The organism is Streptomyces sp. BHT-5-2, assembly GCF_019774615.1.
Lineage (GTDB): Bacteria > Actinomycetota > Actinomycetes > Streptomycetales > Streptomycetaceae > Streptomyces.
In genome coordinates this window covers 4,182,746-4,237,677 of the sequence record NZ_CP081496.1, presented here as the reverse complement: position 1 = coordinate 4,237,677, position 54,932 = coordinate 4,182,746, and the positions used below count along the sequence as shown (strand labels likewise).

Sequence of the window (54,932 nt, the reverse complement as noted above, 5' to 3'; positions counted from 1 at the left end):
GCTCGCCCAGGAAGCCCAGGTCCCGGCCGTGGAGCTGACGGGTGACCAGGCGCCGGACCAGCGTGGGGGAGCGGTGCCGGGCCCGCGCGACCCGCCCGACCTGCTGGTAGGCGTACGCCGGGGAGATCGCCGGATCGAGGCCGGAGCCGCTGCCGGTCAGGGCGTCCGCGGGAACGGTCGCGGGCGGCACGCCGTCGAAGGCGGCGACCGCGGCGCGGCGGGCCCGGACGGTCGCGGTGAGCAGGGGATTGGTGGGGCCGAGGTTGCCGGCCCCGGAGGCGTCGGCGTCGTAGCCGCCGGCGGACGGGCGGGGCTGGAACCACGCCGGGTCGGGGCGCGGGACCTCGTGCGGATCGCCCGGGTCGCGCCGCGGGAGGTCGAAGTTCTGGCCGATCAGGCGGGAGGCCACCGCGGTGCCGTGCATCCGCACCACGGACCCGTCGGCCCGCTCGGCGAGCCCGGCCTGGGCGATGCCGGTGACCAGCAGCGGATAGCCGATGCCGGTGACCGCGGTGAACACCAGCAGCATCCGCAGCGCGGCCAGATGGCGGCGCAGTACGGCGGGAAGCGGGAGGCGCGCCATGGTGCCCTCTCCTCTCGGCGCCGGCCCGTCAGCGCAGGCCGGGGAGGAACTGGATGACGAGGTCGAGCAGTTTGATGCCGAGGAACGGCAGGACGAGCCCGCCGAGCCCGTAGAGCCGGATGTTGCGGCGCAGCAGTTCGGCGGCGGAGGACGGGCGGTAGCGCACACCGCGCAGCGCGAGCGGGATCAGCGCGACGATGATCAGCGCGTTGAAGACGACGGCCGAGGTGATCGCCGAGGCCGGGCTGTGCAGCCGCATGATGTTGAGCCGGTCCAGGCCCGGATAGACGCCGGCGAACATCGCGGGGATGATCGCGAAGTACTTGGCGACGTCGTTGGCGATGGAGAAGGTGGTCAATGCGCCGCGGGTGATGAGGAGTTGCTTGCCGATCTCGACGATCTCGATGAGCTTGGTCGGGTTGGAGTCGAGGTCGACCATGTTGCCGGCCTCCTTGGCGGCCGACGTACCGGTGTTCATCGCCACGCCCACGTCGGCCTGGGCCAGCGCCGGGGCGTCGTTCGTCCCGTCCCCGGTCATCGCGACGAGCTTGCCGCCCTCCTGCTCGCGCCGGATCAGCGCCATCTTGTCCTCGGGCGCGGCCTCGGCCAGGAAGTCGTCCACGCCCGCCTCCTGCGCGATGGCATGGGCGGTGAGCGGGTTGTCGCCGGTGATCATGACGGTTCTGATGCCCATCCGGCGCAGCCGGTCGAACCGGTCGCGCATGCCCTCCTTCACGACGTCCTTGAGGTGGACGACGCCCAGCACCCTGGCGTCCGGCGACCCACCGCTCCGGGTCACCTGGCCGACGACCAGCGGGGTCCCGCCGCCCGCCGAGATGCCGTCGACGACGTGACCGACGTCGGCGGTGGGGTGCCCGCCGTTGTCGCGGACCCAGCGCATCACCGCGGTCGCCGCGCCCTTGCGCAGCGAGCGCCGCTCCGGCGGAGCTCCGAGGTCGACGCCGCTCATCCGGCTCTGCGCGGAGAAGGGCACGAACACGGCCCCGTCCAGCTCGCCCTCCTCCCGGCCGCGCAGCGCGTACTGCTCCTTGGCGAGGACGACGATCGACCGGCCTTCGGGGGTCTCGTCGGCGAGTGAGGACAGCTGGGCGGCGTCGGCGAGTTCGTCCACGCCCACCCCCGGCACCGGCAGGAACGCGGCGGCCTGCCGGTTGCCGAGGGTGATGGTGCCGGTCTTGTCCAGCAGCAGGGTGTTGACGTCGCCCGCGGCCTCCACCGCGCGTCCCGACATCGCCAGCACGTTGCGCTGCACCAGCCGGTCCATGCCGGCGATGCCGATGGCGGGCAGCAGTGCGCCGATCGTGGTGGGGATCAGCGCCACGACCAGCGCGACGAGGATGACCAGGGGCTGTTCGGCGCCGGCGTAGACGGCGAACGGCTGGAGCGTCACCACCGCGACCAGGAAGACGATCGTCAGCGACGCGAGCAGGACGTTCAGCGCGATCTCGTTCGGCGTCCGCTGCCGGGCCGCCCCCTCGACGAGGGCGATCATCCGGTCGATGAAGGTCTCCCCGGGCCGGGCGGTGATCCGGACCACGATCCGGTCCGAGAGCACCTTCGTGCCGCCGGTGACGGCCGACCGGTCGCCGCCGGACTCCCGGATCACCGGCGCCGACTCCCCGGTGACGGCCGACTCGTCGACGCTCGCGATGCCCTCGACGACGTCGCCGTCGCCCGGGATGGGCTGGCCGGCTTCGACGATCACATGGTCGCCCAACCGCAGGGCGGTGCACGGTACTTCGGCCTCGACGAGGTCGGTGGCGCCGGGCCGCCAGTCGGTGAGCCGGCGCGCCGTGGTGGTGGTCCTGGTGCGGCGCAACGTGGCCGCCTGCGCCTTGCCGCGGCCCTCCGCCACCGCCTCGGCGAGGTTGGCGAACACCACGGTCAGCCACAGCCAGACGGTGATCACCCAGGCGAAGAGGCCGGGCGTCCGGATCGCCGACAGCGTCGTCAGCGCCGCACCGACCTCGACCACGAACATCACCGGGCTGTGGAACATCCGCCGCGGATCCAGCTTCCGCAGCGCGTCGGGGAGCGCGCGCAGCACCTGCCGGGAATCCAGCAGCCCGCCCGGGACCCGCTCCGGCGGGCGGCCGGAGTCCGGCGGCACGGCGGACGGAGCGGCGGTCGAGGACATCAGCGCAGCCCCTCCGCGAGCGGGCCCAGTGCCAGCGCCGGGAAGTACGTCAGACCGACGACGACGAGGACCACGCCGGTCAACAGGCCGATGAACTGCGGTCGGTGGGTGGGCAGGGTGCCCGCGGTGACCGGCACCGGCCGCTGTCCGGCGAGCGAGCCGGCCAGCGCCAGCACGAACACCATCGGCAGGAAGCGGCCCAGCAGCATCACCACACCGAGGACCGTGTTGTACCAGACGGTGTCGGCGCTCAGCCCGGCGAACGCCGACCCGTTGTTGTTGGCCGCCGACGTCAGCGCGTACAGCACCTCCGAGAAGCCGTGCGGGCCCGGATTGAGCATCGCCGCGCGCTCGCCGGGGAACGCCATCGCCAGTCCCGCACCGACGAGGACCAGCGCGGGCGTGGTCAGGATGTACAGCGAGGCGAACCGCATCTCCCGGCCGCGCAGTTTCTTGCCCAGGTACTCCGGCGTCCGGCCGACCATCAGCCCGGCGACGAACACCGCGACCAGCGCCAGGATCAGGATGCCGTAGAGCCCGGAGCCGGTGCCGCCGGGCGCGATCTCCCCCAGCATCATGTTGAAGATCGTCATCCCGCCGCCGCCCGGAGTGTAGGAGTCATGGGCCGAGTTGGTGGCTCCGCAGGACGTGAGGGTGGTGGAGACCGCGAACAGCGCCGAGGCCCAGATCCCGAACCGGGTCTCCTTGCCCTCCGTCATCGCGCCGGCCGCACCGCCGGCCGGACTGCTCACGCGGTACAGCTCGTTGGCGGTCACCAGGGCGACCGAGGCGGCCCACAGCACCGCCATGACGGCGACCAGCGCATAGCCCTGGCGACGGTCGCCGACCATCGCGCCGAAGGTCCGCGGCAGCGAGAACGGGATCACCAGCATCAGATAGATCTCGATCAGGTTGGTCAGTCCGCTGGGATTCTCGAACGGGTGCGCGGAGTTGGCGCCGAAGAAGCCGCCGCCGTTGGTGCCCAGCTCCTTGATCGCCTCCTGGGAGGCGACCGGTCCGCCGGGCAGGCTCTGGTGGCCGCCGGCCAGGGTGGTCAGCGCCTGGTCGCCGTGGAGGTTCTGGATGACGCCGGCCGCCACCAGCACCACAGCGAAGACGAAGGCGACCGGCAGCAGCACCCGCAGCACGATCCGGGTCAGGTCCACCCAGAAGTTCCCCACACGGTCGGTGCGTTCGCGGGTGAAGCCGCGGATCAGCGCGGCGACCACGGCGATCCCCACCGCCGCGGAGACGAAGTTCTGCACCGCCAGTCCCGTCATCTGGACCAGGTGCCCCATCGTCGACTCGCCGGAGTACGCCTGCCAGTTGGTGTTGGTGACGAACGACGCCGCTGTGTTGAACGCCAGGTCCGCCGGCACCGGCTTCCGGCCCAGCGAGAGCAGCAGACGGTCCTGCAGGCGCAGGAACGCGTAGAGGAACAGCACCGACACCACGGAGAAGGCCAGCAGACTGCGCAGATAGACCGGCCACCGCTGGTCGGTGTCCCCGTTCACCCCGCCCGCCCGGTAGACCAGGCGCTCCACCCGCCAGTGCCGCCCGGTGGTCAGGACGTGCGCCAGACAGTCGCCCAGCGGACGGTGCGAGAGCGCCAGTGCCACCACCAGCACGGTGACTTGGAGCCAGCCGGCGGCGGCGTCGCCCATGCGGGCCCTCCCTAGAACTTCTCCGGAAAGATCAGGCACAGGACGAGGTAGATCACCAGGCCGGCGGCGACGATCAGGCCGATGATGTTCTCCGCGTTCACCGGCGCCCCACCCCCTTGGCCGCCAGGCCGATCAGGGCGAACACCGCGGCCGTCAGGCCGACATAGGCAACGTCCGACATGCGTGTGGCACCTCGCAGATCATCAGGGGCGGAAGCCCCGTCCCGCCCGGTCATCTGGGTATGTGCGAGTTTCTACGCGTTTGCTCACGTCCAACGGATTCCTGTGATTTTCAGACGCTATATCAGATCTGACGTGACGGCCGCATGCCGCGCCGGTTATGACCGGGCGCGGAGCTGGGCAGGGTGAGCGTCACCGCGAACCCCGCCCCTCGGCCCGATGTCCGCAGCGACCCGTCCATCGCCTCGGCCAGATCACGCGAGAGCCGTAGCGCCAGACTGTCCGCCCGGGAACCGGCTCGCCCCGTCGCCGGACCACCTCCGGACCCGTCCGCCACCCGGATCGCCACCCGGCCGTCGCGGGCCTCCGCGGTGACCACCGGCGGTCGGTCCGGCGGACTGTGGCGCAGCGCATCCGCCCCCAGGGCGGTCAGCGCACGGGTGAGCAGTGCGGCGTCGGCGATCACATCGGGCAGATACGCCGGCAGCCGCAGCACGATCGAGTGGCCACCGGGCCCCAGGTCGTCCAGCGCCGCGCCCAGTGCCTCGTTCAGATCGACCGGACGGAGCGAGAGGTCCAGTGCCCCAGCGTGCAGCCGGCTCAGATCGTCGAGGTCTGTGACGAGCTGGGCCGCGCGGTGCACGGCCGCCCGTGCGGTCTCCAGCAGCCGGCGCTCGTCCGGGGACCGCTCGGGCCTTCCGTGCCGCCGCAGCCGCACCAGCGCGTCCTCGGCGGTGCGCAGCGGCGCCCGTAGATCGTGGCCGGCGGCGAGCAGGAGCGCGGCCCGGGTGCGTTCGGCGTCGGCGAGCGAGGCGCCGGGAGCGGCGGGCCCGGCGCCGCCCCGGGCGTGCGCCAGCCCCAGCTCGGCGGCGCACGCATCGAGCAGCCGCCGGTCCTCCGAACCGAGCCCCGAGCCACGGGCGGCCAATGTCCGGCAGTCGTCCACCGGGCACTCCACGTCAGCCTCGTACGGCCGCTCCGGCGGGTGCTCGCCGGCGCTGGCGACCACGTACCAGCGCGGCACCGGCGACGCCCGCGGATCCCGTTCGAGCAGGCTCACAGCGGTCAGCCCGAAGTTCTCCCGGATCAGCTCCACCAGCGCCGGAAGGTCCTGGCCGCGCAGCACGCCCGCCGCCAGCCGGCTCAGCGTCCGGGCTTCCGACGTCGCCCGCGCAGCCTGCCGGGTGTGCCTGGCGGCCGCCCCCGCCGCGGTGCCGACCAACACGGCCGTGGCGGCGAAGACGACCAGCGCGATCAGCTCGTCGGAGCGCTCGATGTCGAGTGAGTGCAGCGGGGCGGTGAAGTAGAAGTCGGCGAGCAGCGCCGCCGCGACCGCGGCGCCCAGCGCCGGCAGCACCCCGCCCACCAGAGCCACCACCACGACTGCCAGCAGATAGATCACCAGGGCGCCGGCCATGCCCATCTGGCCGCGCCCCGCGGTCAGCAGCAGCGTCAGCAGGGGCAGCACCACCACCGTGCCGGCCACGGCGGCAGCGATGCGCCGCGGCCCCATGCCCTGGCCCGGCCGTGGCATCCGCAGCGCGGCCGAGCCCGCCGCCTCCTCATGCGTGACGATGTGCACGTCGATGGGGCCCGACCCCTTGATCGTCCGCTCGCCCACCCCGGCCCGCAGCAGCGATGCCACCCGGCCGTGCCGGCTCGCGCCCAACACGATCTGGGTGACGCCCTCCGCCTCGGCGAACCGCAGCAGTGCCTGGACCACGTCCTCACCTGTGCTCTGGTGGAAGCTGCCGCCGAGCGACTCCAGCAGGGTGCGCTGGGCTTCCAACGCTGACGGGTCGACGCGGGACAGACCCTCCTCCGGCACCACGTGCAGCGCCAGCAATTCCGTGCCCGGCGTACGCGCGCTGATCCGGGCCGCCCGCCGGATCAGCGTCTCGCCCTCCGGTCCGCCGCTGAGGCCGACGAGGATGCGCTCCCGGGTCTCCCACGGGGCGACGATCCCGTGTTCCGCGCGGTAGCGCTGGAGCCCCTCCTCGACCCGGTCGGCGAGCCACAACAGGGCGATCTCCCGCAGCGCCGTGAGATTGCCGACCCGGAAGTAGTGGGTGAGGGCGGACTCGATGCGGTCCGGCGGATAGATGTCACCGTGCACCATCCGACGGCGCAGCACCTCCGGCGGCAGATCGACCAACTCGATCTGGTCCGCCCGGCGCGCCACCTCGTCGGGCAGGGTCTCCCGCTGCCGCGTCCCGGTGATCTGCCGGACCACGTCGTTCAACGACTCCAGGTGCTGCACATTGAGCGTGGTGACGACGTCGATACCGGCGGCCAACAGCTCCTCCACGTCCTGCCATCGCTTGGCGTTGCGGCTGCCGGGGACGTTGGAATGGGCCAGTTCGTCGACCAGTGCCACCTGCGGACGGCGGGCCAGCACCGCGTCCAGGTCCATCTCGGTGAACCGTGCCCCGCGGTGTCGCAGCGTCCGCCGGGGCACGGTCTCCAGGCCCTCGGCCATGGCCGCCGTCGGCCGCCGCCCGTGCGGCTCGACCAGGCCCACCACCACATCCGCCCCCAGCGCCCGCAGCCGCTGCCCCTCCGCGAGCATGGCGTACGTCTTACCGACCCCGGGGGCGGCCCCGAGGAAGATCCGCAACCGTCCACGTTCCACCGGCGGGCTCCCAACCACCCCCCTCCGTCGTGTCTGTGCCCTTCCATGGTGCTCCGATGTCCGCGCCGGGGCGGCCGGCGCGGAAGCGGCGCAGGCCCGTACGGTCGAACGGGGCGGGCGGGGGACACCGGCCCGCCCCTCGTGGCCTCGGACCCGGCCGCCGTCAGGCCGGCAGGGGCCGCGCCGCCGCGCCGGGCGCGGCCATCCGGCCGGTGCGGTGCAGACCGTACAGCGCCGCACCGCAGGCCGGCCCCAGCAGCGTCAGGACGAGCCAGGGCAGGGCCGACAGCCCGGCCGCCCGAGCGGCATCCAGTGCCGCCCCGGTCAGCAGGTTCCCCACCGTGATGCCCACCCCGCACAGGGTGTTGTAGAGCCCGTAGTGCGTGGCGACCAGCCGGTCACCGGAGAGCCGGACGATGGTGTCCATCTCGAACGGATAGGTGACCATCGTGCCCAGCGCCAGCAGCAGCGCGGTCAGCACCGGCGGCCCGACCGCCAGCGCCCACCGCCCCGGCCCCCCGCCAGGCACCGGCACCGCACTCGCCGCCAACAGCGGGACGAACGCGGCGCCCAGCACCGTCAGCCCCCAGGCCAGTGCCTGGCCCGGGGCGAGGCGGGCCGCGCACCAGGCGGTGACCCGGGTCTGGCCGAAGAGCGTGCCCAGTCCGGAAGCCGCGAACAGCAGCGCCACCGCCACCGTCCCGAACTCCCCTTCCCCGCCCAGCCGTCGGACCTCCAGCGGCAACGCCAGATACATCTGGAACGACAGCACATAGGACCCGATCATGGCGCCGGAGAACAGCAGGAAGGGACGGTTGGCCAGCACCCCGCGCCACTGGCGCAGCACGCCCTCGCGCTCCCCGGACGAACGCCCGGCCGACTCGCCCCGGCGGGCCGGCAGCGCCCGGATCTGCACCGCGCTCAACACCGCGAAGACGCCCGCGGACACCAGGCAGGTCACCGTGAAGTCCACGCCGGTGAGCACCATGCCGACCAACGGGCCGAGCAGGATGCCGGCCTGGTAGAAGACGTTGAACAGCGCGAACGCCTCGACCCTGCGCTCACCCGCGTCGGCGGCCAGATAGGCCCGCACGGCCGGGTTGAACAGCGCACCGGCCAGACCGGTCGCCGCCGACGCCGCGAGCAGCGCAGGCACCGAATCCACCAGCCCGAGCGCGGCGAACCCCACGGTGCGCAGCAGGCAGCCGGCGACGATCAGCGGCTTGTACCCCAGCCGGTCGGCGAGGGTCCCGCCGAGCAGGAACATCCCCTGCTGACTGAAGTTGCGGACGCCCAGCACCAGTCCGACCGCCCACCCGGCCAGGCCCAGTGCCCCCGACAGATGCTGTGCCAGGTAGGGCATCAGCATGTAGAAGCCGAGGTTGATGGTGAACTGGTTGAGCAGCAGCAGCTGCACGCTGCGCTCGTACGAGCGTGCCTGGCGCATCACCGCCTTCACCGGTCCGCACCGCCTTCCGGGGTTTTCCAAGCGCCGGCCGAACTGGCCGAACTGGCCGAGCCGTTCGCGTCCACCGCGCCGACCCGGAGCGACAGCGGATCCACGACGCTGGTGCAGCGGGTCCAGCGGGTGACCTCCTTCTCGTCCGGTCGCCCGATCACCTCCGGCCCGGCCGCCGGCGGAGCGTCCGAAAGGCCGTGCGCCGCGCAGTACTCGTCGTCGTAGACGGTGTGCAGATAGCGTTGGGGCCCGTCGGGGAAGACCGCGACGATCCGGGTGCCCGGGCCGCTGGTGCGGGCCAGCCAACCCGCCGCCAGCGCGACCGCTCCCACGCTCCACCCGCCGGTGGCGTAGTGCGAGGCGGCCAGGCGCCGGCAGGTCCACACGGCCTCGGCCGGCGCCACCCAGTGGACCTCGTCGAAGCGGTCGTAGGCGACGTTGCGGGGGAAGATGCTCGATCCCAGGCCGCGCATCAGCCGAGGGCGGGCCGGCTGGCCGAAGATGGTCGAACCCACGGTGTCGACACCGACCACCTTCAGCGCCGGGTAGAGACTGCGGAGCACTCCGGACAGTCCGGCGGAGTGCCCGCCCGTCCCGACGCTGCACACCAGTACGTCGATGTGGCCGAGACCGGCGGCGAGTTCCAGGGCGAGCGGGGTGTAGGCGGCGACGTTGTCGGGGTTGTGGTACTGGTCGGGGCACCAGGCACCGGGGTCTCCGGCGAGCAGGGCGCGGACCCGGTCACGGCGGGCCTGCTGCCAACCACCCGTCGGATGCGGCTCGCTGACGAGGTCCACCCGGGCCCCGTGCGCCGCCAACAGCCGCGCCATCGACGGTTCCAGGCCCGGATCGGTGACCACGGTGACGGGATGGCCGTGCACCAGCCCCGCCAGCGCGAGCCCCAGGCCCAGCGTGCCGCTGGTCGACTCGATGATCCGGCCACCGGGACGCAGCTCACCGCGTGCCTTGGCCCGTTCCACCATGTGCAGGGCCGGCCGGTCCTTGATACCGCCGGGGTTGAAACCCTCCAACTTGGCCCAGAATCCGGTGCCGGACGGGCAGAGCGGCTCGGAGACGTACAGCAGCGGGGTGTTGCCGACCAGCCCGGGCAGGGACGGGCGGCCGAGCGGAGCGTTGGTACTGAGCAGAGAGGTCATGGCGTCTTCTCGTTCGTCGGAGTGCGTCATGTTGATCGGCGTGGCGACACGTTCGCCGGGGTGCGGCAGGTCCGCGGGGTGCGACATTCGTCCCGCTCGACGGCCGGAAGGGCCGGTCGGGTGAACGTCGCCCGGCATCCCGCAGGTCGCCGGAGGCTCCACCGGCAGGCTGGGAAAGGGGCCGGGCACGCCTGGGCGCGCCGCGCTGCTCAGGGCAGCGTCACGTCACCCCGCGCGGCACGGACGTGCCGTCGAGGGCGGGGTACCTACCGGTTTCGTGTGGTGCGCCCGTTCTAGATCAGCAGCACCGAGGAGCGTGTCACGGATGTCTGTGCCGACCGCGTGGCGTGCGCACCCGATGCGTCAACGGAAGTGTGCGGCAGGGGTGATGAGGCGGCGGCGCAACGGTCCAGCGGAGACTGGTCGGGGGCCTGCAGTGCCGCTCCCTGGGGAGGCTGCCCGGACAGGCACGCGCCCGACGGATGGCCGTCCGGCTGCTCATGGTGCCGCTGACCCGGCTCCGCCACGGAGGCGGTCGGCACCGCGGAGACGGCGGGCTCGGCGGCCGAAGGATGGACAACGGCACCGGCTTCGGCGACCGCGGCAGGCAGCTGACCGTCGCCGCTCTCCGCACTCAGCCCATGGCTGAACACCAATGCGAGCAGCGCCGCGAACAGGCACAGCAGCCCCACCGGGCCCGCCGAGAGGCGAGCCCGCCGCATACCGAAGGGCGACCGGGCCGTGACCATGCGGCGAGCGTAACGCCTGGGACCACGACTGGGTACGGCCCGGACGCCAAATTGGTGACAACCGGCCACACAACGGCCGGACCGCGCCTTCGCAGCGGCCCGGGGTGTGGTGAGGAGCTGCCATCCCCGTAAAGACAGGGCAAACATGCGCCCGTTGTCGGCAGGCCGCGGTGCGGGAACCGCAGGGCGCGCGGGGCATTGACCTCACCGGGTCGGGCCTTGGCTGGCGTTCCTCGGGCGCGTCTCCGGATACGGATTCCACGGCGTGACGGGCCTTGTGGGGCGTGATCGTGGGATGGCAGGGTCGGCGCCACCAAGCGCCACCACACTCGGGAGGAACCATCTCCCCGCCAGACACCGTGCCCGGGCCTGCCCTGCACGCGACCGTCCTCGGCCTGGCCAAGGCACCCGCGCCCGCCCTCGTCCTCGCCGGTGTGCTGGGCCTGCAAGGCGGCGCCGCGCTGACCACCGGCCTCTACCCCCTGGTGGGACCGGCGGGCATGGTGACGCTGCGGCTGCTGATCGCGGCGACCGTGCTGCTGGCCGTGTGGCGGCCGGGCCTACGGGGGGACCGCACGACCTGGACGCTCGCCCTGGCCGCGGGCACGCTGATCGCCGTCCACCACCTCAGCTATTACGAGGCGGTGGACCGGGTGCCGCTGGGCGTCGCGACGACCATGGAGTTCCTCGGCCCGTTCGCGATCGCGCTGATCGGTCCGCGCCGGCCGGCCGACCTGCTGTGGGCCGCCCTCGCCGCGGCGGGTGTGCTCCTGCTCAGCCGCTCCGGACTCCAACCGGACACCGCCGGGCTGCTGTTCGGCGTGCTCGCGGGCTGCTGCTGGGGCGGATACATCCTGGTCGGCAAGCGCCTGGCGGAACGCGTCCCGGACGGGCGCGGTCTGGCCCTCGCGGTCAGCTGGGGCGCGCTGCTCAGCCTCCCGTACGGCATCTCCCAGGCAGGCGCCCGGCTGCTCGACCCGGGCACCCTCGCCCTCGCCGCGGCGGTCGCGGTCCTGTCGACCGTGCTGCCCTACACCGTCCAACTGGAAGCCCTGCGACGCCTGCCGCCCGGCGTCTTCGGCGTCCTCACCAGCCTGGAACCGGCCGTCGGCGCACTCCTCGGCCTGCTGCTCCTGGGCCAGCACCTCGCCCTGCCGCAGTGGGCGGGCGTCGCGGCGGTGGCCCTGGCCTCGGCCGGCGCCAGTCGGCTCACGGGTGCATCCGAGCACCCTTGAGCACCTTGTCGACCGCGTTCCGCGGCCCGTACACCGCCAGTCCCACCAGATCCAACTGGTCGCCCGGCACGGCCCGCACGGCGGCGCGGTTGTCCCGGTCGTTGCCGGTGGCGAAGAGGTCGGAGGTGAAAACCGACTGCGGCAGGGCACGGGCCAGCCCACGGCGGTGTGCCGAGACCAGCGTCTCCTTCGTTCCCTCGAAGACCAGGACGGGCTGACGGAACATCGGCAGGTAGGCGGTGCCGTCGGCGTCGGCATATGCCTCGCCGATCACCTCCGGCAGCTCCGTACCCAGGCCGCTGACCAGGAATGCGGTCACGTTCAGCCGCTGCCAGGCATCCAGGTCCGCGCGCAGCAGAACGGCGATCTTGGTGTCGAAGCGTACGGGGGCGGTCTCGTGTGTGCTCATGTCCCCAGGCTGCCGAACGGTCCGCCCTGCCGTCTTGTACGTTCCTTGCGTGGTCAGGGGGCCGGGGTGCCTGCGGGGACGGGCGCGAGCCGGTAGGCGTTCCCTTCGGTGCGCACCCGGCCGGCGGTGGGCGGTGGGAAGTGCGTGCCCAGCAGGAGCGTTTCGCCGTCGGCCAGCTCGGAGAGCAGCGCACGGCGGGTGGTCCGGGCCTGTTCGGGGTCGATGTCGACGCAGCTGCCGAGGGCCGGGTCGGTGAACTGGACCGGGTGGTGGAGGCAGTCGCCGGTGATCAGTGCGGTGGCGCCGCCGCTGCTGATCTCCACCGCGACATGGCCGGGGGTGTGTCCGGGCGTCGGGACGAGCCGCAGACCGGCGGCGATCTCGGCACCCTGGGGCGGGACGTCCACGAGGTCCAACAGCCCGGCGTCCTCGACCGGGTGCACCGAGTCGCGGAACATCTGTCGACGCGGCTCCTCCATGTCGTATCCGGCCCAGAACTCCCGCTCGGTCCGGGAGGCGACGTAGCGGGCGTTCGGGAAGGTGGGCACCCAACCGCCGTCCTGCGCCCGGGTGTTCCACCCGACGTGGTCGGCATGGAGATGCGTCAGAACGACCAGGTCGACGAGGTCCGGGGCGAAACCCGCGGCCGTGAGGCGCGGTAGGTAGTCGGTGTGCAGATCGTGCCAGGCAGGGTTGGCGCGGGTCTTGCCGTTGCCGATCCCGGTGTCGACCAGCACCCGCAGACCGCCCACCGAGAGGGCGAAACTGTGACTGGCCAGGCGCAGTGTCCCGCTCCGGTCCGCGAAGTCGGGGCACAGCCAGTCATGCCGGGCGACCACGTCGGGGGTGGCGCCGGGCAGTAGCCAGGGGCCGGTCTCCGGCGGCAGGACGACCTCGTCGATGCGGTGGACGGTGAGGTCGCCCACGGCCCAAGTGGGCGTTGCGCGCTGGGGAGTTGACTGGCAGGGCGGGGTGGTCATGGTCGGTCCTCCTGCTGGGGCGGTGCGATCGGGGCGGGTGGGGTCGGAGCCCGGCGCTAAAAGCAATCCGTTTGCGTTAGGTCGACGGTAGGGCCTATCGTCCACTAACGCAAACATTTAGCGTTTGAGGTTCCGTCCGAGATTCCGTGACACCGGGAGACGCCCCCATGCCCCACCCCATCACCGACCTCACACCCCCGGAGGCGGCCCGCTGGGCCGAACGTTCCGGGCTTCCGTTGCCGGCCGATCGTCATGATGCCGTCGCGGCCACCGCCCAGCACATCCACTCCGTCGTCTCGGTCCTGCGGGAGCTGGACTTCGGGGAGATCCCGCCGGCAGCCTCCTACCGCGCGGGGGAGTCGCCCGATGCAGCCGTATGAGCTGTCCCTGGCCGCCGCGGCCGACGCGATCCGCGCCCGGCGGCTGTCGCCCGTGGAACTGGTCGACTCGGTGCTCGACCGCATCGCGCAGGTGGAGCCACACCTGGGCGCGTATGCGGCGGTGACCGCCGAGCGGGCCCGCGAGGCCGCCCGCGCCGCCGAGCGGGAAGCCGCCGCCGGTCGCCTCCGCGGGCCGCTGCACGGGATACCCATGGGGCTGAAGGACCTGATCGATGTCGCCGGCACGGCGACCACGGCCAGTTCCCGGGTCCGGGACGGACATCGTGCGGACGCCGACAGCACGGTCGCCGGACGCCTGGCGGCGGCCGGCGCGGTCCTCGTGGGCAAGACCCACACCCATGAGTTCGCCTACGGGCTGATCACCCCGCAGACCCGCAACGCCTGGGACGAGGGCCGGATCGCGGGCGGCTCCAGCGGCGGGTCGGCCGTCGCCGTGGCCGCGGGCGCCGCCGGCTTCGCCCTGGGCACCGACACCGGCGGATCGATCCGGGTGCCGGCCGCGCTCAACGGCGTCGTCGGCCTGAAGCCCACGTACGGGCTCGTTCCCCGGCACGGTGTCACCTCGCTGTCCTGGTCGCTGGACCACGTCGGACCGCTCGTCCGCACCGTCGAGGACGCGGCCCTGGTCCTGCCCGTGCTGGCCGGCCACGACCCGCGCGACCCGGCCTCGCTCACCACCGGCCCCACGAACCACCTTCCGCCCCGCGGAACCGACCTCACGGGGCTGCGGATCGGCGTCCCCCGCAACCACTACTTCGACCGGGTCACGACGGATGTCCTCGTCGCGGTCCGACGTGCCGTCGAACGGTTGGAGGCCCTGGGCGCACGGCTCGTCGAGGTCGAGATCCCCATGACGCGCTACCTCCAGGCGACCCACTGGGGGCTGATGGTTCCCGAGGCCACCGCGTACCACGAGCAGACCCTGCGGACGATGCCCGACCGCTACACGGACGACGTCCGCATCCTCCTGGAGGCCGGCGAACTCCTGGGCGCCGGGGACTATCTGCGGGCCCAGCGTGCGCGGACGCTGATGCGGCAGGCGTGGGCCCGGCTGTTCGACGAGGTCGACGTGATCGTGGCACCGACCGTGCCCACCGTCGCCGCACCGACCGGCGATTCCACGCTGACCTGGCCCGACGGCACGGTCGAGAGCGTCTCCGACGCCTATGTCCGCCTCTCCGCGCCCGCCAACATCACCGGAGCCCCCGCGCTGTCCCTGCCGGTGGGGCAGGACCGCGCGGGCCTGCCGATCGGGATGCAGTTGATCGGACGGCCCCTCGGTGAGCCCGATCTGCTGCGCGTGGGGCACGCCTACGAGCAGTCCGTGCCCGCGCGGACCCTCGTGGCGCCGGTCGACGGCGGCCGGGCGGACCTGGAACCAGCGGCAACGGCTCCGCGCTGACGCTTAGGGTGGTGATATGAGTCCCCGACCGATGGCACGCCCCGGAGGCCGCAGCGCCCGCGTCCAGGAAGCGGTGCACACCGCCGTACGCGAGCTGGAGGCGGAGGTGGGTCGCGAGGGCTTGACGGTGCCGCTGGTCGCCGCGCGGGCCGGGGTCACACCGTCGACGGTCTACCGCCGCTGGGGCGATCTGCGGGAGCTGCTCTCGGACGTCGCGGTCGAGCGCCTGCGCCCGGAGGCGCCGCCGGCCGACCACGGCGATCTCGCCTCCGACCTGGCGGTCTGGGCCGAGCAGTTCCTCGACGAGATGGCCTCGCCGCCCGGCCGCGCGTACATCCGCGACGCGTTGCTGGGCGACCCGGACGGCGACAACGCCGGTCGGTGCTCGGCCTACGCGGCCGACCAGATCGACGTCATCCTCGCGCGCGCAGCCGACCGTGGCGAACGGGCCCCCGACACCGAAACCCTCATCGACCACGTCGTGGCGCCCATGATGTACCGCATCCTCTTCCGCCCCGGCCCCCTGGACGCCGCCTACGCCCGCGACCTGGTGACCGCGGCCCTCGACGGTCCGGCATAACGAGACCGTCCCCGGCCCCCGGGTCCCGAGGCGGGCCCGCCAACCGCCTCGATTGGCACGGGACTTGGCGAGCGTTCTTGCGCGCCGCGCCCGTCCTGCCGCCGCGGCTGCCCGGAGATGCGCGACGCCCGACCCACGTGAGCCTGCCGATATGCCGCCTTCCCGATGCGCACGCCGGCCGTCGGCAGGCCCCGGATCGCGCAAAAGTTTAACTGTTGCACTTTTTGATTCGTTCCACTTAGTCTGGAGGCGGACCGAACCGCACCTCTCAAGAATGGGACCCCTCCATGACGAGCACACCCCGGATAGCGATCATCGGCGGCGGGCCGGCCGGCTTGTTGTGTGCCCGCGTCCTCCAGGGCCATGGCATCGAGGCGACCGTCTACGACGCGGACGCGGCCGTGGACTCCCGCGACCCGGGCGGCACGCTCGATCTGCACGCCGACGCGGGCCAGATCGCGCTGGAAGACGCCGGGCTGATGGACGCCTTCACCGCACTGGCGCGCACCGAAGGGCAGGCCAAGAGCCGTCGCGATCACCACGGCGCCGTCCTCGCCGAGTTCGTCCCCGCCGAGGGCGATGCCGCCGCGCCCGAGATCGACCGGGGTCAACTGCGCGCGATGCTCCACGACCACCTGCGACCGGGCACCGTCCGATGGGGGCACAAGCTGGTCCGGGCGACTCCGGTCGGCGGCGGGGTGCACCGGCTCGCGTTCGCCAACGGCGCCGGCGCGGAAGCGGACCTCGTCATCGGGGCCGACGGCGCGTGGTCCAGGGTGCGGCCGCTCCTCACCGACGCGGCGCCGCAGTACCTGGGCGTGGCCTTCCTGGACGCCCGGTTCGACGACGTCGACGCCAGGCACCCCGAGGTCGCCGCGCTCGTCGGCGACGGGCACCTGTTCGCCAACGACGGCGACGGCCGCGCGGTGATCGTGCAACGCAACAGCAACGGCGTCGTCCGCGGCTATGTGGCCTTTCGTGCCGAGCTCGACTGGCACGTCCGCGCCGGTGTGGATCTCGCCGACCGCGCGGCCGTCCGGTCCTTCCTCCTACGGGAGTTCGGCCACTGGTCCACCGAAATGCGCCCGCTGCTCACCGCCAACGACGGCGACCACGTCCCCCGCTCCTTCTGGGCCCTCCCCGCTCCGCTGGTCTGGGAACGCGTCCCCGGTGTCACCCTGATCGGCGACGCCGCCCACCTCATGGCGCCGTTCGGCGGTCACGGCACGAACCTCGCCCTGCTCGACGGCGCCGAACTCGCGCACGCCCTGGCCGAAGCGGCCACCGTCGACGACGCGCTGGCACGCTACGAGGCGACGATGTTCCCCCGCGCCGGAGAGCTGGCGACGGGCGCCAACGGCGGCCTCCGGGCGTTCTTCGCCACGACGTCCCCCGACGCGCCGCATCTGCCGCCGGACCACGCCGAGGAGCACCGCAACTACGAAGCCAGGGCGGCGGAATACCGGCGCCGACGGGCCGAGGAGAAGCGAGCGGCGGGCGCTCGGGGCGCGGCCTAGGTCCTGCCGGCGCCCGGTTCAGCTCCCGCCGGGCTCGCCGGAGGTCGCCGACCAGCCGTGTTCGAGCAGGTCGAAGGCCCGGTTGACGGCGGCCTCGGGGTCCGGACCGTCGTGTCCGAGGTCGCGCGCTTCCAAGGCGAAGTGGGCGAGCGCCCGGCAGGCCGGGTCGTCGGCGGGTGCGCCGATCTCCTCGGCGATCGCCGCCGCCAGATCGATCTCGTGCTGCATCCACATCCGACGGGAATAGGCACGCAGCGCCGGGGTGTTCTCGACGAGTTCCAGAAGCTGGGTGAAGCGGGGATCACCGTGCTCGCCCTTGGGCAGCCGGGCGTGCAGGACATGGTCGCGCAGGGCCCCGGGGATCGACCGCCCGGCCGGACGGTCCCGTACGGCGGCGAGCAGTGCGTCCCTGATCTCGTCGCCCTCGTCGAAGACCAGCGCCTCCTTGCCCGGAAAGTGCTTGAAGAGGGTGGTGGTCGAGACATCGGCGGCCTCGGCGATGTCCCGGATGCCCACCTGGTCGTAGCCGTGCTCCACGAAGAGCCGCAGGGCCGCGTCGGCCAGTGCCTTGCGGGTGGCTGCCTTCTTGCGCTCGCGCCGGCCCAGCCGGGGACCCTCGCTCGTGGAATCGGTCATGCCGTCATGATACGGGCGGGGTGACCGGAGCCAAGAAGTGCACGGTTCAACCGTGAGTTCAACCGCGAGTGTTCCGCGGCGCAGTTACGAACGAGGCCGGCGAACACGGTCAGGCGCGGGAGGTGTCGATGACGCAGAAGCGGTTGTCGTCGGGATCGGCGAGGACGATGAAGTCGGCGTCGTCCGGATAGCAGTCCCAGTCGACGCGTTGGGCACCCAGTGACACCAGGCGCTCGACCTCGGCGGCCTGATCGGTCGCGTCCCCGGCATAGAGGTCGAGATGGATCCGCGGGTATTCCTGAACCGGGGACTCGCTGAGGCCGAGGGACAACTGCACTCCGGCCCCCTCCTTCGGTACCAGCACCACCCAGTCGTCCGCCATCTCCTCGCGCGGGACGTACCCCAGGGCCGCCGTCCAGAACGCCGCCGCACGGGGGACGTCCGCGACACCCAACACCACCGATCCGACTCTCAGCATGGGGCGATGATGCCGCACGGCGATGGGGCTCGGCGAACGGGGCACGACGTCCGGCGCCTCCCGCTCCCCGGCCGGCCGGTGCGGCACAGTGGGGCCGTGGACACCGACGACAGGGGCCTGTTGGCCCGGGCCCGCGTGGCGACCAGACTGCCGGCCCAGGACCTGGACCGGGCCCGGCGCTTCTACTCCGAGCAACTCGGGCTCGAACCCGTCGACGAACGCCCCGGCGGCCTGCTGTATCGGTGCGGGGGCGTGGACTTCGTCCTGTTCCGGTCGGCGGGCAGCTCGGCCGGTGCCTTCACACAGATGGCCTGGGAGGTCGACGACATCGAGGCGGTGGTGGCGGAACTCAGGGGCCGCGGTGTGGTGTTCGAGGACGTCGACCTGCCCGGACTGCTGGGCGGCGGGCGGACCACGGACGGCATCGCCGAGGTGCGGGGGAACTACCCGAGCAAGGGCGCTCGTGGGGAACGCGGTGCCTGGTTCCGCGACAGCGAGGGGAACATGCTGGCCATCGGTCAGCCCGTGTACTGACGCCTGGCCCGGGACCGGCGACCCCCTCGGCGGTGGGGCGCCGAAGGGACCGCTGTCGGGGTGCCGGTGGTCGACTGGTGCTGTCTGGCTAGCGGTTCTGTGCCCACCACGCCGCGAGGCCGATGACCGCGGTGCCGAGTGCGTAGGACGCACCGCGCAGGAAGTTGGTGGCAACGAGCCGGCCGTAGCGGCGCCATGGGTTCCGGAAACGGGTGGTTGTCGGCTGACGGCCCTCCATCGTCTGCATCGGGAGCCCCTCTCGTGAACGCGGAGAACAGCGACGGTTCCACAGGGGGAGCCCCGATCGGGCAGCGTCGGTCGCCGGACTCCCGATCACGGGCTCCCTTGCGTTACCTGCAAGCTTACGAGGTTGTGCGCTTGTGAACACGGTGCGTCGCCCGGCGCGTCCTGACGGGATCCGATGGATGTGCGGCCGCGTCGCCCTGTGGCCGAACCTTCGGCGGGGCGGAGGTCGGCATGAACTCCGCTGGTTCCGGGGGAGTTTGGAGCTGCGTTCGTGGTCGCAGTGATGATCGCGGCCGTAGTCGCAGACCGGTCGTCGGCGCGGTCGCGGTTGGGGCGGCGACTTCCCTAATCGCCGTCGCCGCTGTCGTTGCCGTCCGCGGCGTCGTCGCGCTGGGCCAGGAGGGCGGGGAGCAGGCCGGGAAAGGCGCGGTCGAACTCCTCCAGGCGCAGGGTGTTCATGCGTGAGGTGCCCGCGTAGTACTGCCGGATCAGGCCGGCCTCGCGGAGCACGTGGAAGTGGTGGGTGGCGGTGGACTTGCTGACCGGCAGGTCGACGGTGCCGCAGGCGACGTCCCGCCCGGCCGCGTGGAGCTGGCGGACGATGCTGCGGCGCACCGGATCGACCAGCGCCTCCAGGACCTGCTGGAGGGTGATCGTGGTGATGTCGGGGTGCGGCGGGGTGCGATCCCTGCCCCCGCGCTCTGCTGCTGTCGTTGCCGTCATCGTCTGGTGACCTCCCGCGCACATTGTACGAGACGCGTCAAACTTTGACGATCATCAAGGTTTGATGGGCGTCAAGGTTTGATGAGTATAGAAGTTTGACAGTGGTCGTACTTTGCGCTTGAGTGAAGCCGCGGTGGCGCCGCTCGGCGTCGCCGGCACTGAACGAAAGGAAGATCAGCCATGGCCAGAATCGTGCGGTTCCACGAAACCGGCGGGCCGGACGTGCTGCGGCTGGAGGACGTGGAGATCGGCGAGCCCGGTCCCGACGAGGTGGTCATCCGGGTCGAGGCGTTCGGCCTCAACCGCGCCGAGGTGATGTTCCGCAGCGGCAACTACATCGAATCCGCCCGGAAGTTCCCCGCCCGGCTCGGCACGGAGGCGTCGGGCGTCGTCGAAGCCGTCGGGGCGCAGGTGACGGGATTCGCGGTCGGCGACCCGATCAGCGTGGTGCCTGCCTTCTCGATGAACGACCACGGCGTCTACGGGGAGCGCACGATCGTGCCTGCCGCGGCACTCGTGCACCGGCCGGAGGAGATCGGCGCCGTCGAGGGTGCGGCGGTCTGGATGCCCTATGTGACGGCCTACGGCGCCCTGGTCGAGGTCGGTGGCATGCGGGCCGGGGACACCGTCGTGATCACCGCGGCCTCCAGCAGCGTGGGCCTGGCGGCGATCCAGACGGCGCTGCGCGTCGGGGCGGTGCCCATCGCCACGACCCGCACCGGAGCCAAGAAGAAGGCGCTGCTCGCGGCGGGGGCGGCGGACGTCGTCGTCACCGACGAGGAGGACGTGGTGGAGCGGGTGCTCGGCCTGACCGACGGCCGGGGCGCCGAGTTCGTCTTCGACGCGATCGCGGGTCCCGGCGTGCTGGACCTCGCCAAGGTCGTCGCTCCCGGCGGCACCCTCATCGAATACGGCGCCCTGAGCGGCGAGACGACCCCCTACCCGGCGTTCGACCTGGGGATGCCCGCCCTGAACATGCGCACCTACACGCTCTTCGAGACGACCACCGATCCGCAACGGCTGCGCCGGGCCGAGGCGTTCGTGGCGTCCGGGCTGCGCTCCGGGGCGTTCAAGCCCGTCGTGGACCGGGTCTTCGGCCTGGAAGAGATCGCCGACGCGCATCGTTACATGGAGGCGGGAGCCCAGGTCGGCAAGATCGTCGTCACGGTCGATCACTGAGGGGAGGGGACGGCGTCAGGCGGCCGTGACCGTGGTCGTGGCCGTGGGCTGACGGGGTGCCGCGCGGGGTCTCGGGGCGCACGTACCGGGATCGGCCGGTTGGCGGGGCGGACTGTTGGGCCGGGGGCGGCCGGGGGTACCTCGCCTGGGGGTTGCCGACCGCGGCACCCCGGAACCCGGAAGCGAAGGAGCCGCTGTGAAGTTCGGGGTATCGACCTTCCTCACCGACCAGGGGATCGCGCCGGCCGCCCTGGGGCGTGCCGTGGACGAGCGCGGACTCGACTCCCTGTTCATCGCCGAGCACACCCACATCCCGGTGGACCGGCGCACGCCGTACCCGCGCGGCGGCGAACTTCCCGAGATCTACTACCGCACCCTCGACCCGTTCGTCGCGCTGGCCGCGGTCGCCGCGGTCACCGAACGGCTCCTTCTGGGCACCGGCATCGCGCTGGTGGCCCAGCGGGACCCGATCATCACGGCCAAGGAGGTGGCCTCGCTGGACCTGGTCTCCGGCGGGAGGGCGGTCTTCGGGGTCGGCATCGGCTGGAACAGGGAGGAGATGGCCAACCACGGTACGGACCCGCGGACCCGGGGCCGCCTGGTGGACGAGCGACTGCGGGCCATCCGGGAACTGTGGACGCGGGAGAAGGCCGAGTTCCACGGGGAGTTCGTGGATTTCGACCCCGTCTACTCCTGGCCGAAGCCGGTCCGGCAGCCGCATCCGCCGATCTATGTGGGCGGGGGCGAGGGCGCCTTCCGCCGGGTGGCCGCGCTCGGTGACGCCTGGTTGGCCAACGGCACCCCGCCCGAGGAACTGGGGCCGCAGATCGAGCGGCTGCGCAGCCTCGCGGGCCGGGACGTGCCGGTGACCGTCTACGGGGTCCCGCAGGATCCGGAGGTACTCGAACGGTACGCACGGCTCGGCGTGGAACGGGTGCTGTTCTACCTGCCGACGGTGCCGGAGGCCGAGACGCTGCCGCACCTCGACCGGTTCGCCGACGTCGCCGGGCGCTTCCGGTGAACGGGTTGGGGGAGCAGTGCCGGCGATGACCCCGGGGCGGGCCCGGCAGCGTTTCGCCGAGGCCCGGGTCGCCCGGCTGGCCACCGTCGATGCCGAGGGCCGCCCGCACCTGGTGCCGGTGGTGTTCGCCGTGACCGGCGACACGCTCGCCTTCGCCGTGGACCACAAGCCCAAGCGGGTCACCGAGCTGAAGCGCCTGGCCAACATCCGCCGGCATCCAGGAGTCTGCCTCCTCGTCGACGAATACGGCGAGGACTGGGACCGCCTGTGGTGGGCACGGGCGGACGGCACCGCCACCGTGCTGCCACCGGCGGACCGGTCGGCGGCGTCCGCGCGCCATGTGCAACTGCTGGTGGAGAAGTACCGCCCGCAGTACGCCGACCGTAGCCCGAGCGGGCCCGTGGTGGAGGTTGACGTGGAGCGGTGGTCCGGATGGAGTGCCGCATGAATCCGCATGGCGTGCCACGGGAAGGGGCCGGCCGCCGGCTGGTTGCCGACCGGCCGCGGGGTCCGGCAACCTGGATCGCCGCGGCCTGTGCGGAGTTCCGCCGTGACGCCGGCGCCGCCTACTTCCCCGGCGGCATGGGCGGCTGAGGACGGCCGGCCGCGAAGGAGGCACATCGGTGACCGACGTTCCCGTACGGCGGCTGGCGCTTCTCGGCGGGGGCTTCTCCACGGACGCCGACGGGTTGTTGGACGACTGGGTTCTCCGCCACGCGCGCACGCCGCGGCCCAAGGTGTGTTTCCTGCCGACCGCCAGTGGCGACGCGGCCGGTTATATCGGGCGGTTCCTTGCCGCCTTCGGTCCGCGTGACTGCGCGCCCGGCGTGCTGCCGCTGTTCCGGCGCGAGCTCGACGACGACGCCCTGCGCGCACTCGTGCTCGCTCAGGACGTGATCTACGTGGGGGGCGGCAACACCGCCAACCTCCTGGCGGTCTGGCGGGCCCACGGCATGGACCGGCTGCTCGTCGAGGCATATGAACGCGGCACCCTGCTGTGCGGGATCAGCGCCGGCGCCAACTGCTGGGCCGAGGGCTCGCACACCGACTCCTTCGGTCCGCTGACGTGCCTGCCGGACGGGCTGGGCCTGCTGCCCGGCTCGGTCTGCCCGCACTACGACAGCGAACCGGGGCGCCGGGCCTCCTACCGGGCCGCCGTGGCCGGCGGCGCACTGCCGGCCGGGTGGGCGCTGGAGGACGGCGTCGCCGCGCTCTTCACCGACGGCCTGCTGACCGAAACGGTGAGCCGCACCGCACAGGCCCGCCTCCACCGCCTCCAGCCGGACGGACAAGGGGGAGCGCACGAGCGCCCGTTGCCGAGCCGTCGGCTCCCATCCACGAAGTGACGTGGCACGACGACTTGAAACTCACGCGACGTGAGGATGCAGGCTTGAGCCATGACTCCCTCCACCACCTGGAAAGTGGGTCCGCTTGCCGCTGCCAGCGGTCTCACCGTGCGCACCCTCCACCACTGGGACACCATCGGCCTGCTCAGCCCCTCGCAGCGCACCGCGGGCGGGCACCGCGAGTACACCGAGGACGATCTCGTCCGCCTCTACCAAGTGCTCGCGCTCCGCGGCCTGGGGCTGGGCCTGGACACCATCGCCGTCTGCCTGGACACCGGAGTGGACCCGGAGCGCCTGGTACGGGACCACTTGGCGAGTGTCGAAGCATCCATCACCGCGCTCGACGTCCTGCGACAGCGGCTGGTCCGGCTCGGCGACAGGCTGGCGGGCGACCAGCCCCCGACGGCCAATGTGCTGCTCGAAGCGCTGCAGGCGATCGGCGCCGCCGGCCCCGAAGGTGAGCACACGCTGCGCCGCCATCTGGACGCCGATCGGATAGAGACACTGCGGTTGCGCGCCGCGGCACTTGGGCCCGCGGTCCACTATCTGCTCGAAGTCGAATGGCCCGAGCTGTACCGCCGGGCGGACCGGCTCCGTACCGACGGCACTCCGCCCACCGATCCGAAGATCCGCCGCCTGGTGGCGCGCATGGACGAGTTGAGCGCGATGTTCTCCGGTGGAGACGCCGATATCGCCAACGGTGTGCGGGATGCCTGGCACGACGACCCGGCCGCCATGTCCGGGGACCCCGCCGCCCCTGCCGACGACTGGCGGGAGCTGTCCGCCTACCTGGACACCGTCCGCCGCCAAGGCGCCTGACCGGCAACCCTCCCCTCCTGGTAGCTGCACCCGTACCTGTACCGGTACCTGCCTCTGCCCCGTTCCCTCTCCCTCGAAGGGTCCAATCCGTCCATGAACCGTCGAACCCGCCGGCGCATCGCCCTGGCCTCAACCTTCCCCACTCTCCTGACCGTTCCGCTCTGCGCCCTCCTGGTCGCGCTCGGCCTCATGCCGTGGACGATCCTTCTCGCCGTCCCGATCGCGCTCGCCGTACAGGTCGCCATCACCTTGACCCGGCTCCGCTCGGCCTCATCCAACGGTAGGTAATGGGAAGGGAAAGGTATTGTCATGTCCATTCAACGCGCGTAGCGTGCGGCGCGGCAGGTGCGGTTTCCTCGAAAGGAGTCTCTCCAACCCCCCACATTTCAGGAGACGTTGATGCCCCGCGCTGCCCTCGGCCTGCCCGCCGCCGCAGTTGTCGTCGTCGGACTCTGCGCCGCCCCGGCGCTCGCCGAACCGCCGGCTCCGCCGTCGACATCGACCGCCCGCGCGGAACTGTCGGCCCTGCAGGTGGCCGCCCCGCATTCCATGGACGGCTACTCCCGCGACAAGTTCTCCATATGGTCCAAGCAGCCCGACGGTTGCACCACCCGCCAGGAGGTCCTCGCCCGGGACGGCAAGGACGTCCAGGACAAGCCGGGCGGCTGTCAGCCGTCCAGTGGGTCGTGGTACTCCGCCTACGACGACACCACCGTCACCGACGTCGGCCAGGCAACCATCGACCACATGGTTCCCCTGGCCGAGGCCTGGCGGTCCGGCGCCGACACCTGGACCGACGACCAGCGCAAGGCTTTCGGGAACGACCTGAAGGACCCCCAGCTGCTGATCGCCTCGGAATCCTCCAACAGCTCCAAGGGCGACAGTGGCCCCGCCGACTGGAAGCCCACCAACCACGGCTTCTGGTGCACGTACGCAAAGGACTACACCCACATCAAGTCCGTCTGGAAGCTGACCACGACCGACAACGAGAAGAAGGCCATCTCCTCGATGCTCGACAGCTGCACCAACTGACCCGGCGGCCCAGGGCCTCGGGCCCTGGGCCGCCGGCACGAGGCCACCCGGACCTCCGCTCGCGCCGGCCTTGCCTACCGACGCGTAGCGTGCTGCCCTTGATGTGAAGTGGCCTGCATCAAGGGGGAGTTGTGGCTACCTTCCGAAACGCGTGCGGCGAGTGCCGCTACATCACACCGTGGCTCGCCGAGTCGGAGGCGGAGCGGCGCATCGTCGACCACTACGCCCGACACCATCCGGACCTCATGCCCGGCGGAGGTCAACAGATCAGGGCCGGCGGCGGTGGCGGCGGTGGCTGTGGCGGCTGCGGCGCCATCGCGGTCGGCGTGCTCGTCCTTTTGATCATCCTTGCCCTGGCCGGTCAGAAGTAGGGCGGCCGGCGGCCACGGAGGACTGAGGACTGGGCAACGGCGGTTCCTCCGGCCGTCGCACAGGCCGATTCCATGGACCACCACTCCATACTCGATCGAGGTCGGTGGCGCCCTCGGTGCTTCGGGCGCGCCCGAGTGCACCAGCACCTGCCAGGGTGCGCACGCCGCGGACCAGGTGCTCCAGGCCATCGCCAACGGTGGCACCGGCGTTCCGCGCTCGCCGGTGAACGGCATGTGCTACGAAACCGGCGCCTGTGCCTGCCGATACCGCCATGGGCCGAGGGTGCGTTGCCGATGCCACGGAAGGCGTTGCCGAGGACTTCTGGACGGTGTTTCCGAGCCAGATGACGATCGTTGCCGGTATGCGCCCTGGCCCGCCGGGCCGGCGTCTGAGACGCTCGTCGGGCACCTCGACCAGGCACCACGTCAGACGGCTTACGCGACGGAGGAAGACGGGATGCCCCGACCGTTCGACGGAGTGCGGATACTCGATCTCACGCACGTTCTCGCCGGACCGTTCGCCACCTATCAGCTGGCGGTACTCGGTGCCGACGTGATCAAGATCGAGCCGCCGGACCGGCCGGACTTCGTGCGGTTCAAGGGGCCGGATCCCGCGCTCAACCGCCAGCGGCGAGGGGTGAACTACCAGGTCCAGGGCGGCAGCAAGCGGGCCATGGCGCTGGACCTGAAGACGCCGGGCGGTCGGCGGGTCTTCCGGCGCATGGTCCGTACGGCCGATGTCGTGGTGGAGAACTACCGGGCCGGGGCACTGGAGGAACTCGGCCTGGGGCCCGGGCGGTTGGCCCGGCTCAATCCGCGCCTGATCCACTGCTCGATGACCGGCTACGGGCAGCAGGGCCCGCGTGCCGGGGTGACCGCCTATGACAACGTGATCCAGGCGGCCTCGGGAATCATCGACCGCTGCGGCGGCCACAAGCCCGACCTCCCGTTCGTCGACTACGCCAGCGGCTACAACGCCGCCTTCGCGATCGCCGCGGCCCTGTACGGCCGGGACCGCGACGGCCGTGGCCAGCGGATCGACTGCTCGATGCTCGACACCGCCCTGATGCTGATGGGCCCGCACCTGGCGGCTCATCTGCACGCACCGGACTGGCAGGCGCCACCGGAAGCCGGGCTGGGCGCGTACCGCACCGCGGACGGGGTGTTCGTCCTGGGCACCCCGACGCCCGACCAGAACCGCAGACTGTGGACCGCGCTGGCGAGCGAGGGCCACGATCACCCGCAATTTCGCGACCTCGCCGACTTCGAGAGCCTGTACCGCCACAGCCAGGCCATGCGCCAGGCGCTGGCAGGCGTCTTCCTGAGTCGTACCGCGGCCGCATGGGAGGACTGGGTCCACGCACACGGCCTGCCCGGAGAACGCCTCCGCACCCTTGCCGAGATCACCGCCGACGACCAGCTCGGCCACCGCCCCTTTCTGCACCCCGGCGTGAACGGTGACCCGACGGTTCCGGTCGCGGCGTTCGCCTACGCCCACGACGGCCCGGAGCGCGACCGTCCGGCGCCCGCCGTCGGCGAACACACCCTGGAGATACTGGAGGAGGTCGGCTTCACCACGACAGAGGTCGAAGCCCTCAAGGCGGAAGGCGCCGTCCGGTGAGCGCAGGCAGCGCCCCGTGAAGAGATGCGAGCCTACCGCCGCCCGAAGTAGTGCCCCTGCTCCAGGTCCGCTATGAGTCCCTGGTGGGTCGGCCGCCAGCCCAACAGCTCGCGGGTCAGTGCGCTCGATGTCCGGACGTCGGCCGCGACAAAGCGGCCCAGCCAGCCGAAGTGCCGCTCCGCGTCGTCGGATGAGACGGAGGCGGTCGGAAGGCCCAGCTGTCGGCCGATCACCTCGGCGACGCTGCGAAACGGTACGCCTTCTTCGGCGACGCCATGCAGCACGGACCCGGCCGGGGCCTTCTCCAGGGCGAGGCGGAACAGCCGTGCCGCATCGCTCCGGTGCACGGCGCACCAGCGGTTGCCGCCGTCGCCGACATAGGCGGAGACGCCCTTGTCGTGAGCGATGTCGATGAGGGCCCTGACGAAGCCGTGATCCCCTTCGCCGTGCACCGACGGGGGCAGGCGCAGCACCGACGAGCGCACCCCGCGTGCGGCGAAGGCGAGCGCGGCCTGCGCCGCGGCGGCCCGAGGGGCGGCGACCGCACCGGGCGCGGGTACGTCCCGTTCGGTGGCCGCCCGGCCTTCGGTGATCGCTATCGTGCCGGACGCGATGACCAGGGGCCGGTCGGAACCCTCCAGTGCGCCACCGAGCGCCTCGATGGCACGCAGATCGGTGCGTGCCGCGTGCTCGTACCGCGAGAAGTCGTGGATGAAGGCGAGGTGGACGACGCCGTCGGTCGCCGCGGCGCCGGTGCGCAGGCTGTCGGGGTCTTCCAGAGAGCCGCGATGCACCTGTGCCCCGGCGGCCGTCAGGGCGTCGGCCGAGGCGTCCGAGCGCGCGAGCCCGAGGACTTCGTGGCCCGCGCCGATGAGTTCGGGAACGACGGCGGAACCGATGAAGCCGGACGCGCCGGTGACGAATACACGCATGAGGGGACTCCTAGCGCTCCACCGTCCTCCGCGCAGCATGCGCCGAGGACGGGCTGATGTCAGTCACTGACATCAGCCATAGCACTCGATGTCAGTGACTGTCATCGCGTAGGATGCGGGCCATGAGTCGATGGGAGCCCAACGCGCGTGGCCGACTTGAGCAGGCGGCATTGGAGCTCTACACCGAGCGCGGATACGAACAGACCACCGTGGCGGAGATCGCCAAGCGCGCCGGCCTGACGGAGCGCACGTTCTTCCGCTACTTCCCCGACAAGCGAGAAGTCCTGTTCGCCGGCGCCGGCTCGCTCCAGGACCTCCTCGTGGACACCGTCGCCGAGGCGCCGGAGAGTGCGGCACCGATCGACGCGGTGGCCGCGGCGCTCGATGCCGCCGCCGCGCAGTTCGCAGAGCGCTTCGACGGAGCCTGCCGGCGCCAGGCCGTCATCACGGCCAACGCGGAGCTCCGGGAACGCGAGTTGATCAAGCTCGCCTCGCTGTCCACGGCCCTCGCCGACACCCTGCGCCGCCGCGGTGTCGGCGAGCCGGCCGCGAGCCTCACGGCCGAGGCTGGCGTCGCCGTGTTCAAGATCGCGTTCGAGCGGTGGGTCGGCGCAGCCGAGGAGCAGGACCTGCCGCATCTCATCCGGCAGTCGCTCGACGAGCTCAAGGCCGTCACCGCGGGCGCATGACCCCGGGGGCGGATCGCCGGGACCCGCGAGGTGACCAAGGCGATGAGCTGGTCCACAGCCGAGTACGCGGTGCTGCTCGGCGGTCGGCCGTAGCCGACGATCAGGCCGTGCGCACGGGGCGCCCCGTGCCAGAACGGCCCCGGCCCCAGCAGCGCGACGGACCGGGCGCGGGCGTCGGCGATCACCGCGTCCTCGTCGCGGATCGATAGCAGGGCGTGCAGCCCGGCCGCGAGGCCGGTGAGCGGCAGTCCGGCGGCGACCAGATGGTCCCGACGTCGCCGGTGCTCGCGTCGCGTACGGTGGACATGGCGGTCGAACGGCCCGCTGCGGATGAGTTCGACCAGCGCCAACTGATCGAGTGGCGGCGCCTGTTGGCGCACCACGCGCTCCGTCGCCGGCCCGCGGGGCCGGGGTGGGAGACCAGCCACCCGAGCCGCATCGCAGGGGCGAGGGTCTTGGCCGTGGTGCCCCCGTAGATGCCCCCATAGACCACCCGGGCCGGGTCGGAAGTGGTGCGCCGGGGTCGCGAGCACCGCCCGGGCCGGGGTGGCCGCGAGTGCGGTGATGTCGAGGCCCCGGCCGTCGACGGGAACGGGGTGAACGGTCAGGTCGGCGACCGGTGCGTACGGCGCCCTGAGACCGGTGGGAGGGGGCTGCGCGCGTTCCGGTGAGGACCTAGTGGTGTTCCGGCCCGGTCATCGTGTCGGCGATGATGCCGGCGAGGCGGTGCAGTTGGGCGGCGAGGGTGTGCCGTTCCTCGGGTGTGAACTGCGACAGTGCCCGGGACTGGCGTGCGCGTAGTTCGGTGCGCATGGTGGTGAGCCGCCGGGTGCCGTCGTCGGTGAGACGGATGAGGACCTGGCGTTCGTCCTGCTCGGAGCGCCGCCGGGTGACGACGCCGTTGGCCTCCAGTTGTTTGAGCATCCGGGTGGCGGTGGGGACGCTGATGTCCGCGTTGGTGGCGAGCCGGCCGACCGGCAGACCGTCGCCCCCGGCGTCTTCCGTGAGCGGGACGAGCAGGGCCAGCTGGGCCATGGAGAGTCCGGCCGCGGAGCGGCCGACGGTGGCGGCCCGTGAGCGGCGCATGGCGTAGAACAGCCGGTCGGCCGCCTGGGCCAACTCCTCCACACCGACTTGGTCGGAGGCGGGGTCCCGGTGGTCGGCGGCGGAGCCCTTGCTCGTGTCTGGCATGACTGTTAGCTTACTCAATGAATTCATTAGCGAGCTAGGTAATAGGGAGCTAAGGATCATGGAATTCCCCGCACGCATAGACGTCCACCAGCACATCGTTCCGCCGGTCTGGGCCGACGCCCTCGCCGCACACGGTCTGGACTCCGGCGGCTGGCCCATCCCGGCCTGGAGCCCGGACAGCGCGATCGCGATGATGGACCGGCAGGGCATCGCCACCGGCGTGCTCTCGGTCACCGCGCCCGGCGTCCACCTCGCCGGCGACGCCGAGGCCCGCACCCTGGCCCGCGCCGTCAACGAGTACACCGCCGAGGTCGTCAAGGACCGCCCCGACCGCTTCGGCCACTTCGCCGGCATCCCCCTGCCCGACGTCGATGCGGCCCTCGCCGAGGCCGTCCACGCGCTGGACACCCTGGACGCCGACGGTGTCGTGCTGATGTCCAACGCGCACGGCCGCTACCTCGGCGACCCGTCCTACGAGCCCCTGTGGGACGAACTCGACCGACGTGCGGCCGTCGTCTTCGTCCACCCCGCCCAGCCCCCGCTGCCACTGCTGCCAGGCACCCCCGCACCGCTGGCCGACTTCGTCTTCGACACCACCCGCAGCGCCCTCGACCTCGTGCTCAAGGGCGTGCTGCGCCGTCACCCGAGCCTCCGTGTGATCCTCTCCCACGGCGGCGGCTTCCTGCCCTACGCCGCGTACCGCTTCTCCGGCCTGGCCCCCCTCGCGGTGGACCCGGACCGCGACGCCGACGACGTGCTGCGCGACCTCAAGCGCTTCTACTTCGACACCGCGCTGTCCGCCAGCCCCAGCTCCCTGCCCGCCCTGCTCGCCTTCGCCGAACCGGGCCACGTCCTCTACGGCAGTGACTGGCCCTTCGCGCCCCAGGAAGCCGGCACCTACTACAACCACCACCTGGAGACCTACCCCCACTACACCCCGGGCCAGGCCCGGGCCATCGACCGCGGCAACGCCGAGGCCCTCTTCCCCCGTCTCGCCCGCTGACGCCGTACCGGCGGCGTTGGTGCGCCGGCAGGGGCCGGTGCATGGTGGAGAGGTGGCTGTCCGGCAGCTCGTGGCCGGTACGCGGCAGCCGTGGAAGTCGAGCCATGCGCTGCTGTTGATTCCGCTCGTGCTCATCGTGACGATCTCGGTCGTGGACCTGCTGGTGCCGGCCGATGTGCATCTCGGGCCGCTGCTGGTGATCGCGCCGGCGATCACCGCGTCGTTCGCCGGACCGTGGCGGACCGGCTTGATCGGGCTGCTGACCGTGGCGGCGCAGGCCTTCATCGGCTGGCACTTCGATGTGCTGTTCACCCGCAACGTGCTGGTGCAGATCCTGGCGATCGCGGTGCTGTCGGGCCTGGTGGTCTTCTTCTGCCTGGCGCGGGAACGGTACCGCGCGGAGCTGGCGCAGGTGCGGTCGGTGGCCGAGGCCGCCCAGCATGTGCTGCTGTGGCCGCTGCCGGAGCGGATCGGACCGCTGCAGATCGCCTGTCTGTACCTGGCCGCCGAGGACGAGGCGCAGATCGGCGGGGACCTCTACGCCGCCACCCGCACCGACAGCGCGGTCCGGGTGATGATCGGAGACGTACGGGGCAAGGGCCTGTCCGCCATCGGCGAGGCCGCCCTGCTGCTGGGGGCCTTCCGCGAGGCCGCCCACCGGCACACCACCCTGCAGGATCTCGCCGCCACCCTGGAGGAGAGCGTCGCCCGCTACCTCACGGACTTCGAGCCGGCGGAGGAGGCGGGGGAGCGGTTCGCCACCACCTTGCTGCTGGAGGTCCCCGACGGTGACCACATCACCCGCATGACCAGCTGCGGTCACCCCCCGCCCCTGCTGCTCAGCCCCGGGGGCGCCGTCACCGCCCCGAGTCTGCATCCCGCGCCCCCGTTGGGGATCGGAGGCGTCGGCCCGGCCGGCTACTCCCTGGACGTGGTCTCCTTCCAGCCGGGCGACACGCTGCTGCTCTACACCGACGGCGTCGTCGAGGCCCGCGACGCCGCCGGCGACTTCTACCCGTTCGACGAACGGGCCGCCCAGTGGACGGGGAACAGCCCGGAGACGTTGCTGCACCACATCCGGCGCGATCTCCTCGCCCATGTCGGCGGGCGCCTCGCCGACGACGCGGCACTCATCGCGCTGCACCGCACACCCACCGTGCACCGCGGCCGGCACACCGTGCGCGGCCTGCGGCTCGGCGGATTCGGCCACTCCTCGCACGAGGAAGTACCGGCAGCCGACCCGCCGGACTCCACACGCGCCTGGTCCGGCTCCTCGGCGCCCGAGGACACCCGCCCGTCGTGATCGTGGCCGCGGACGGGGCGGACGAGGTGGACGGCCCGGTTCACTTCCTCGTGCGGTGGGTGGGCCCGCCCTGCACGGCCAGGGCGATGCCGTCGAGCAGCGGCTTGAGCCCGAACGTGAACAAGGCGTCCAGGTCGAGGTCGTAGCCGCCGTCCAGGCTGCGTGCGGTTCGGGTGAAGACCGGACAGCGGTCGGCCGCGACGATCGCCTCATAGGCCGAGGTCTGACGGTCCATCCACTGGTCCGCGGACAGCCCGGTGGCCGCCTCGGCCTGAGCCGCGCGCTCCAGGTGCACGGCGATCCCCTGCACATAGCTGTAGAGGAGGACGTGCAGGTCGAACATGGCCGCCGGTTCGAGGCCATGGCCGTCCAGGGCGGCGAGTGCCCACTCGGCGTGGACCATCAACTCCGGCAGCATCAGCGGGCGGGTGAGCGTGTCGACCTGTGCGAGCCAGGGGTGCCTGCGGTAGATCCGCCACAGGGTGTGCGCACCGAGTTCCAGCCTGGCGCGCCAGTCCTCCGGCGGGGTGGCCGGATAGCTCTCCTCGCCGAACGCCGCGTCGGCCATCAGCCGTACGAGGTCGTCCTTGCCTGCGACGTACCGGTACGGGGACATGGCGGCGACACCGAGCCGGGCGGCGACGCTCCGCATGGACACCGACGCCAGTCCCTCGCTGTCCGCGATCTCCGTCGCCGCGCGGACGATCCGCTCACGGGACAGATCGTGCTCGGAGGCGGCCGGGGACGGTGAGCGGCGCCTGGCCGCGGAAGGCCGCTCCGGCGACGGCGTACGGTCCCCGGCCACCGCCACGGTGCCGACCCGGGGGTGGGCCTCGACCAGCCCCTCCAGGCGCAGCGTGGTCAACGCCTTGGTGGCGGTGGCCAGTGCGACTCCCCACTCACGGGCGATCTGCCGGGTCGACGGCACACGCTCGCCCGGGGCGATGGTGCCGTCGAGGATGCGGCGGCCGATCTCGTCGGCGATGCGCCGGAACGGCGGGTCGGAGGTCGCGGCCATGTCGTCGGCTCCCTGAGAAATTTTTCGCGCCCGCGGCAGCTGTACTAGTTCAGACCCTACCAGCGCGGAGGGCGGGAAAGTCGCCTCTGGACTAGAACAGCAAGCCACAAAGGCCAGTTGGTGCCGCCGCGCATACGTCGTACATTCAGTCGCGTACAGCGTATGAAGGGGCTTGTCCACATGAAGACTGCACGCACGAAGACCGTGCTCATTTCCGGTGCCGGTGTCGCGGGGGCCGCGCTCGCCTCCCTCCTGTGTCGGGACGGCGTCGCCATCACGGTCGTGGACAGCGCGCCGGGAATACGCCGCGGCGGCCAGGCGGTCGACATCCGGGGCGTCGCACTCGAAGTCGTCGACCGGATGGGGCTGTTGGGCGCGGTCCGGGACCGCCGCACCCGGATGCGGGGGATGTCCGTCTTGGACGGCGACGGGCGGGAGATCGGCCGGTCCACCGAGGCGACCTTCAGCAGCGGCCGGCTCGACAGCGACGACATCGAGCTGCTGCGCGAGGACTTGGTGCGCCTGCTGCACCAACGCGCCGGAACCGACGTCGAGTTCCTCTTCGGGGACAGCATCACCGCGCTCGACCAGGACGCGACCGGTGTCCGGGTCGCCTTCGGGCACGCCCGCCCACGGACGTTCGACCTGGTCGTGGGGGCGGACGGACTGCACTCGGGCGTACGGCGCCTGGCCTTCGGGCCGGCGGAGCGGTTCACCCGCCCGCTGGGCATGCAGCTGGCGATCTTCAGTGCGGACAACTTCCTGGCCCTGGAGGACTGGCAGGTGTGGCTCAGGGACGGCGAGGCCGGCTACGGCATCTATCCCGTGCGCGACAACAGCGAGTTGCGGATCTCGTTCGGCTTCGCGGCCCGGCCGGCCACAGCCGTCGACCGCGACCCCGAACGGCAGAAGCAGGCGGTGGCCGACCGGATGGCGGAGCTGCACTGGGAGACCCCCAGGCTGCTGAAGGCGCTGTGGGAGGCGCCGGACTTCTACTTCGACGCGATGACACAGGTACACCTGGACCGCTGGTCGCACGGCCGGACGGTGCTGCTGGGCGACGCCGGATACTGCGCCTCACCGCTCTCCGGCCAGGGGACCAGCCTCGCTCTCGTCGGCGCCCATGTCCTCGCCGACGCGCTGCGCCGTGCCGAGGGCGACCACCGAGCGGCGTTCGCCGCCTACGAGGAGCGCATGCGCCCGTTCGTCGCGCTCAACCAGGCGCTGGCCACCGAGAACCCCGGCGCACCGGCCGCCGGGGCGTCCGTGGAGCGCGCCAAGAACGCCATTGCGCTCGACGGATGAGCGGGCTGACGGCGGCCGCGACCTCGCCCGTGGTTCGGACGGCGGGGGGAATCAGGTCCTGGGCCGCCGTCCGCTGCGGCGGCGCGCCGGCTCCGCGCCGTCCAGGAGTTCCGTCCGGCGCTCCTCGCCGTGCGTCTCGACCTGCACCACGATCCGGCGCAGCAGCTCCGCCGTCCATTGGCACTCCGACGCGTCGAGCGCTTCGGTGACGAACACCTCCTCCGCGTTGAACTGCGGGAACAGACGGTGCATCAGCGCCTCGCCGTCCTCGGTGAGACTGAGCAGCACCAGGCGGCCGTCGTCGGGGTGGCCGGTCCGCCGGAGCAGCCCGCGGGACTCCAGGGTGCGGGCGACCCCGGTCAGGGTGCCCTTGGAGATCCCGGCCTCCTCGGCGACGTAACGGGTCTCCGACTCGCCCCAGATCCAGATCACCCACAGCACGACGAACGCCGTCCACGTCAGGTCCGCCCCGCGCAGCACGGAGTTCTCCAGATGCTGCCGAACGGTCGCGGCCGCCCGGTAGATGGTGGCCACCACCGCCATCTGGTCCTGTCCGATCGGGACGCCGCCGAGCTTGGTCTCGACGAACTTCTCGGCCTCGATGAGGGAACGTTGGCCTGGCACGGGCCCTCCTACAGTCGCCGGTGTACGGCCCGGCCGCGCACCCGACAGTCCGCGACCGTTCGGAGCCAAATTGTAGGTGGGCCGGACGTCGGATGACGTCCGGCCCACGCTCCGCCGGTGCGGGATTCAGGCGTTTGCGCGCCTCAAGGGGTGGGCCCGCTCCAGTAGGCGTCCTCCCACCGCAGCGAGTCCGGGCTGAACTCGACCTCGACCCGCTCGGAAGCCTCCGGCCGCAGCGAGAAGGCGTACTTGCCGACGACCGTCTTCCCGGGCTGGACGGCGTCGGTGATGACCTTCTGGCGGCCGCTGCCGTCGATCACCAGCTGTGCCGAGTCCCCGCCCGCGTCCTTGACGTTCGGGATGCCGGTCTCGACGTCGGCAGGCCGGGAGCCGGTGTTCAGCACGGTCACCGTGACCTCGACGGCCTTGTTCCCGTTGGCATGCCCGTTGGCGTACGCGTCCGGGGTGAACGGGGCCGGCTTGGAGATCGTGACCTTCAGACCGTTGCCGAAGGTGTACGCCTCACCGAAGGACAGATGCCGCTTCTCCTCCTCGGCCGCCTCCGACGCCTCGGCGGCCTTCTCCTCCTTGACCTTCGCGCGAGCGTCGTCGACGACGTGCTTGACCGCCACCACGGTGAACACCGCGCTGCCCGCGGCTATCAGCAGACCCACGATGCCCAGGGCGAGTCCGCAGAGCGCCATGGCCTTGTTGGTGGCGCGGCCCTTGCGTGCCTGGCTCATTCCCACCGCGCCGAAGACCACGGCCAGGAGGGCGGGCAGCCAGGAGAGCCAGAACAGGATGATGAAGATGCCCAGACCGAATCCGACCAGCCCGAGGACCAGTGCGGCGATGCCCATGCCGTTGCTGGGCCGGCCGGTGGGCACCGGGTACGCGGCCGGATACACCGGGGGCGCCACCGGGTGTACGGGGCGGGGCACGTCGACCGCGTCGGGCGCCGGAGGGGCCCACGGGTCGTGCTCCGGTGTCTGGCGATCCGCGGTCGTGGAACCGTCGGGTGGGGTGGGCGTAGTCATGCGGATCCTTCACGCGCGTCGCTGAACAGGAAGATTACCAAGCATTTTCCGTATTTATTACCTTGCGCGGTCAAGGGGGGCCGCACCGGAGCTCCGCTCTAGTGGGAGGCGGCGAAGCGGGACGGCGGCAGGCCGAAGGCGCGGGTGAAGGCGGCGGTGAACGCGGCGGGGGAGGCATAGCCGAGGCGGCCGGCGACCTCGCTGACGGACGCCGTGCGCAGCAGCGGAACGGCCGCGAGCAGGCGGGCGCGAGAACGCCAGAGCGCGGGGCTCTCGCCGGTCTCCGCCCGGAACCGGCGGGTGAAGGCCCGTTCGCTCATGGCTGCCCGGCCGGCCCATCCGGCATTGGTGACGCCCACATCCGGGGCGGCCAGGTAGGCGCGGCAGAGCGCCGCCAGGTCGCCGGAGGAGGGAATCGCGACATGGAACGGCAGCGGGGTGCGCGCGGCGATCTCGTGCAGCAGCAGCGCGGCGATGCATCCTTCCCGGCCGGACAGGCTGTAGTCGGCCTCGAACTCCACGGCGCTCAGCAGCAGTTCGCGCAGCAGCGCGGGCACGTCCACGACGGTGCAGGTGGCCGGCCACCAGGGCACCGCGGCCGGCTCGATGTACAGGCTCCGGGTGCTCACCCCCAGCATGCGGACCCGATGCCGGGTGGCGGCCGGAATCAGCACGGCACGCTCGGGCGGAACCGTCCAGGTGCCCGCGGCGGTGTCGACGACCATCACGCCGGTGGCGCCGTAGAGGAACTGTGCGCGCCGGTGCTCGTGCCAGTCCAGCACGTGCCCGGACGGGTAGTCGGTGCCGATCGGCAGGACCGCCCGGTCGACGTGGTCGACGGAGTCCAGAGCGATGTTCCTCACTCCGGTCACTGTACTGGCCGAGTTGCGAAGAAACGGTGCCGATCTTCGAATGCGGGACGGTCGCCGCAACTGGTGGGGTGGTCCCGTGGACGTTTTGGCATTGATAGGAATCGGGCTCGTCACCGGCGTGACGACCGTGGTGTTCGGGTTCGGCGGCGGGTTCGTCGCGGTCCCGGTGGTGGTGTGGGCGGACGCCGTGCTCGGCGCGGACGCGATGCGGGTGGCGACCGCCACCTCGGCCCTGGTGATGGTGGTGAACGCGGGCTTCGCCACGGCCGTCACACCACGCCGGGTACTGGCCGCCCTGCGCGGCAGCGGCGCACTGCTCCTCCTGCTGGCGGCCGGCGCCGCAACGGGCGCCCTGGCCACCCGACTTGCCCCGGCCGCCCTGGTCCGCTGGGCGTTCGTCGGATACGTGGCGCTGACCATCGTCGATCTGCTGCTGCGGCCCGGCTTCCTGCGCCCGCGCGTACCCGTCGCGACGAGCGCCACCGCACCACGGCCGATACCGGCCCTGTTGGGCGCGCCCATCGGCGCGATCGCGGCCTTCCTCGGTGTGGGCGGCAGCGTCATGACGGTACCCGCGGTACGGCGAGCCGGGCACCCGATGCGGGTGGCTACGGCCCTGGCCAACCCGCTCACCGTGGCCATCGCCCTGCCGGCCACCGCGGTTTCCCTGGGCGCCGCCGTGCTCCCGCCGGCCGACGCCGCCCAGGTGCACCTGGTCGGCCTCGTCGACATCGGCGCCGCCGCGGCGCTGCTCGTGGGCGCCCTGCCGGTCATCGCCGTACTGCGCCGGCGCCCGCCGCGCATCCCGGACCGCCTCTACGCCCAGGTGTATGTCGGCCTGCTCGCCCTGGTGGCGGTGGCGATGCTGCTGTCGGGTTAGGCACGGCCAGGGCGCGCCCGGTCTCGTCGTCGGGACGGCCGGGGCAGGGGGCGGTCCCCCTGCCCCGGCCCTCACCGTCGATGTGTCAGGAGGCCGAGGGCACTTCGATCTCCGCGCGGACCGTGCGGGCGGCGGCGACCAGGTTCTCCAGGGAGGCGCGGGTCTCCGGCCAGTCACGGGTCTTCAGACCGCAGTCCGGGTTGACCCACAGCCGCTCGGCGGGGATGGCCGCAAGCCCCTTGCGGAGCAGGGACGCGGCCTCCTCCGTGCCCGGGACGCGCGGGGAGTGGATGTCGTACACGCCCGGCCCGGCCTCGCGCGGATAGCCGTGCGCGGCCAGTTCGCGCGCCACCTGCATGTGCGAGCGGGCGGCCTCCAGGCTGATGACGTCGGCGTCGAGGTCGTCGATCGCCTGGACGATGTCACCGAACTCGGCATAGCACATATGGGTGTGGATCTGGGTGCCCGGCCGGACGCCACCGGTGGTCAGCCGGAACGCCTCCGTCGCCCACGCCAGGTAGGCCCGGTGGTCGGCGGCGCGCAGCGGCAGGGTCTCCCGCAGCGCCGGCTCGTCCACCTGGATCACCGAAGTGCCCGCCGCCTCCAGGTCGTTCACCTCGTCGCGCAGGGCGAGGGCCACCTGGCGGGCGGTGTCGCCGAGCGGCTGGTCGTCGCGGACGAAGGACCAGGCGAGCATGGTCACCGGGCCGGTGAGCATGCCCTTGACGGGCCGGCCGGTCAGGGACTGGGCGTACGCCGTCCAGCGCACCGTCATCGGCTCCGGGCGGGAGATGTCACCGGCCAGGATCGGCGGGCGGACGTAGCGGGTGCCGTAGGACTGCACCCAGCCGTGCCGGGTGGCCAGGTAGCCGGTCAGCTGCTCGGCGAAGTACTGGACCATGTCGTTGCGTTCGGGCTCGCCGTGCACCAGCACATCCAGGCCGGCCTTCTCCTGGAACGAGATCACCGCCTGGATCTCGGCCCTGATGCGCGCCTCGTAGCCCGCCGGGTCGATCCGGCCCGCGCGCAGATCGGCCCGCGCGGCCCGCAGCTCGTCGGTCTGCGGGAAGGAGCCGATGGTGGTGGTCGGCAGCAGCGGCAGGCCCAGGTGCGCGCGCTGCGCGGCGGCCCGCTCGGCATAGGGCTGGGGGCGGCGGGCGTCGGCCTCCGTGACGGCGGCGGCACGGGCCCGTACGGCCGGGTCGTGGGTGATCGGCGAGGCCGCGCGGGAGGCCAGGTCGGCCCGGTTGGCGGCCAGTTCGGCGGCGATCGTGTCGGTGCCCTGGGCGAGGCCCCGGGCGAGGGTGACCGCCTCCGCGGTCTTCTGCTTCGCGAAGGCCAGCCAGCGCAGGATCTGCGGCTGGATCTCCCGCTCGGCCGCCGCGTCCAGCGGCACATGGAGCAGCGAGCAGGAGGCGGACACATCGACCCGGTCGGCCAGGCCGAGCAAAGTGCCCAGGGTGGACAGCGACTTCTCCAGGTCGTTGACCCAGATGTTGCGGCCGTTGACCACTCCCGCGACCAGCCGCTTGCCGGGCAGTCCGCCGACGGCGGCGAGGTCGTCCAGGTTGGCGCCGGCGGCCCCGGTGAAGTCCAGCGCAAGCCCGTCCACGGGGGCCTTGGCCAGCACCGGAAGCGCCGCGCCGAGCCGGTCGAAGTACGAGGCGACCAGCAGCTTCGGGCGGTTGGGGAGGGCACCGAGGTCGCGGTAGGCGCGCTCGGCGGCGTTCAGTTCGGCGGGCGCGCGGTCCTGCACGAGGGCCGGTTCGTCGAGCTGCACCCACTCGGCGCCGGCCGCGCGCAGATCGGCGAGGACCTCGGCGTACACCGGCAGCAGCCGGTCCAGCAGGGTCAGCGGGTCGAAGTCCGCGGGCACGCCCGGCGCGGGCTTGGCGAGCAGGAGGTAGGTGACCGGGCCGACGAGCACGGGCCGCGCGGTGAGGCCGAGCGCGAGCGCCTCGGCCAGCTCCGCGACCTGCTTGGTCGGGTCGGCCGTGAACACGGTGTCCGGGCCCAGCTCCGGCACCAGGTAGTGGTAGTTGGTGTCGAACCACTTGGTCATCTCCAGGGGCGCCACGTCCTGCGTGCCGCGCGCCATGGCGAAGTAGCCCTCCAGGGCGTCGGCCGCCACGGCGGCGCGGTGCCGGGCGGGGATCGCGCCCACCATGACGGTGGTGTCCAGGACGTGGTCGTAGTACGAGAAGTCACCGGTCGGCACCTCGTGGATGCCGGCCTCGGCGAGCTGCCGCCAGTTGGTGCGGCGCAGTTCGACGGCCGTGGCGCGGAGGGCGTCCGCGGTGACGCGGCCCTTCCAGTAGCCCTCGACGGCCTTCTTGAGTTCCCGGCGCCGGCCCTGCCGGGGGTAGCCGTACACGGTGGCCCGTGCTGCCGCGACTGCGGACTTGGTGGTCACGGAGATCTCCTTCGCGAGATGGATCCCTGAGATCCCGGGGACGGGACGAGAGCGCGAAGGGCGACGCACCGGGCGGTGTGGGCGTGCGCGACACGGCACGATCGTCCGCCTGGTATGAACGCCGACCCGCCCTCGAGGTCACCGGGATGTCCGCGCACGAATCGTTCGCGCACGGGCAGTTGGCAGGTCTTCGGACTCGCGGGCACGTCCTCCTATGAGGACACCTACTGGCCGTCGCTTCCCGGACCCCGTACCTCGGGTCCAGTGCGTATGACGGCGGTCGTTCCCGCTCACCGCTGCGGGGCAGTCCCGGATTCCCACCGGGTTCCCTCTTACGACGCTCCCGTCTGGCGGACGGGGCGAACCAGCTGCACTGATCACCTTAGAGGGTGCGGGAGCCCGATGGGGCGTCGAGTCCACGATCCGGAGGAGCCCGGCGGCCGACGGCGGGAAATCCGGGTGCCCGGGACGAGGCAGTGTGGTTGGGTCGATTCCCATGCGCTCCCGACCGCCCTTTCCCAGTGACGACGTCATCGCGGACACGGTCGCCGCACACTGGCTGCCCGAGAACGCGAAGGTCACCGAGGCCGGCTATCTGCCCTGGGGATTCGGTGCCCATCACTGGCGGATCTCCGGCGGTGGCACGACCCTGTTCGTCACCCTGGACCAGTTGGCGCCCCGGCACACCGCGGCATCGCTGGAAGCGGCCTATGCGGGGGCCGCCGCGCTGGCCGCCGGCGGACTGGCGGCGGTGTGCGCACCGCTGCCGCGACGATCCGGCCGGTTCACCGTCGCCGTCGCGGACGGCGCCCTGAGCGTGACGCCGTGGCTGGCCGGGCGCACGCCGACCGAAGCGGAGGCCCGCGAGCCCGCCCACCTCGGCGAAGTCACCGCCGCACTGGCCGCGTTGCACGGCACCGAGCCGCCGAACGGCCTGCCTGCCTGGGCCCCGCAGGTCGGCCCCGCGTTCGCCGACGAGGTGCGGGCCCGCACCGCCCGGCCCTGGACGACCGGCCCGCTGGGGGAGGAGGCACGGCACGCGATCGCCGCCCGCGTCGACGCCGTCCGGCACTGGACGGCGCGTTACCACCAACTGGCCGGGAGTGCGCTCGCCCACCGCGACCGTTGGGTGCCGACGCACGGTGAGCCGCACCACGCCAACCAACTCGTCGGCCCCTTCGGGCTGCGTCTGGTCGACTGGGAATCGCTGGCCCTCGCCCCGCGCGAGCGGGACTACGGGGATCTGCTCGCCGCCGGCGCGGAGGTGCCGCACGATCCGGCGCTGCTGGAGTTGTTCGCCCTCGACTGGCGACTGTCCGAGATCTCCGCGTACACCGACTGGTTCGCCGCGCCCCACCTGGGCAACGACGACGACCACACGGCGCTGGAAGGGCTGCGGGAGGAACTGGCCGTCCCCGACTGAGCCGGATCCGGGCGGCCGGCGGATGCCTGGCCCGTGCGGCTCAGCCCGCCGCCGGCAGATGGACCTCGAAGCGGCAACCGCCAGGCACGTTGCGCACCGCCGCGCGGCCCTGATGGGCCTCGACGATGCCGCGGACGATGGCCAGGCCCAGGCCCGCACCGGCGGGCGGGGTCCGGGCGTCGGTGCCGCGCCAACCGGTGTCGAAGACCCGGGGCAGGTCCGCCGTCGGGATCCCGCCGCACCCGTCGGTGACGGACAGCACCACACCGGTGTCCTGCCGACGGGCGGAGACCGCGACGGTGCCGTCGGCGGGGGTCCGGCGGATGGCGTTGACCAGCAGATTGGCCAGCACCCGGGACATCTCGCGGCCGTCGACCTCGACCGGCACCCGTTCGACGCCGTCCCCGACGAGCCGTACGCCGTGTTCCCTGGCCAGCGCGTCGGCGCCGGCGATGGCGTCGCCGACGAGGTCGTAGACCGACATGCGGGTCGGGGACAGGCACAGGACCCCGGCCTGGATACGGGAGAGTTCGAACAGGTCGCCGACCATCGTGCCCATCCGCTCCACCTCCGTGCGGATCCGGGTGTGGTAAACGCGGGGGTCCGCCACCACGCCGTCCTCCAGCGCCTCGGCCATCGCCTGCAAACCGGCCAGGGGAGTGCGCAGGTCGTGGGAGATCCAGGCAACCAGTTCCCGGCGGGAGGCTTCCAGGGCCCGCTCGCGCTCCCTGGACGCGGTGAGCCTGGCACTGGTGGCGGCCAACTCCCGGCTCAGTTCGGCAAGTTCGGCAGTCGGCGCGCTGGCGGGCGGCGTGAAACGGCCGTCGTCGCCCAGCGCGCGGGCGGCCTCGGTCAGCGCGCGGCTGCCGCGGACTACGCCGCGCCCGAGGACGAGCGCCAGTGCCAGGGACACCAGCGCCGCCATGGCGCACACCGTCGTCACCACCCACAGGTCGTGATCGGACAGCAGCATCGCCCAGGACACCAGCAGTGTCCCGGCGAGCATCGCCGCCACCGTGACGGCCGCGACCACGGCCAGGGAGAGGGTGACCGAGCGGTTCCGCAGCAACCGCAGGGCGGCCGTTCCGACCAGCCCGGCGGCGCCCGCGCCGGCCGCCGCGTACAGCGCGATGAGCAGTGCGTCACCGAGCATCGCCGGCTCCGTCCTCGTCGTTCTCCTGCGGCGCGGGAGCGTCGAGGCGATAGCCCACGCCCCACACCGTGCTGATCAGACGGGGCCGGGCCGGGTCGTCCTCGACCTTCTCGCGCAGCCGCCGCACATGGACGGTCACCGTGGACAGGTCGCCGAACTCCCAGCCCCACACCCGGCGCATCAGATCCTCCCGGCTCGTCGCCCGCCCCGGGTTCCGAAGGAAGAACTCCAACAGGTCGAACTCCCGGATGGTCAGGGCGAGTTCGGTGCCGTGGCGGGTGGCGCGCCGGGCGGCCGGGTTCAGGGCGAGCGCACCGACCCGCAGCCATGGCCCGGCCGCCGCGCTCCCGGCCGCGGCCGGCGCGCCGGCCCGGCGCAGTACCGACTCCACCCGCAGCACGAGCTCCCGCGGGCTGAAGGGCTTGGTGACGTAGTCGTCCGCCCCGACCTCCAGGCCCAGGATGCGGTCCTCCTCGTCACCGCGCGCGGTCAGCATGATGACCGGGAGCGGGCCCTGCTCGCGGAGGCGGCGGCAGACCTCCAGCCCGTCCATTCCGGGCAGCATCAGATCCAGTACCACCAGGTCGGGAGGGTGTGCCGCGGCGCGTGCCACGGCGGCCGGGCCGTCGGCGCTCACCTCGACCGCGAAGCCCGCCCGGTGCAGATAGCCGGCCACGACCTCGGAGACGGTGGGGTCGTCGTCCACGACGAGTACGCGTTTCACCTCACCGAGTTTTGCACCCTCCTGCGCCCGCCGAACCACTGCGGTCAGCCCGGCTCCGTGCCGTCAGCGTTCCGTAAGATCACCAAATCCCTTATGTCCTTTTTGTCTTCGTAGGGTGAGGGGAATGAACGAGACACCCTCCCGCGCCGCACGGCTCGACGTCGTCCTGCCCGGCCTCGAAGAGCAGCCATCCGACCTCGGGCCGAAGCGGGCCACCGGCCGCCGGGCACTGCTCGACCGCCCGCCGTCCCGGCCCGCGAACCGACTCACGCCCGCCGCGCCGCCGGCCGACCCATGGACGGACCACCCCTACGCCCAGGCCCTGCGCACCGGCACCGGCCCGCTCCACCTGCGCCGCCTGGCACCGCACCACCCCCCGCCCGGCCCCGACTGGCAGGGCGACCTGCTGCCCCTGGACGTCGAGCGCTGGTGCGCGGCCCCCGACGCCGCCGACACCAGCGTGCTGCGCCGCTGCACCGGCCCCGTCCTCGACGCCGGCTGCGGCCCCGGCCGCATGGTGGCCGCGCTGGCCGCCCGGGGCGTGCCGGCGCTGGGCGTGGACGTCAGCCCGTCCGCCGTGGCCCGCACCCGCCGCCTCGGCGGACGGGCCGTGCGGCGCTCCGTCTTCGACCGTCTGCCGGCCGAAGGCCGTTGGCACACCGTCCTCCTCATGGACGGCAACATCGGCATCGGAGGCGACCCGCTCGCCCTGCTCACCCGCCTGCACACCCTGCTGGCCCCCGGCGGCCGACTGCTGGCCGAGGCCGCCCCGCACGACGTCGACGAACGCCTCACCGTGCGCATCGAGGACACCGACGGCCGCCACGGCCACCCGTTCCCCTGGGCCCGGCTGGGCGCGCCCGCCCTGCTGCGCGCCGCCGACGCGACGGGCTGGCGCCCCGCCGACCGGTGGACACGCGGCGGCCGCCCCTTCCTGGAACTGCGCCGTCAGGACTCCCGCTCCCACAGGACGTGTTCCCGCCTGGCCCAGTCACGCGAGACATAGCCGGTGCGCAGCCCGCGGCGGGCCTCCTCGTCGCGGGCCGCCATCCCGATGTGACCGACGACGAGAACGCCGATGAGCAGGGCGGTCCAGTCATGGACGAAGGTCGCCCCGGTCCGCCAGAGCACCGGCACCAGGCCCGGGAACCACAGCACCAGCCCGGTACCGATCATGACGAGCACCCCTCCGGCGAGCAACGCCGCGTACAGCTTCTGGCCGGCGTTGAATTTCCCCGCCGGCCGCCGGCGCCCACGCAGCGCCGCGCGCACCCAGCCGCGGTCATGCTGCCCGAACCGGTTCAGCCGGCCCAGGTCCGCCCGCAGGGCCCGCGACACCAGCCCCACCAGCAGCGGCACCGGCAACGCCAGCCCCGCCCACTCGTGCAGGCCGACCACCAGCCTGCGACGGCCCACCAGCTCCGCCAACGACGGGACATACAGACCGGCGGCCGTGACCAGCATGACGCCCATCAGCACCGCCGTTCCCCAGTGCACCCACCGCTCGGCCGCGGTGAACCTCCGCACCACCGGCTCGGCACGTCGCGTCGCGGCCGCACGCTCAGTCGACACCGGCATCGTCCCGCCCGTTCGACCTGCCGACCCAGGCATCCACCTCGTACCCGTACTGCTCCCAATAGCCGGGCTGCACCCGGTCGGTGACCGTGATCCCGGACAGCCACTTCGCCGACTTGTAGAAGTACATCGGCGCCGCGTACAGCCGGACCGGTCCGCCGTGCGCATCCGTCACCGGCCGGTCGTCCATCGCATAGGCGACCAGCATGTCCGGCCGCCGGGCCTGCTCCAGGGTGAGGCTCTCGCTGTACACCCCGTCGAAACAGGTGAAGCGCACCGCCCTGGCCTGCGGTTCCACCCCCGCCGCAGCGAGCAGACGGGACAGCAGCACCCCGGTGAACGGCGTCTTTGGCACCCGCCACCCCGTGACGCACTGCACGTCCTTCACCAGCCGGGTACGCGGCAGGCCCTGCAGCTCCGCCAACGTGTACGTCCTCGGACGCGCCACGAGCCCGTCCACGGTGAGCCGGTAGTCGGCCGCGGTCCGGCGCGGAACCGACGACGCCACCGAGTAGAACCGAAAACCACCGGAACCGGGCAACAGCCCCGTGACACCGGTGGGATCCTTGTCGCGTACCCGTGCGAGCGCCCCGTCGACAGCGTCCCGCAGCGGTGCCCCCAGCGCCACACCCGTCGCACCGATCCCTAGCATCCCCAGCACCAACCGCCGACCGACGGGCCTTTCCTGCCGTTCACTGACCATGCGCCCAGCAGAGCACCACCCCGGCGCTCCGCACACCCCGCACGCCCCACCGTCAGCGATTCGTAAGACCCGGCCTCACCTTCGAAGGCCCGGGTGCCAGGCCCCTCGGACCCTCGCGCAACTCGCTCTCCGGAGATCCGGTGTCCTCCTTCCCCGGCGGGGCCGGCACCGCGGCTGCCAGGCGCTCGCGGAACCAACGGTGGCCCGGATCGGACGAGTTGCGAGGATGCCAGGCCATACCGAGATCGAGGGGTTCCAGGGGGAGTGGGATGGGGAAGGTGCGCAGGCCCAGTGCGGAGATGGCGTCGGGAAGCCAGTCGGCCAGGGTCAGTGCGACGAGGTCGGTGTCCCGGGCGAGCATCATCGCACTGGTGTGACTGGGGGTGACGACCGCGACCCGGCGCCGCAGCCCGCGTTCCGCGAGTGCGGTGTCGATGGGGCCGAGGCGTTTTCCGTGCCGGGAGATGCCGATGTGGTCGGCCGCGGCGAAGCGACGCGCGTCGATCCGCTTGCGGAAGAGGGGGTGGTCCGCGCGGGCGACGCCGACCAGACTCATGCGGGTGAGCGGTCGGGTCCGGGTCTCCGGATCGAGGTGTCCGAGGACACCCAGCTCGATGTCGACCAACCCCTGCCGCAGCGCCGGACCGCCCTCCACCGCCTCCGGCAGGAAGACCACATCGACGTGCGGGGCCTCGGTGCGGATCTGCTCCGTCAGGGGCCCGGCCAGCCCCGCCAGCAGCAGATCGGCGGCCTGCACGGTGAAGGTGCGTTGGAGGTGCACGGGGTCGAACCCCGCTCCGGGCCGCAGGACGTCGTCGCACTGGCGCAGCAACGCGCCGACCTCGTCCCGGAGTTCCACGGCTCGCGGGGTGGGAACCATCTGCTGACCCGCGCGGACCAGCAGCGGGTCGCCGACGGCCCGGCGGAGGCGGGCCAGGGTCCGGCTGACTGCGGCGGGGGAGGTGCCCAGTCGCTCGGCGGCACGGGTGACGCTGTTCTCCTGGAGCAGGGCGTCCAGGACACGCAGCAGATTGAGATCCATCGTCGCTCCTGAGCTGCACTGTGAGCCGTTGTGGGAGTCGTGCTCACGATGTGGGAGTCGCTGACTGTAGGGCACGTGAGCTGCATCTTTACGGGTGAGGCAATGGCTCGATGCCTATCTTTGCATTGCTCCGGGACTTCCGTGGGCGGAGAGTGGAGCTGTCCGCGAAGCCGCGTGACGCCACGTTCCACCTGCCAACCCATCCGTTCCGTTCAAGGAGCCCTGATGCAGCAGTCCCCTCGCGCCGGTCGAGAAGGCGATGTTCTGGCCGTGGTCAGCCAGAGCGGGCCCACCGTCTCGTTCTTCGACGCCGCCGCGGACCGGCATCTCGGTACGACCGAAGTACTCGCCCAACCGCACGAGTTGTGCTTCGACCCGACGCAGCGCCTCCTGTGGTGCACCAGCGCCTATCACTCGGGCTACTACCACGCCAACAGCGGCCGACGCACCGAGGTGACCGTCATCGACCCGGACACCCGCCGCGTGGTCGAGGTCGTGGACCTGGCCCCCGAACACGGGCCGCACGGCCTGGCGTTGGACACCGTCCGGCAGCGCCTCTACGTCAGCGTGGAGGGCTCGGCGGATCGCCCCGGCGGCGTCGTGGTGATCGACACCCGCACCCGTCGGCCGCTGGGCCGGATCGACACGGACGCGCCCGGCCCGCACTGGTTCGCCATCGACCCGGCGGGCAGGACGGGCTTCGCCGCCAACAAGGAGGCCCCGTTCGTGTCCGTCGTCGACCTCGAACGGGGAACCCTCACGGCAAAGGTCGAGGTGCCCGGCAGCGAAGGACTCGCCGTCTCCGCCGACGGCACGCACGTCTTCGTGGCCGCGCCGTACGCGGGTTCCTTCTCCCCGTCCGCGAACGATGGTCCGGCCACCGGGATCCGGGTCATCGACGCCCGGACGGCAACCGTCGTCGACACGCTGCCCACGGCCGACACCGTCCTGCCGGTGCACCTGACCTCGACGGGAAAGCTGCTCGCCGGCGAGGGACGGCTGGCCCACGACCCCGACTCCGCGCTCGGCCGACGTGCCCCCGGCCGCCTCACGGTGTTCTCCGCGGACACCCACAAGAACCTGGGCGAGATCGAAGTGGGGCACCTCCCGCTGACGATCACCTCGTCGCCCGACGGCCGACTCGCCTATGTGGCCTGTGTCGCCTCGTCCACCGTCGACATCATCGACCTGGAAACGCTGAAGCGCCTGGCCCGACTGGACATCCCCAAGCGCGGCGAGGCCGGCGCCCACGGCATGGCCTACATCCCGCGCCCGGCCTGAGGCGAATGACACGACTCCGCGCCAAGGCAACACACCGGCGCGGAGCCGTCGTTCGGCCGGTCACCAGGCCCGTCCGCCTACCGTCCCGGCTGCGGGCCGGCGCTCCTGCGCGCCCGCAGTTCCTCGATACAGGCATCCACCTGGAGCCGGTCGTAACCCCGCCGGACCAGGTCGAACGCCGGCGGTTCGCTCGGCGGCGGACCGGCCTGGGACAGCCGCTCGACGTACGCGTCGACCTGGCCGCGGTCGTAGCCCCGCCGCACCAGCTCGAACCTGAAAGCGGACTCCGGACTCCGTGCCTTGCCCGTGAACACCTGGCCCCCCGTTCCTTCCGTTCTCCATACGTCACGTCCTTGAGACATACCACGTCCCAGTCACTGCCCGGGCCGCTCTTGACGTGACCTTGGCGCGCCGGGGGAAACGAGCCCGCGGCGAGAGCTTTCGCCGAACGGTCTCCCAAATCGCGCGAGGGCGACGCGGAGGATTGCGCATGGCTTCCCCCTGTTGCCCGTCGCCCCACACCGGATCACAGTCCGGCGCCGTGGAGGCCACCGGACTGTGACGGTGTCTGACTGTCTGTCCGTACGCTCTCAGCGCGCGCTCTGTACGTTCTCCGTGCGCTTTCCGCGCGTCACTGTGTGAAGGCCGCCGTTCCGTTGGGCGTTCCGAGGCCGGTCGGGCCGTCGTATCCGTCGCCCGCGGTGCAGAGGTACGAGGGCGAGCAGGAGCCGTTGGCGCCGCTGGTGACGTCGTTCAGCGCGGAGGCGTGGGCGTACGGGTACGAGGCCGGGGTGTCGGACGAACCCGGGGCGCCCGCGAGGGCGTACACGCCGGCGATGAACGGGGACGAGGCGCTGGTGCCGCCGTAGACGTTCCAGCCGCTGGCCTGGTAGCTGTCGTAGACGGCGACGCCGGTGGCGGGGTCGGCGACCGAGGCGACGTCCGCCACGGTGCGGTTGCTGCAGCCGGTGTCCTGCTGCCAGGCCGGCTTGGCGTCGTACTGGGAGCAGCCGGAGCCGGCGCCCTCGCCGCCCGCGCTGGTGCCCCAGACGGTCTCCGACCAGCCACGGGAGCTGCTGTCCTGCTGGAGCGAGGTGCCGCCGACCGCGGTGACGTACTTCGAGGCCGCCGGGTACTCGACGCCGTAGCCGCTGTCACCGGAGCTGACGGTGATCGCGACTCCCGGGTGGTTGAAGTACTGCTCGTCGGAGTTGGTGTCGCTGGAGTCCTCGGAGCCGCCGTAGCTGTTGGAGACGAACTTGGCGCCCATCGCGACGGCGCGGTTCACCGCCGCGCCCAGGTCGTTCATGTTGGCGCTGTTCGCTTCCACCAGCAGGATGTGGCACTGCGGGCAGGCGGCGCTGACCATGTCGACGTCGAGCGATATCTCACCGGCCCAACCGGAGTCCGGCGCCGGGTAGTTGGTGCCGCCGTCCTGGTCGACCTTCTGGAAGCACCCGTTGGCGGTGCTGCACTCGGGAAGGCCGTACTGGGAGCGGTAGGTGGCCAGGTCCTGTTCGGCGTTGGGGTCGTCGTTGGCGTCGACGATCGCCACGGTCTGGCCGGAGCCGCCCGACTGGGGCAGGTTGTAGGCACTCTGCAGGTCGCCGGGGCCGTACCCGCCCGGGGCGGCGTGCGGCCGCAGGGACAGCTGCTGCTTGAGGTCCGTCCGCGCCACCGCGTTGCAGGCCATCTCGCCGGGCGTCGACGGATGTGCACACAACCGGCGGGTGTGGATGTGGGAGTGGGAGCGGGCCGCCGACGTCGCTGCGGACGCGGTGGGGGAGGTGTGACGAGCGAGCGCCGTGGGTGCGGCGGTGGACGGGCTGGCGGCGATCATGCCGCCGATGACGAGGGTTGCCGCCGACAGCAGGGTCGGGACCGCGCGCCGCGCCAGTCCTCGGGTGCGATCGGATCTGCCCTTTCGTGGGGAACGCAAGGGAATGACCTCCGTGGGGGAAGAGTCCGGCAGCCGGCACTCCCGTTCCGGAAACGCCCACGTCGCTCGCGTCCGGCGCGCAGCACGGCGAGACATGTCGAGGGCATGACATGTCGAGCGGGTACTGCTGCGCGAGGGCGAGATGGTGTGACGTACCGTCAGAAGTGCGGCGAATTACCGGTGATGAGTTGCGCACGTGCACTCAATGACGCCACCCCGGTGAGTGGTGGCTCTCTTGCAAAGTAGTGAACCGTTCGTCAAAGAGATACCTGGCTACGGCAAAGGCTTTCCCTGGGCCGCTGGGTACGCCGGTGCGGTGGCGCCCGGCGCCGGGCGGCGGCATCCCCCTGCCGCGGCCCGTTCTCACCGGATTCTCGCCGCGGCCCTCGGGCGCGGCCGTTCTCGTGGTCTCTCACCCCGGGCGGTGCCCGCGGGGTGGTGCGGCCGGTCGTGCGGACATCCGCGACGTACGGCGTGCCGGAGGCCGTCGTACGCGGAATGTCCGCCGAAATGTCCGCCGAAACGACCGCACCACCCCGCTGCGGTAAGGCTACTGTCGGGCGGTTCCGGAACCCTTCCGGAAGTCCGCGCTGAACGCCTTCTCGATGCCGTTGACGATTGCGGAGTCGCTCACAATCAGGCCGAGTTCGCGGTTGTGGTTGAGGGAGTTGCTGGAGAAGTTCTCGGATCCGGCGAACACCTTGGCGGAGGACGTTCCACGGTCGGCGACGATCGCTTTGGCGTGGATGTAGTAGCCCGTGGAGCTCGTGTAGGTGGCTACCTTGCCGCCCGCAGCCGTGACTTTCCCCAGCTGCTTGCTGTACTTGGACGACTGGTTCTCCGCGACGACACGTACGGCGACGCCGCGTTTCGCGGCCGCGACGATGGCATTCACCAAAGTGGTGTCGCCGAACTCCTCCTGCTGAATATCGAGGGAGTGCTTTGCCCCCTTGATCAGGCTCAGCAGGTGGCTTTGCGAGTCGGTGGGCGACCATACCAGGTCGGTGCCGTCGGACGGGGTGATCGAGGTCTTCGCGAAGTCCGCTGCGAAGACCTTCTCGATCGCCGCGACATCGGCCTTGTCGGAGTCGAAGACGCCGTAGTCACGCGAGGTCGCGTAGTACTTCGTGTCGAAGTTTCCGGTGCTCACGTACGACTTGGCGCCGTCGACGGTGATCGTCTTCTGGTGGGTGTAGGTGAACGCCGAGGACGAGTACGTCACCCCGGCGCCGGCCTTGGAGAGCGCCTTGTAGGCGGCGCCGTCGATGGACTCGTGCTGGGCGTCGAAGACCACCCGGACCTTCACGCCCGCCTTTTGTTTCTTGACCAGATCATTGACGAGTGTGGTGTCGCGCAACTCGTAGATGGTCACGTCCACCGATTTCTTCGCCGAGTTGACGAAGTCGTAGATGGCGCCCTCCTTCTGATCGGGCAGGATCACCAGGGAGAAGGGGCTTGCGGTGTGCGCGGAGGCGGTGGCGGGCATCAGCGCGCCCACCGCGACCAAGGCGCTTGCGGTCAGAGCGGGTATGAGGCGGCGGGTAGGGCTCACCGGGACTCTCCTGACGTAGTGGGGGGAATCGTGCAACGCGCGTAGCGCATCCCTCAGTAAGGCACAGCCCCGATGGTTGTTGAAGTCAAGTTGCGTGAACAGAAGGGAAGAGTTGTGCAAAATGCAGCGGGACTTGACGGACAATCAAATCGCCAAAATCCCCCGCAAGTCAGTGATCGCATCCGCTTGATGGCGGCGGTGCTGTGGTGCTGCTTCGGTGCTTTTCGGCCTGGGCGCCGGCCACGTCGTCCGGGGCGCCATTTCGGAGCTGGCGGACGGCGGAACCCGGCCTTCCGACGTGGCGAGGGCAAGGGGCAACTATCACGCCCTTGACGCAGGAACGGGAAGGTGGGGTCGCCCGCCGCTGCTGAGTCGGGCTCGTCGTCGTTCCCGGGACAAGGCGTGGTTCATGGCCAGGCTGACGGTCGTGTTCATCGGCATCGCGGTGGTCTTTTCGATGATCGCCTTCAACGGCGGAAACCCGCTGGTGGGTGCCCTGTTCGCCGTGGTGGCGGCCGCCCCGGTCCGCTACCTCGGATACCTCGTGTGACCAGGCGCCGGTCCGGTGGGGCGCCCGTGGAGGCCCCGCGGCCGGAACGGCGCAGACGGCAGACGCTGTTCCTGCGCGAGGCCAGGGCGGGCAGGAAGGTCGGCAGCGAGCAGCTGCTCGGCAGCGGGAAGCCCGACTGCCTGGGCCTGGTCTGCCTCAAGAGGGGGACCGGCGAGCTCCACACCGAGCCGGAATTGGCCGACTACCAGGCCGTCCTGCGGAAGTACGTCGACCGGTGACCGGGTCTTGCCGTCCCCTCGACCCGCACTGTCGGACCCGCGCCCTAGACTCGGTTTTCGAGGGCTCGGGCCAGGGGGATCGAGGGCTCATGCCAAGGGAAACTGCCAGGGGGAAACGGAGTGGTGTCCATGAGCGGGGAGTGGCTCGGGGACGGACTGCCACCGGTGGCGGCGGCCCGCACGGCCGAGGCACGGCGAAGCGGCACCTGGACCTCGGCGCTGTCGACGGGCGAGTTCGCCGCGATCAGATCCGTCGGCTTCGAGCCGGTCGGGCAGGTGCTGGGCTCGGCCGTCTACCACGTGGCGGGCGGAGGGACCCGCTGGCGCTACTACGACTGCGGCTACCGGCACGCCACCTGGTCCGGGAGCAACCACGAGCCCGCGCCGGTCGCCGTCTCGGGCCAGGGCGCGGCCTCCAAGGCGCTGGTCGACGTGCTGCTGGCGGCACGGCACGCGGCACTCGCGCGGATGACGGCGGAGTGCACCGCACTCGGCGGCGACGGCGTGGTGGCCGCCGACCTCACCATGGCGCCGTTCCCGTCCGCTCCGCACTGTTTCGAATTCCAGGTGATAGGCACCGCCGTCCGGGCACAGGGGCAGGCGCGCCCGCAGCGCCCCTTCACCACGCACCTGGACGGCCAGGGGTTCGCCAAGCTGATCGCCGCGGGCTGGGTGCCGGTCGAACTCCTGGTGGGTCTCGCCATCGGCACCCGCCACGACGACTGGACGACGCGTCGGCAGAAGTGGTTCGCGGCCGGCAATCAGGAGGTCACCGGCTGGAGCCAGCTGGTCGCGGCGACCCGCCATGACGCACGCGCACGAATCGGTGAGCAGGCGTGGTCCACCGGTGCGGACGGCGTGGTGCTGGGCGACAGCCGACTACGGATATGGCAGGAGGCCTGCACCAGGGCGCGCAGGCGCAACAACGACTCCGACCAGAAGGATCATGTCGCCGAGGCGACGCTGATCGGCACGGCCGTGGCCGGATTCACGGTCCGTCAGGCGCCGCCGCGCACGCTGACCATGATGTCGCTGGATCCGCAGCGACGCCGTGCGCGCCCGGTGTGACCGCGCCCCATCACCGTCCACCCGTCATCACCAGGCACTTTCACGAGGGGAACCGCTCATGACCGCCACCGATCCGACCGCCCAGGGCGTCCCGGCCGATGCGATGCGGCGGCTGGCCGAACTCCAGCCGGGCAGGCCGGGGTCGATCTTCACCAGTGACCTGTCGGTCAACGAGTTCCTGCTCGTGCGCGAGGCGGGGTTCCGTCCGCTCGGCCTGGTGCTGGGCAGCTCCATCTACCACGTGGGCATCCAGCTGGGCCGCTGGGGGAAGAACCAAGAGCTCACGACGTTGAGCCAGGCCATGTACCACGCCCGGGAGTTGGCCATGACGCGGATGGAGGCCGAGGCGGCGCAGCTCGGCGCCGACGGCATCGTGGGAGTGCGGCTCTCGGTCGAGGCGCGGGAGTTCGGCAACGACATCGCCGAGTTCATCGCCATCGGCACCGCCGTCAAGGCCGATGCGCCCGCGCCCGGCGGCAACGGCAGCTGGCGCAACATCAAGGGCCAACCCTTCACCTCCGACCTGAGCGGACAGGACTTCTGGACCCTGGTCCGCGCCGGATACGCCCCACTGGGCATGGTGATGGGCACCTGCGTCTACCACATCGCCCACCAGAAGATCGGCTCGGTGTTCTCCAACATCGGCAAGAACGTGGAGATCGAACCGTTCACGCAGGCCCTCTACGACGCGCGGGAGTTGGCGATGGAGCGGATGCAACGGGAGGCGGAGGAGCTGCACGCGGAGGGCATCGTCGGCGTCCAGCTCAACTCGCACAACCACCGCTGGGGCGGTCACACCACGGAGTTCTTCGCCGTCGGCACCGCCGTGCGGCCGCTGCGCGACGATCATGTCATCGAGCGTCCGACGATGGTGCTGAGCCTGGACGGCTGAGCGCCCCGCCCTGCCGACCCCGCTGTCCCCGAGACCGAGACGAAAGGCCACCGCGCACATGACCTCCCACGATCCCGCACTGCCCGCGTCCGGCGACGGCCCCGCCTCCGTCGAGCGGCTCGCCGCCGCCCTGCGTCGGGACGCCGCCGATCTGGAGGTCTACGCCCAGGTGCTCACCGTGACACTGGCGGACGCGCTGCCGCCGGGTTCGGTGGCGGTCGAGCGCAGGCGCACCATGGCAGACCGGCTGGCCGGCCGGGAAGGCAGGGTGGACCGGTTGGACGTCTCCCTCGGCGAGCAGCGCCTGCTGCTCAACCTCTCCGGCGGCCGCCCGAGCGGAGAGATCTGCAAGGAGGTGCGGGGCGTGATCCTCTCCCGGCGCCCGGTGCCCCTGGACGAGTGGGTCCGGGAAC

Annotated in this window: 58 protein-coding genes and 1 riboswitch (2 of these 59 running past the window's edge); of the genes, 29 read left to right on the top strand and 29 right to left on the bottom strand. The window is 71.9% G+C overall.

Features of this window, described 5'->3' with window-relative positions; all coding sequences use genetic code 11:
• The 8 genes from K2224_RS18815 to K2224_RS18780 all read right to left on the bottom strand — a co-directional run.
• Window positions 1-583, bottom strand: partial view of a potassium-transporting ATPase subunit C gene (locus tag K2224_RS18815; RefSeq protein WP_221907680.1) — the 5' portion only. The gene continues 86 nt to the left of window position 1, outside the view; the window shows 583 of its 669 coding nt (coding positions 1-583); its start codon is at window positions 581-583; the stop codon falls past the left edge of the window.
• Window positions 584-611: 28 nt separating this feature from the next.
• The gene (gene kdpB / locus K2224_RS18810; RefSeq protein WP_221907679.1) at window positions 612-2,741 is read right to left on the bottom strand and encodes a potassium-transporting ATPase subunit KdpB; all 2,130 of its coding nucleotides are present in this window, start codon (window positions 2,739-2,741) and stop codon (window positions 612-614) included.
• Complete coding sequence (gene kdpA / locus K2224_RS18805; protein WP_221907678.1) at window positions 2,741-4,405, bottom strand: potassium-transporting ATPase subunit KdpA; 1,665 nt, start codon at window positions 4,403-4,405, stop codon at window positions 2,741-2,743. The genes kdpB and kdpA overlap by 1 nt, the downstream gene beginning before the upstream one ends.
• A gap of 11 nt (window positions 4,406-4,416) precedes the next feature.
• Window positions 4,417-4,506 (bottom strand): K(+)-transporting ATPase subunit F, encoded by a 90-nt coding sequence (gene kdpF, locus K2224_RS18800; protein ID WP_221907677.1) that lies wholly within the window; start codon window positions 4,504-4,506, stop codon window positions 4,417-4,419.
• Window positions 4,507-4,708: 202 nt separating this feature from the next.
• Window positions 4,709-7,216 (bottom strand): DUF4118 domain-containing protein, encoded by a 2,508-nt coding sequence (locus K2224_RS18795; RefSeq protein WP_221907676.1) that lies wholly within the window; start codon window positions 7,214-7,216, stop codon window positions 4,709-4,711.
• Between the two features lie 163 nt (window positions 7,217-7,379).
• Window positions 7,380-8,663, bottom strand: coding sequence for an MFS transporter (locus K2224_RS18790; RefSeq protein WP_399018967.1), 1,284 nt, complete (start codon window positions 8,661-8,663; stop codon window positions 7,380-7,382).
• Window positions 8,664-8,671: 8 nt separating this feature from the next.
• Window positions 8,672-9,832, bottom strand: a complete 1,161-nt coding sequence (locus K2224_RS18785) for a PLP-dependent cysteine synthase family protein (protein WP_260692781.1) — start codon at window positions 9,830-9,832, stop codon at window positions 8,672-8,674.
• 293 nt (window positions 9,833-10,125) lie between these two features.
• Window positions 10,126-10,581: a hypothetical protein gene (locus K2224_RS18780; RefSeq protein WP_221907674.1), complete on the bottom strand. Its 456-nt coding sequence runs from the start codon at window positions 10,579-10,581 to the stop codon at window positions 10,126-10,128.
• 359 nt (window positions 10,582-10,940) lie between these two features.
• On the opposite strand from K2224_RS18780, the gene K2224_RS18775 reads away from it, so the two are divergent.
• Complete coding sequence (locus K2224_RS18775; protein ID WP_221907673.1) at window positions 10,941-11,816, top strand: DMT family transporter; 876 nt, start codon at window positions 10,941-10,943, stop codon at window positions 11,814-11,816.
• On the opposite strand, the gene K2224_RS18770 is transcribed toward K2224_RS18775, so the two are convergent.
• Both K2224_RS18770 and K2224_RS18765 read right to left on the bottom strand, forming a co-directional pair.
• Entirely contained in the window at window positions 11,791-12,225 is a 435-nt protein-coding gene (locus K2224_RS18770; protein ID WP_221907672.1) for a DUF2000 domain-containing protein, read from the bottom strand. The two genes, K2224_RS18775 and K2224_RS18770, sit on opposite strands and share 26 nt — an antisense overlap.
• Before the next feature lie 53 nt (window positions 12,226-12,278).
• Window positions 12,279-13,205 (bottom strand): MBL fold metallo-hydrolase, encoded by a 927-nt coding sequence (locus tag K2224_RS18765; RefSeq protein ID WP_221907671.1) that lies wholly within the window; start codon window positions 13,203-13,205, stop codon window positions 12,279-12,281.
• A 167-nt stretch (window positions 13,206-13,372) separates the two neighbouring features.
• Here K2224_RS18765 and K2224_RS18760 point away from each other — a divergent pair, with 167 nt between their 5' ends.
• The 4 genes from K2224_RS18760 (at window position 13,373) to K2224_RS18745 (ending at window position 17,105) form a co-directional block, all read left to right on the top strand.
• Window positions 13,373-13,585, top strand: coding sequence for a hypothetical protein (locus K2224_RS18760; protein WP_221907670.1), 213 nt, complete (start codon window positions 13,373-13,375; stop codon window positions 13,583-13,585).
• Window positions 13,572-15,008 (top strand): amidase, encoded by a 1,437-nt coding sequence (locus K2224_RS18755; RefSeq protein WP_221907669.1) that lies wholly within the window; start codon window positions 13,572-13,574, stop codon window positions 15,006-15,008. The genes K2224_RS18760 and K2224_RS18755 overlap by 14 nt, the downstream gene beginning before the upstream one ends.
• 31 nt (window positions 15,009-15,039) lie before the next feature.
• A complete protein-coding gene (locus tag K2224_RS18750) occupies window positions 15,040-15,588 on the top strand; it encodes a TetR/AcrR family transcriptional regulator (RefSeq protein WP_221907668.1) in 549 nt (182 codons plus the stop codon).
• A 287-nt stretch (window positions 15,589-15,875) separates the two neighbouring features.
• A complete protein-coding gene (locus tag K2224_RS18745) occupies window positions 15,876-17,105 on the top strand; it encodes an NAD(P)/FAD-dependent oxidoreductase (RefSeq protein WP_221907667.1) in 1,230 nt (409 codons plus the stop codon).
• A gap of 18 nt (window positions 17,106-17,123) precedes the next feature.
• Here K2224_RS18745 and K2224_RS18740 read toward each other — a convergent pair whose 3' ends face one another.
• Together K2224_RS18740 and K2224_RS18735 are read right to left on the bottom strand one after the other, a co-directional pair.
• Window positions 17,124-17,741: a TetR/AcrR family transcriptional regulator gene (locus K2224_RS18740; protein WP_221907666.1), complete on the bottom strand. Its 618-nt coding sequence runs from the start codon at window positions 17,739-17,741 to the stop codon at window positions 17,124-17,126.
• Window positions 17,742-17,850: 109 nt separating this feature from the next.
• Window positions 17,851-18,219 carry a VOC family protein gene (locus K2224_RS18735; RefSeq protein ID WP_221907665.1) on the bottom strand — a complete coding sequence of 123 codons (369 nt, stop codon included), beginning with the start codon at window positions 18,217-18,219 and terminating at the stop codon, window positions 17,851-17,853.
• A 96-nt stretch (window positions 18,220-18,315) separates the two neighbouring features.
• Here K2224_RS18735 and K2224_RS18730 point away from each other — a divergent pair, with 96 nt between their 5' ends.
• Window positions 18,316-18,753, top strand: coding sequence for a VOC family protein (locus tag K2224_RS18730; protein WP_221907664.1), 438 nt, complete (start codon window positions 18,316-18,318; stop codon window positions 18,751-18,753).
• An 88-nt stretch (window positions 18,754-18,841) separates the two neighbouring features.
• On the opposite strand, the gene K2224_RS18725 is transcribed toward K2224_RS18730, so the two are convergent.
• Window positions 18,842-19,000, bottom strand: a complete 159-nt coding sequence (locus K2224_RS18725; protein ID WP_018539529.1) for a hypothetical protein — start codon at window positions 18,998-19,000, stop codon at window positions 18,842-18,844.
• Window positions 19,001-19,344: 344 nt separating this feature from the next.
• Window positions 19,345-19,722 (bottom strand): helix-turn-helix transcriptional regulator, encoded by a 378-nt coding sequence (locus tag K2224_RS18720; RefSeq protein WP_221907663.1) that lies wholly within the window; start codon window positions 19,720-19,722, stop codon window positions 19,345-19,347.
• A 180-nt stretch (window positions 19,723-19,902) separates the two neighbouring features.
• Here K2224_RS18720 and K2224_RS18715 point away from each other — a divergent pair, with 180 nt between their 5' ends.
• The 10 genes from K2224_RS18715 to K2224_RS18670 all read left to right on the top strand — a co-directional run bounded on the left by K2224_RS18715 (window position 19,903) and on the right by K2224_RS18670 (window position 27,111).
• Window positions 19,903-20,901 (top strand): zinc-dependent alcohol dehydrogenase family protein, encoded by a 999-nt coding sequence (locus tag K2224_RS18715; RefSeq protein WP_221907662.1) that lies wholly within the window; start codon window positions 19,903-19,905, stop codon window positions 20,899-20,901.
• A 196-nt stretch (window positions 20,902-21,097) separates the two neighbouring features.
• Complete coding sequence (locus K2224_RS18710; protein ID WP_221907661.1) at window positions 21,098-21,922, top strand: LLM class F420-dependent oxidoreductase; 825 nt, start codon at window positions 21,098-21,100, stop codon at window positions 21,920-21,922.
• A gap of 16 nt (window positions 21,923-21,938) precedes the next feature.
• A complete protein-coding gene (locus tag K2224_RS18705; protein WP_398193465.1) occupies window positions 21,939-22,370 on the top strand; it encodes a TIGR03668 family PPOX class F420-dependent oxidoreductase in 432 nt (143 codons plus the stop codon).
• Window positions 22,367-22,516 carry a hypothetical protein gene (locus K2224_RS18700; protein ID WP_221907659.1) on the top strand — a complete coding sequence of 50 codons (150 nt, stop codon included), beginning with the start codon at window positions 22,367-22,369 and terminating at the stop codon, window positions 22,514-22,516. Before K2224_RS18705 ends, K2224_RS18700 begins: the two co-directional genes overlap by 4 nt.
• Window positions 22,517-22,545: 29 nt before the next feature.
• A complete protein-coding gene (locus K2224_RS18695; protein ID WP_221907658.1) occupies window positions 22,546-23,268 on the top strand; it encodes a peptidase E in 723 nt (240 codons plus the stop codon).
• Between the two features lie 51 nt (window positions 23,269-23,319).
• A complete protein-coding gene (locus K2224_RS18690; protein ID WP_221907657.1) occupies window positions 23,320-24,087 on the top strand; it encodes a MerR family transcriptional regulator in 768 nt (255 codons plus the stop codon).
• Between the two features lie 93 nt (window positions 24,088-24,180).
• Complete coding sequence (locus K2224_RS18685) at window positions 24,181-24,375, top strand: hypothetical protein (protein WP_221907656.1); 195 nt, start codon at window positions 24,181-24,183, stop codon at window positions 24,373-24,375.
• Between the two features lie 111 nt (window positions 24,376-24,486).
• Complete coding sequence (locus tag K2224_RS18680) at window positions 24,487-25,119, top strand: HNH endonuclease family protein (RefSeq protein ID WP_221907655.1); 633 nt, start codon at window positions 24,487-24,489, stop codon at window positions 25,117-25,119.
• Window positions 25,120-25,250: 131 nt separating this feature from the next.
• Window positions 25,251-25,490, top strand: coding sequence for a hypothetical protein (locus K2224_RS18675; protein WP_221907654.1), 240 nt, complete (start codon window positions 25,251-25,253; stop codon window positions 25,488-25,490).
• Window positions 25,491-25,947: 457 nt separating this feature from the next.
• Entirely contained in the window at window positions 25,948-27,111 is a 1,164-nt protein-coding gene (locus tag K2224_RS18670; RefSeq protein ID WP_221907653.1) for a CaiB/BaiF CoA-transferase family protein, read from the top strand.
• Between the two features lie 32 nt (window positions 27,112-27,143).
• Here K2224_RS18670 and K2224_RS18665 read toward each other — a convergent pair whose 3' ends face one another.
• Complete coding sequence (locus K2224_RS18665; RefSeq protein ID WP_221907652.1) at window positions 27,144-28,043, bottom strand: SDR family oxidoreductase; 900 nt, start codon at window positions 28,041-28,043, stop codon at window positions 27,144-27,146.
• Window positions 28,044-28,165: 122 nt separating this feature from the next.
• Between K2224_RS18665 and K2224_RS18660 the strand changes: the two genes are divergently transcribed.
• Window positions 28,166-28,732: a TetR family transcriptional regulator gene (locus K2224_RS18660; protein WP_221907651.1), complete on the top strand. Its 567-nt coding sequence runs from the start codon at window positions 28,166-28,168 to the stop codon at window positions 28,730-28,732.
• 675 nt (window positions 28,733-29,407) lie between these two features.
• Here the strand turns inward: K2224_RS18660 and K2224_RS18655 are convergent.
• Window positions 29,408-29,923, bottom strand: coding sequence for a MarR family winged helix-turn-helix transcriptional regulator (locus tag K2224_RS18655; protein WP_221907650.1), 516 nt, complete (start codon window positions 29,921-29,923; stop codon window positions 29,408-29,410).
• Between the two features lie 58 nt (window positions 29,924-29,981).
• On the opposite strand from K2224_RS18655, the gene K2224_RS18650 reads away from it, so the two are divergent.
• A complete protein-coding gene (locus K2224_RS18650; RefSeq protein WP_221907649.1) occupies window positions 29,982-30,926 on the top strand; it encodes an amidohydrolase family protein in 945 nt (314 codons plus the stop codon).
• A 52-nt stretch (window positions 30,927-30,978) separates the two neighbouring features.
• A complete protein-coding gene (locus K2224_RS18645) occupies window positions 30,979-32,229 on the top strand; it encodes a PP2C family protein-serine/threonine phosphatase (protein ID WP_221907648.1) in 1,251 nt (416 codons plus the stop codon).
• 40 nt (window positions 32,230-32,269) lie between these two features.
• Here the strand turns inward: K2224_RS18645 and K2224_RS18640 are convergent, their stop codons facing one another.
• Window positions 32,270-33,247, bottom strand: coding sequence for a TetR/AcrR family transcriptional regulator C-terminal domain-containing protein (locus K2224_RS18640; protein ID WP_221907647.1), 978 nt, complete (start codon window positions 33,245-33,247; stop codon window positions 32,270-32,272).
• 180 nt (window positions 33,248-33,427) lie between these two features.
• Here K2224_RS18640 and K2224_RS18635 point away from each other — a divergent pair, with 180 nt between their 5' ends.
• A complete protein-coding gene (locus tag K2224_RS18635; protein WP_221907646.1) occupies window positions 33,428-34,552 on the top strand; it encodes an FAD-dependent monooxygenase in 1,125 nt (374 codons plus the stop codon).
• A 51-nt stretch (window positions 34,553-34,603) separates the two neighbouring features.
• On the opposite strand, the gene K2224_RS18630 is transcribed toward K2224_RS18635, so the two are convergent.
• From K2224_RS18630 to K2224_RS18620, 3 genes are all read right to left on the bottom strand, one after another.
• The gene (locus K2224_RS18630; RefSeq protein WP_221907645.1) at window positions 34,604-35,176 is read right to left on the bottom strand and encodes a MarR family winged helix-turn-helix transcriptional regulator; all 573 of its coding nucleotides are present in this window, start codon (window positions 35,174-35,176) and stop codon (window positions 34,604-34,606) included.
• A 143-nt stretch (window positions 35,177-35,319) separates the two neighbouring features.
• Window positions 35,320-36,213 (bottom strand): DUF4190 domain-containing protein, encoded by an 894-nt coding sequence (locus K2224_RS18625; protein ID WP_221907644.1) that lies wholly within the window; start codon window positions 36,211-36,213, stop codon window positions 35,320-35,322.
• A 98-nt stretch (window positions 36,214-36,311) separates the two neighbouring features.
• Window positions 36,312-37,076, bottom strand: coding sequence for a helix-turn-helix domain-containing protein (locus K2224_RS18620; protein ID WP_221907643.1), 765 nt, complete (start codon window positions 37,074-37,076; stop codon window positions 36,312-36,314).
• Window positions 37,077-37,161: 85 nt separating this feature from the next.
• On the opposite strand from K2224_RS18620, the gene K2224_RS18615 reads away from it, so the two are divergent.
• Window positions 37,162-37,965 carry a sulfite exporter TauE/SafE family protein gene (locus K2224_RS18615; RefSeq protein ID WP_221907642.1) on the top strand — a complete coding sequence of 268 codons (804 nt, stop codon included), beginning with the start codon at window positions 37,162-37,164 and terminating at the stop codon, window positions 37,963-37,965.
• 85 nt (window positions 37,966-38,050) lie between these two features.
• On the opposite strand, the gene metE is transcribed toward K2224_RS18615, so the two are convergent.
• A complete protein-coding gene (metE, locus tag K2224_RS18610) occupies window positions 38,051-40,378 on the bottom strand; it encodes a 5-methyltetrahydropteroyltriglutamate--homocysteine S-methyltransferase (RefSeq protein WP_221907641.1) in 2,328 nt (775 codons plus the stop codon).
• A gap of 163 nt (window positions 40,379-40,541) precedes the next feature.
• Window positions 40,542-40,762: riboswitch (cobalamin riboswitch) on the bottom strand.
• A 112-nt stretch (window positions 40,763-40,874) separates the two neighbouring features.
• Here metE and K2224_RS18605 point away from each other — a divergent pair.
• A complete protein-coding gene (locus tag K2224_RS18605; RefSeq protein WP_221907640.1) occupies window positions 40,875-41,801 on the top strand; it encodes an aminoglycoside phosphotransferase family protein in 927 nt (308 codons plus the stop codon).
• A 40-nt stretch (window positions 41,802-41,841) separates the two neighbouring features.
• On the opposite strand, the gene K2224_RS18600 is transcribed toward K2224_RS18605, so the two are convergent.
• Complete coding sequence (locus K2224_RS18600) at window positions 41,842-42,954, bottom strand: sensor histidine kinase KdpD (RefSeq protein WP_221907639.1); 1,113 nt, start codon at window positions 42,952-42,954, stop codon at window positions 41,842-41,844.
• Entirely contained in the window at window positions 42,944-43,678 is a 735-nt protein-coding gene (locus K2224_RS18595; RefSeq protein ID WP_221907638.1) for a response regulator transcription factor, read from the bottom strand. The genes K2224_RS18600 and K2224_RS18595 overlap by 11 nt, the downstream gene beginning before the upstream one ends.
• 124 nt (window positions 43,679-43,802) lie before the next feature.
• Here K2224_RS18595 and K2224_RS18590 point away from each other — a divergent pair, with 124 nt between their 5' ends.
• Window positions 43,803-44,684: a bifunctional 2-polyprenyl-6-hydroxyphenol methylase/3-demethylubiquinol 3-O-methyltransferase UbiG gene (locus K2224_RS18590; protein ID WP_221907637.1), complete on the top strand. Its 882-nt coding sequence runs from the start codon at window positions 43,803-43,805 to the stop codon at window positions 44,682-44,684.
• On the opposite strand, the gene K2224_RS18585 is transcribed toward K2224_RS18590, so the two are convergent.
• The 3 genes from K2224_RS18585 to K2224_RS18575 all read right to left on the bottom strand — a co-directional run bounded on the left by K2224_RS18585 (window position 44,627) and on the right by K2224_RS18575 (window position 46,998).
• Window positions 44,627-45,256, bottom strand: coding sequence for a cytochrome b/b6 domain-containing protein (locus K2224_RS18585; RefSeq protein WP_221907636.1), 630 nt, complete (start codon window positions 45,254-45,256; stop codon window positions 44,627-44,629). The genes K2224_RS18590 and K2224_RS18585 overlap by 58 nt on opposite strands.
• Window positions 45,240-45,905, bottom strand: a complete 666-nt coding sequence (locus K2224_RS18580; RefSeq protein ID WP_260692779.1) for a molybdopterin-dependent oxidoreductase — start codon at window positions 45,903-45,905, stop codon at window positions 45,240-45,242. Before K2224_RS18580 ends, K2224_RS18585 begins: the two co-directional genes overlap by 17 nt.
• Window positions 45,906-46,008: 103 nt before the next feature.
• A complete protein-coding gene (locus K2224_RS18575) occupies window positions 46,009-46,998 on the bottom strand; it encodes a LysR family transcriptional regulator (RefSeq protein WP_221907634.1) in 990 nt (329 codons plus the stop codon).
• Between the two features lie 225 nt (window positions 46,999-47,223).
• Between K2224_RS18575 and K2224_RS18570 the strand changes: the two genes are divergently transcribed.
• Window positions 47,224-48,279 carry a YncE family protein gene (locus K2224_RS18570; RefSeq protein ID WP_221907633.1) on the top strand — a complete coding sequence of 352 codons (1,056 nt, stop codon included), beginning with the start codon at window positions 47,224-47,226 and terminating at the stop codon, window positions 48,277-48,279.
• Between the two features lie 77 nt (window positions 48,280-48,356).
• On the opposite strand, the gene K2224_RS18565 is transcribed toward K2224_RS18570, so the two are convergent.
• From K2224_RS18565 to K2224_RS18555, 3 genes are all read right to left on the bottom strand, one after another.
• Entirely contained in the window at window positions 48,357-48,593 is a 237-nt protein-coding gene (locus K2224_RS18565; RefSeq protein ID WP_221907632.1) for a DivIVA domain-containing protein, read from the bottom strand.
• Window positions 48,594-48,910: 317 nt separating this feature from the next.
• Window positions 48,911-50,119 carry a S8 family serine peptidase gene (locus K2224_RS18560; RefSeq protein ID WP_260693482.1) on the bottom strand — a complete coding sequence of 403 codons (1,209 nt, stop codon included), beginning with the start codon at window positions 50,117-50,119 and terminating at the stop codon, window positions 48,911-48,913.
• 649 nt (window positions 50,120-50,768) lie between these two features.
• Complete coding sequence (locus K2224_RS18555; protein WP_260692778.1) at window positions 50,769-51,770, bottom strand: phosphatidylserine/phosphatidylglycerophosphate/cardiolipin synthase family protein; 1,002 nt, start codon at window positions 51,768-51,770, stop codon at window positions 50,769-50,771.
• A gap of 409 nt (window positions 51,771-52,179) precedes the next feature.
• On the opposite strand from K2224_RS18555, the gene K2224_RS40695 reads away from it, so the two are divergent.
• The 5 genes from K2224_RS40695 to K2224_RS18535 all read left to right on the top strand — a co-directional run.
• Entirely contained in the window at window positions 52,180-52,320 is a 141-nt protein-coding gene (locus K2224_RS40695) for a hypothetical protein (protein ID WP_260692777.1), read from the top strand.
• Entirely contained in the window at window positions 52,317-52,559 is a 243-nt protein-coding gene (locus tag K2224_RS40690; RefSeq protein WP_260692776.1) for a hypothetical protein, read from the top strand. Before K2224_RS40695 ends, K2224_RS40690 begins: the two co-directional genes overlap by 4 nt.
• A 129-nt stretch (window positions 52,560-52,688) precedes the next feature.
• On the top strand, window positions 52,689-53,627 hold the full coding sequence (locus K2224_RS18545; protein ID WP_221907631.1) for a heavy metal-binding domain-containing protein: 939 nt from the start codon (window positions 52,689-52,691) through the stop codon (window positions 53,625-53,627).
• A 58-nt stretch (window positions 53,628-53,685) separates the two neighbouring features.
• Entirely contained in the window at window positions 53,686-54,519 is an 834-nt protein-coding gene (locus K2224_RS18540; protein ID WP_221907630.1) for a heavy metal-binding domain-containing protein, read from the top strand.
• A 58-nt stretch (window positions 54,520-54,577) separates the two neighbouring features.
• A protein-coding gene (locus K2224_RS18535) for a hypothetical protein (RefSeq protein WP_221907629.1) crosses the window boundary here: on the top strand, window positions 54,578-54,932 show its 5' portion. Its footprint extends 80 nt past the window's final position; the window shows 355 of its 435 coding nt (coding positions 1-355); it begins with the start codon at window positions 54,578-54,580; its stop codon lies beyond the right edge, outside the window.

Excerpts from the sequence above, each read along its gene's own strand:
- kdpB (WP_221907679.1), bottom strand. The coding sequence starts at position 2,741 with ATGTCCTCGACCGCCGCTCCGTCCGCCGTGCCGCCGGACTCCGGCCGC.
- kdpA (WP_221907678.1), bottom strand. The coding sequence starts at position 4,405 with ATGGGCGACGCCGCCGCCGGCTGGCTCCAAGTCACCGTGCTGGTGGTG.
- K2224_RS18790 (WP_399018967.1), bottom strand. The coding sequence starts at position 8,663 with ATGCGCCAGGCACGCTCGTACGAGCGCAGCGTGCAGCTGCTGCTGCTC.
- K2224_RS18785 (WP_260692781.1), bottom strand. The coding sequence starts at position 9,832 with ATGACCTCTCTGCTCAGTACCAACGCTCCGCTCGGCCGCCCGTCCCTG.
- K2224_RS18780 (WP_221907674.1), bottom strand. The coding sequence starts at position 10,581 with ATGGTCACGGCCCGGTCGCCCTTCGGTATGCGGCGGGCTCGCCTCTCG.
- K2224_RS18770 (WP_221907672.1), bottom strand. The coding sequence starts at position 12,225 with ATGAGCACACACGAGACCGCCCCCGTACGCTTCGACACCAAGATCGCC.
- K2224_RS18765 (WP_221907671.1), bottom strand. The coding sequence starts at position 13,205 with ATGACCACCCCGCCCTGCCAGTCAACTCCCCAGCGCGCAACGCCCACT.
- K2224_RS18760 (WP_221907670.1), top strand. The coding sequence starts at position 13,373 with ATGCCCCACCCCATCACCGACCTCACACCCCCGGAGGCGGCCCGCTGG.
- K2224_RS18755 (WP_221907669.1), top strand. The coding sequence starts at position 13,572 with ATGCAGCCGTATGAGCTGTCCCTGGCCGCCGCGGCCGACGCGATCCGC.
- K2224_RS18750 (WP_221907668.1), top strand. The coding sequence starts at position 15,040 with ATGGCACGCCCCGGAGGCCGCAGCGCCCGCGTCCAGGAAGCGGTGCAC.
- K2224_RS18745 (WP_221907667.1), top strand. The coding sequence starts at position 15,876 with ATGACGAGCACACCCCGGATAGCGATCATCGGCGGCGGGCCGGCCGGC.
- K2224_RS18740 (WP_221907666.1), bottom strand. The coding sequence starts at position 17,741 with ATGACCGATTCCACGAGCGAGGGTCCCCGGCTGGGCCGGCGCGAGCGC.
- K2224_RS18735 (WP_221907665.1), bottom strand. The coding sequence starts at position 18,219 with ATGCTGAGAGTCGGATCGGTGGTGTTGGGTGTCGCGGACGTCCCCCGT.
- K2224_RS18725 (WP_018539529.1), bottom strand. The coding sequence starts at position 19,000 with ATGCAGACGATGGAGGGCCGTCAGCCGACAACCACCCGTTTCCGGAAC.
- K2224_RS18720 (WP_221907663.1), bottom strand. The coding sequence starts at position 19,722 with ATGACGGCAACGACAGCAGCAGAGCGCGGGGGCAGGGATCGCACCCCG.
- K2224_RS18715 (WP_221907662.1), top strand. The coding sequence starts at position 19,903 with ATGGCCAGAATCGTGCGGTTCCACGAAACCGGCGGGCCGGACGTGCTG.
- K2224_RS18700 (WP_221907659.1), top strand. The coding sequence starts at position 22,367 with ATGAATCCGCATGGCGTGCCACGGGAAGGGGCCGGCCGCCGGCTGGTT.
- K2224_RS18690 (WP_221907657.1), top strand. The coding sequence starts at position 23,320 with ATGACTCCCTCCACCACCTGGAAAGTGGGTCCGCTTGCCGCTGCCAGC.
- K2224_RS18685 (WP_221907656.1), top strand. The coding sequence starts at position 24,181 with ATGAACCGTCGAACCCGCCGGCGCATCGCCCTGGCCTCAACCTTCCCC.
- K2224_RS18680 (WP_221907655.1), top strand. The coding sequence starts at position 24,487 with ATGCCCCGCGCTGCCCTCGGCCTGCCCGCCGCCGCAGTTGTCGTCGTC.
- K2224_RS18670 (WP_221907653.1), top strand. The coding sequence starts at position 25,948 with ATGCCCCGACCGTTCGACGGAGTGCGGATACTCGATCTCACGCACGTT.
- K2224_RS18665 (WP_221907652.1), bottom strand. The coding sequence starts at position 28,043 with ATGCGTGTATTCGTCACCGGCGCGTCCGGCTTCATCGGTTCCGCCGTC.
- K2224_RS18660 (WP_221907651.1), top strand. The coding sequence starts at position 28,166 with ATGAGTCGATGGGAGCCCAACGCGCGTGGCCGACTTGAGCAGGCGGCA.
- K2224_RS18655 (WP_221907650.1), bottom strand. The coding sequence starts at position 29,923 with ATGCCAGACACGAGCAAGGGCTCCGCCGCCGACCACCGGGACCCCGCC.
- K2224_RS18650 (WP_221907649.1), top strand. The coding sequence starts at position 29,982 with ATGGAATTCCCCGCACGCATAGACGTCCACCAGCACATCGTTCCGCCG.
- K2224_RS18640 (WP_221907647.1), bottom strand. The coding sequence starts at position 33,247 with ATGGCCGCGACCTCCGACCCGCCGTTCCGGCGCATCGCCGACGAGATC.
- K2224_RS18635 (WP_221907646.1), top strand. The coding sequence starts at position 33,428 with ATGAAGACTGCACGCACGAAGACCGTGCTCATTTCCGGTGCCGGTGTC.
- K2224_RS18625 (WP_221907644.1), bottom strand. The coding sequence starts at position 36,213 with ATGACTACGCCCACCCCACCCGACGGTTCCACGACCGCGGATCGCCAG.
- K2224_RS18605 (WP_221907640.1), top strand. The coding sequence starts at position 40,875 with ATGCGCTCCCGACCGCCCTTTCCCAGTGACGACGTCATCGCGGACACG.
- K2224_RS18600 (WP_221907639.1), bottom strand. The coding sequence starts at position 42,954 with ATGCTCGGTGACGCACTGCTCATCGCGCTGTACGCGGCGGCCGGCGCG.
- K2224_RS18590 (WP_221907637.1), top strand. The coding sequence starts at position 43,803 with ATGAACGAGACACCCTCCCGCGCCGCACGGCTCGACGTCGTCCTGCCC.
- K2224_RS18585 (WP_221907636.1), bottom strand. The coding sequence starts at position 45,256 with ATGCCGGTGTCGACTGAGCGTGCGGCCGCGACGCGACGTGCCGAGCCG.
- K2224_RS18580 (WP_260692779.1), bottom strand. The coding sequence starts at position 45,905 with ATGCTAGGGATCGGTGCGACGGGTGTGGCGCTGGGGGCACCGCTGCGG.
- K2224_RS18575 (WP_221907634.1), bottom strand. The coding sequence starts at position 46,998 with ATGGATCTCAATCTGCTGCGTGTCCTGGACGCCCTGCTCCAGGAGAAC.
- K2224_RS18570 (WP_221907633.1), top strand. The coding sequence starts at position 47,224 with ATGCAGCAGTCCCCTCGCGCCGGTCGAGAAGGCGATGTTCTGGCCGTG.
- K2224_RS18560 (WP_260693482.1), bottom strand. The coding sequence starts at position 50,119 with ATGATCGCCGCCAGCCCGTCCACCGCCGCACCCACGGCGCTCGCTCGT.
- K2224_RS40695 (WP_260692777.1), top strand. The coding sequence starts at position 52,180 with ATGGCCAGGCTGACGGTCGTGTTCATCGGCATCGCGGTGGTCTTTTCG.
- K2224_RS18545 (WP_221907631.1), top strand. The coding sequence starts at position 52,689 with ATGAGCGGGGAGTGGCTCGGGGACGGACTGCCACCGGTGGCGGCGGCC.
- K2224_RS18540 (WP_221907630.1), top strand. The coding sequence starts at position 53,686 with ATGACCGCCACCGATCCGACCGCCCAGGGCGTCCCGGCCGATGCGATG.